The organism is uncultured Actinomyces sp. (genome assembly GCF_963526355.1).
Classification (GTDB): domain Bacteria; phylum Actinomycetota; class Actinomycetes; order Actinomycetales; family Actinomycetaceae; genus Actinomyces.
The window spans coordinates 1-56,351 of sequence record NZ_CAUROW010000006.1 but is presented as its reverse complement, the minus strand read 5'-3'; the positions used below and the strand labels follow the sequence as shown (position 1 = coordinate 56,351).

Annotated in this window: 52 protein-coding genes; 30 read left to right on the top strand and 22 right to left on the bottom strand. The window is 67.7% G+C overall.

Annotation, left to right across the window (positions count from 1 at the left end; translation table 11 throughout):
* Positions 1-275: 275 nt before the first annotated feature.
* Complete coding sequence (locus tag RWR81_RS03195; protein WP_314454285.1) at positions 276-2,024, bottom strand: phospho-sugar mutase; 1,749 nt, start codon at positions 2,022-2,024, stop codon at positions 276-278.
* Between the two features lie 553 nt (positions 2,025-2,577).
* Here RWR81_RS03195 and RWR81_RS03185 point away from each other — a divergent pair.
* A complete protein-coding gene (locus RWR81_RS03185; RefSeq protein ID WP_314454283.1) occupies positions 2,578-3,333 on the top strand; it encodes a TIGR00730 family Rossman fold protein in 756 nt (251 codons plus the stop codon).
* Between the two features lie 117 nt (positions 3,334-3,450).
* Positions 3,451-3,618, top strand: coding sequence for a DUF3117 domain-containing protein (locus tag RWR81_RS03180; protein WP_003782053.1), 168 nt, complete (start codon positions 3,451-3,453; stop codon positions 3,616-3,618).
* A gap of 173 nt (positions 3,619-3,791) precedes the next feature.
* Here the strand turns inward: RWR81_RS03180 and RWR81_RS03175 are convergent, their stop codons facing one another.
* Complete coding sequence (locus tag RWR81_RS03175; protein WP_314454280.1) at positions 3,792-4,427, bottom strand: O-methyltransferase; 636 nt, start codon at positions 4,425-4,427, stop codon at positions 3,792-3,794.
* Between the two features lie 159 nt (positions 4,428-4,586).
* Here RWR81_RS03175 and RWR81_RS03170 point away from each other — a divergent pair, with 159 nt between their 5' ends.
* Positions 4,587-5,555, top strand: coding sequence for a twin-arginine translocase TatA/TatE family subunit (locus RWR81_RS03170; protein ID WP_314454277.1), 969 nt, complete (start codon positions 4,587-4,589; stop codon positions 5,553-5,555).
* Between the two features lie 106 nt (positions 5,556-5,661).
* Here the strand turns inward: RWR81_RS03170 and RWR81_RS03165 are convergent, their stop codons facing one another.
* The 3 genes from RWR81_RS03165 to RWR81_RS03155 all read right to left on the bottom strand — a co-directional run bounded on the left by RWR81_RS03165 (position 5,662) and on the right by RWR81_RS03155 (position 8,733).
* Positions 5,662-6,804 carry a P-loop NTPase gene (locus RWR81_RS03165; protein ID WP_314454274.1) on the bottom strand — a complete coding sequence of 381 codons (1,143 nt, stop codon included), beginning with the start codon at positions 6,802-6,804 and terminating at the stop codon, positions 5,662-5,664.
* Positions 6,805-6,875: 71 nt separating this feature from the next.
* The gene (locus RWR81_RS03160; RefSeq protein WP_314454271.1) at positions 6,876-7,448 is read right to left on the bottom strand and encodes a DUF1003 domain-containing protein; all 573 of its coding nucleotides are present in this window, start codon (positions 7,446-7,448) and stop codon (positions 6,876-6,878) included.
* The gene (locus RWR81_RS03155; protein WP_314454268.1) at positions 7,441-8,733 is read right to left on the bottom strand and encodes a magnesium transporter MgtE N-terminal domain-containing protein; all 1,293 of its coding nucleotides are present in this window, start codon (positions 8,731-8,733) and stop codon (positions 7,441-7,443) included. Before RWR81_RS03155 ends, RWR81_RS03160 begins: the two co-directional genes overlap by 8 nt.
* 80 nt (positions 8,734-8,813) lie before the next feature.
* Here RWR81_RS03155 and RWR81_RS03150 point away from each other — a divergent pair, with 80 nt between their 5' ends.
* Positions 8,814-9,632: a general stress protein gene (locus RWR81_RS03150; protein ID WP_314454264.1), complete on the top strand. Its 819-nt coding sequence runs from the start codon at positions 8,814-8,816 to the stop codon at positions 9,630-9,632.
* A 39-nt stretch (positions 9,633-9,671) separates the two neighbouring features.
* Entirely contained in the window at positions 9,672-10,520 is an 849-nt protein-coding gene (locus RWR81_RS03145; RefSeq protein WP_314454261.1) for a sugar phosphate isomerase/epimerase, read from the top strand.
* Between the two features lie 9 nt (positions 10,521-10,529).
* Here the strand turns inward: RWR81_RS03145 and RWR81_RS03140 are convergent, their stop codons facing one another.
* The 4 genes from RWR81_RS03140 to RWR81_RS03125 form a co-directional block, all read right to left on the bottom strand.
* Positions 10,530-11,507: a cation diffusion facilitator family transporter gene (locus RWR81_RS03140; RefSeq protein ID WP_314454259.1), complete on the bottom strand. Its 978-nt coding sequence runs from the start codon at positions 11,505-11,507 to the stop codon at positions 10,530-10,532.
* Positions 11,504-11,875, bottom strand: coding sequence for a metalloregulator ArsR/SmtB family transcription factor (locus RWR81_RS03135; RefSeq protein WP_314454255.1), 372 nt, complete (start codon positions 11,873-11,875; stop codon positions 11,504-11,506). The genes RWR81_RS03140 and RWR81_RS03135 overlap by 4 nt, the downstream gene beginning before the upstream one ends.
* Before the next feature lie 142 nt (positions 11,876-12,017).
* Entirely contained in the window at positions 12,018-13,637 is a 1,620-nt protein-coding gene (locus RWR81_RS03130; RefSeq protein WP_314454252.1) for a Xaa-Pro aminopeptidase, read from the bottom strand.
* Positions 13,638-13,705: 68 nt separating this feature from the next.
* Entirely contained in the window at positions 13,706-14,824 is a 1,119-nt protein-coding gene (locus RWR81_RS03125) for a Gfo/Idh/MocA family oxidoreductase (RefSeq protein WP_314454249.1), read from the bottom strand.
* A gap of 36 nt (positions 14,825-14,860) precedes the next feature.
* Here RWR81_RS03125 and RWR81_RS03120 point away from each other — a divergent pair, with 36 nt between their 5' ends.
* Both RWR81_RS03120 and RWR81_RS03115 read left to right on the top strand, forming a co-directional pair.
* Complete coding sequence (locus RWR81_RS03120; protein ID WP_314454248.1) at positions 14,861-15,706, top strand: PHP domain-containing protein; 846 nt, start codon at positions 14,861-14,863, stop codon at positions 15,704-15,706.
* Positions 15,707-15,750: 44 nt separating this feature from the next.
* Positions 15,751-16,377, top strand: a complete 627-nt coding sequence (locus RWR81_RS03115) for a MarC family protein (RefSeq protein ID WP_314454245.1) — start codon at positions 15,751-15,753, stop codon at positions 16,375-16,377.
* Positions 16,378-16,448: 71 nt separating this feature from the next.
* On the opposite strand, the gene RWR81_RS03110 is transcribed toward RWR81_RS03115, so the two are convergent.
* Positions 16,449-18,128 (bottom strand): DEAD/DEAH box helicase, encoded by a 1,680-nt coding sequence (locus RWR81_RS03110; RefSeq protein ID WP_314454243.1) that lies wholly within the window; start codon positions 18,126-18,128, stop codon positions 16,449-16,451.
* Positions 18,129-18,339: 211 nt separating this feature from the next.
* Here RWR81_RS03110 and RWR81_RS03105 point away from each other — a divergent pair, with 211 nt between their 5' ends.
* The 3 genes from RWR81_RS03105 to RWR81_RS03095 all read left to right on the top strand — a co-directional run bounded on the left by RWR81_RS03105 (position 18,340) and on the right by RWR81_RS03095 (position 21,117).
* Positions 18,340-19,071, top strand: coding sequence for a ferritin-like fold-containing protein (locus tag RWR81_RS03105; protein WP_314454240.1), 732 nt, complete (start codon positions 18,340-18,342; stop codon positions 19,069-19,071).
* A gap of 153 nt (positions 19,072-19,224) precedes the next feature.
* The gene (locus RWR81_RS03100) at positions 19,225-19,875 is read left to right on the top strand and encodes a peptidase (RefSeq protein WP_314454237.1); all 651 of its coding nucleotides are present in this window, start codon (positions 19,225-19,227) and stop codon (positions 19,873-19,875) included.
* A gap of 39 nt (positions 19,876-19,914) precedes the next feature.
* On the top strand, positions 19,915-21,117 hold the full coding sequence (locus tag RWR81_RS03095) for a hypothetical protein (RefSeq protein ID WP_314454234.1): 1,203 nt from the start codon (positions 19,915-19,917) through the stop codon (positions 21,115-21,117).
* 98 nt (positions 21,118-21,215) lie between these two features.
* Here the strand turns inward: RWR81_RS03095 and RWR81_RS03090 are convergent, their stop codons facing one another.
* Entirely contained in the window at positions 21,216-21,404 is a 189-nt protein-coding gene (locus RWR81_RS03090; protein WP_314454232.1) for a CsbD family protein, read from the bottom strand.
* Between the two features lie 299 nt (positions 21,405-21,703).
* Here RWR81_RS03090 and RWR81_RS03085 point away from each other — a divergent pair, with 299 nt between their 5' ends.
* The 6 genes from RWR81_RS03085 to RWR81_RS03060 all read left to right on the top strand — a co-directional run bounded on the left by RWR81_RS03085 (position 21,704) and on the right by RWR81_RS03060 (position 28,534).
* Complete coding sequence (locus tag RWR81_RS03085) at positions 21,704-23,155, top strand: cytosine permease (protein ID WP_314454229.1); 1,452 nt, start codon at positions 21,704-21,706, stop codon at positions 23,153-23,155.
* Between the two features lie 44 nt (positions 23,156-23,199).
* Positions 23,200-24,042, top strand: a complete 843-nt coding sequence (locus RWR81_RS03080) for a purine-nucleoside phosphorylase (RefSeq protein ID WP_314454361.1) — start codon at positions 23,200-23,202, stop codon at positions 24,040-24,042.
* 87 nt (positions 24,043-24,129) lie between these two features.
* A complete protein-coding gene (locus RWR81_RS03075) occupies positions 24,130-24,480 on the top strand; it encodes a TetR-like C-terminal domain-containing protein (RefSeq protein ID WP_314454226.1) in 351 nt (116 codons plus the stop codon).
* A gap of 100 nt (positions 24,481-24,580) precedes the next feature.
* Positions 24,581-26,017 carry a class II fumarate hydratase gene (fumC, locus tag RWR81_RS03070; RefSeq protein ID WP_314454222.1) on the top strand — a complete coding sequence of 479 codons (1,437 nt, stop codon included), beginning with the start codon at positions 24,581-24,583 and terminating at the stop codon, positions 26,015-26,017.
* 238 nt (positions 26,018-26,255) lie between these two features.
* Positions 26,256-28,055 (top strand): subtype A tannase, encoded by a 1,800-nt coding sequence (locus tag RWR81_RS03065; RefSeq protein ID WP_314454219.1) that lies wholly within the window; start codon positions 26,256-26,258, stop codon positions 28,053-28,055.
* A 77-nt stretch (positions 28,056-28,132) separates the two neighbouring features.
* On the top strand, positions 28,133-28,534 hold the full coding sequence (locus tag RWR81_RS03060) for a DUF1304 domain-containing protein (RefSeq protein ID WP_314454216.1): 402 nt from the start codon (positions 28,133-28,135) through the stop codon (positions 28,532-28,534).
* 39 nt (positions 28,535-28,573) lie between these two features.
* On the opposite strand, the gene RWR81_RS03055 is transcribed toward RWR81_RS03060, so the two are convergent.
* Positions 28,574-29,341, bottom strand: coding sequence for a DeoR/GlpR family DNA-binding transcription regulator (locus RWR81_RS03055; protein ID WP_314454213.1), 768 nt, complete (start codon positions 29,339-29,341; stop codon positions 28,574-28,576).
* Between the two features lie 209 nt (positions 29,342-29,550).
* Between RWR81_RS03055 and RWR81_RS03050 the strand changes: the two genes are divergently transcribed.
* The gene (locus RWR81_RS03050) at positions 29,551-29,991 is read left to right on the top strand and encodes a VOC family protein (protein ID WP_314454210.1); all 441 of its coding nucleotides are present in this window, start codon (positions 29,551-29,553) and stop codon (positions 29,989-29,991) included.
* A gap of 111 nt (positions 29,992-30,102) precedes the next feature.
* Here the strand turns inward: RWR81_RS03050 and RWR81_RS03045 are convergent, their stop codons facing one another.
* Positions 30,103-30,876 carry a DeoR/GlpR family DNA-binding transcription regulator gene (locus tag RWR81_RS03045; RefSeq protein WP_314454206.1) on the bottom strand — a complete coding sequence of 258 codons (774 nt, stop codon included), beginning with the start codon at positions 30,874-30,876 and terminating at the stop codon, positions 30,103-30,105.
* A 122-nt stretch (positions 30,877-30,998) separates the two neighbouring features.
* Here RWR81_RS03045 and RWR81_RS03040 point away from each other — a divergent pair, with 122 nt between their 5' ends.
* Positions 30,999-31,175, top strand: a complete 177-nt coding sequence (locus RWR81_RS03040) for a hypothetical protein (RefSeq protein ID WP_314454203.1) — start codon at positions 30,999-31,001, stop codon at positions 31,173-31,175.
* A gap of 10 nt (positions 31,176-31,185) precedes the next feature.
* On the opposite strand, the gene RWR81_RS03035 is transcribed toward RWR81_RS03040, so the two are convergent.
* Complete coding sequence (locus tag RWR81_RS03035) at positions 31,186-32,193, bottom strand: zinc-binding dehydrogenase (RefSeq protein ID WP_314454201.1); 1,008 nt, start codon at positions 32,191-32,193, stop codon at positions 31,186-31,188.
* Positions 32,194-32,366: 173 nt separating this feature from the next.
* Here RWR81_RS03035 and RWR81_RS03030 point away from each other — a divergent pair, with 173 nt between their 5' ends.
* The 6 genes from RWR81_RS03030 (at position 32,367) to RWR81_RS03005 (ending at position 36,897) form a co-directional block, all read left to right on the top strand.
* Entirely contained in the window at positions 32,367-33,236 is an 870-nt protein-coding gene (locus RWR81_RS03030; protein ID WP_314454198.1) for an ATP-binding cassette domain-containing protein, read from the top strand.
* Positions 33,233-33,937, top strand: coding sequence for an ABC transporter permease subunit (locus RWR81_RS03025; protein ID WP_314454196.1), 705 nt, complete (start codon positions 33,233-33,235; stop codon positions 33,935-33,937). The genes RWR81_RS03030 and RWR81_RS03025 overlap by 4 nt, the downstream gene beginning before the upstream one ends.
* Positions 33,934-34,614 carry an ABC transporter permease subunit gene (locus tag RWR81_RS03020; protein WP_314454194.1) on the top strand — a complete coding sequence of 227 codons (681 nt, stop codon included), beginning with the start codon at positions 33,934-33,936 and terminating at the stop codon, positions 34,612-34,614. The genes RWR81_RS03025 and RWR81_RS03020 overlap by 4 nt, the downstream gene beginning before the upstream one ends.
* Positions 34,611-35,609 (top strand): ABC transporter substrate-binding protein, encoded by a 999-nt coding sequence (locus RWR81_RS03015; RefSeq protein WP_314454192.1) that lies wholly within the window; start codon positions 34,611-34,613, stop codon positions 35,607-35,609. The genes RWR81_RS03020 and RWR81_RS03015 overlap by 4 nt, the downstream gene beginning before the upstream one ends.
* A 153-nt stretch (positions 35,610-35,762) precedes the next feature.
* Positions 35,763-36,386 (top strand): NAD(P)-binding domain-containing protein, encoded by a 624-nt coding sequence (locus tag RWR81_RS03010; protein WP_314454189.1) that lies wholly within the window; start codon positions 35,763-35,765, stop codon positions 36,384-36,386.
* A gap of 103 nt (positions 36,387-36,489) precedes the next feature.
* Complete coding sequence (locus RWR81_RS03005; protein WP_314454187.1) at positions 36,490-36,897, top strand: helix-turn-helix domain-containing protein; 408 nt, start codon at positions 36,490-36,492, stop codon at positions 36,895-36,897.
* Between the two features lie 39 nt (positions 36,898-36,936).
* Here the strand turns inward: RWR81_RS03005 and RWR81_RS03000 are convergent, their stop codons facing one another.
* From RWR81_RS03000 to RWR81_RS02980, 5 genes are all read right to left on the bottom strand, one after another.
* Entirely contained in the window at positions 36,937-37,527 is a 591-nt protein-coding gene (locus tag RWR81_RS03000; protein ID WP_314454184.1) for a dihydrofolate reductase, read from the bottom strand.
* Positions 37,524-38,417, bottom strand: a complete 894-nt coding sequence (locus RWR81_RS02995) for a thymidylate synthase (RefSeq protein ID WP_314454182.1) — start codon at positions 38,415-38,417, stop codon at positions 37,524-37,526. The genes RWR81_RS03000 and RWR81_RS02995 overlap by 4 nt, the downstream gene beginning before the upstream one ends.
* Positions 38,414-39,112, bottom strand: coding sequence for a hypothetical protein (locus RWR81_RS02990; protein ID WP_314454179.1), 699 nt, complete (start codon positions 39,110-39,112; stop codon positions 38,414-38,416). The genes RWR81_RS02995 and RWR81_RS02990 overlap by 4 nt, the downstream gene beginning before the upstream one ends.
* Before the next feature lie 75 nt (positions 39,113-39,187).
* On the bottom strand, positions 39,188-39,628 hold the full coding sequence (locus RWR81_RS02985; protein ID WP_314454176.1) for an OsmC family protein: 441 nt from the start codon (positions 39,626-39,628) through the stop codon (positions 39,188-39,190).
* A gap of 154 nt (positions 39,629-39,782) precedes the next feature.
* Positions 39,783-40,289: a DUF2505 domain-containing protein gene (locus tag RWR81_RS02980; RefSeq protein WP_314454173.1), complete on the bottom strand. Its 507-nt coding sequence runs from the start codon at positions 40,287-40,289 to the stop codon at positions 39,783-39,785.
* 167 nt (positions 40,290-40,456) lie between these two features.
* Between RWR81_RS02980 and RWR81_RS02975 the strand changes: the two genes are divergently transcribed.
* On the top strand, positions 40,457-41,932 hold the full coding sequence (locus tag RWR81_RS02975; RefSeq protein ID WP_314454170.1) for a histidine kinase N-terminal domain-containing protein: 1,476 nt from the start codon (positions 40,457-40,459) through the stop codon (positions 41,930-41,932).
* Positions 41,933-42,049: 117 nt separating this feature from the next.
* On the opposite strand, the gene RWR81_RS02970 is transcribed toward RWR81_RS02975, so the two are convergent.
* Together RWR81_RS02970 and RWR81_RS02965 are read right to left on the bottom strand one after the other, a co-directional pair.
* Positions 42,050-42,298, bottom strand: coding sequence for a WhiB family transcriptional regulator (locus RWR81_RS02970; protein WP_003779481.1), 249 nt, complete (start codon positions 42,296-42,298; stop codon positions 42,050-42,052).
* Between the two features lie 206 nt (positions 42,299-42,504).
* Entirely contained in the window at positions 42,505-45,993 is a 3,489-nt protein-coding gene (locus RWR81_RS02965) for an FtsK/SpoIIIE domain-containing protein (RefSeq protein WP_314454167.1), read from the bottom strand.
* A 202-nt stretch (positions 45,994-46,195) separates the two neighbouring features.
* Here RWR81_RS02965 and ligA point away from each other — a divergent pair, with 202 nt between their 5' ends.
* On the top strand, positions 46,196-48,652 hold the full coding sequence (gene ligA / locus RWR81_RS02960; protein ID WP_314454165.1) for an NAD-dependent DNA ligase LigA: 2,457 nt from the start codon (positions 46,196-46,198) through the stop codon (positions 48,650-48,652).
* Between the two features lie 71 nt (positions 48,653-48,723).
* On the opposite strand, the gene RWR81_RS02955 is transcribed toward ligA, so the two are convergent.
* A complete protein-coding gene (locus RWR81_RS02955) occupies positions 48,724-50,523 on the bottom strand; it encodes a L,D-transpeptidase family protein (RefSeq protein WP_314454162.1) in 1,800 nt (599 codons plus the stop codon).
* Between the two features lie 438 nt (positions 50,524-50,961).
* Between RWR81_RS02955 and gatC the strand changes: the two genes are divergently transcribed.
* The 4 genes from gatC (at position 50,962) to RWR81_RS02935 (ending at position 56,008) form a co-directional block, all read left to right on the top strand.
* The gene (gene gatC, locus RWR81_RS02950; RefSeq protein ID WP_314454160.1) at positions 50,962-51,267 is read left to right on the top strand and encodes an Asp-tRNA(Asn)/Glu-tRNA(Gln) amidotransferase subunit GatC; all 306 of its coding nucleotides are present in this window, start codon (positions 50,962-50,964) and stop codon (positions 51,265-51,267) included.
* Entirely contained in the window at positions 51,264-52,805 is a 1,542-nt protein-coding gene (gatA, locus tag RWR81_RS02945) for an Asp-tRNA(Asn)/Glu-tRNA(Gln) amidotransferase subunit GatA (RefSeq protein WP_314454156.1), read from the top strand. The genes gatC and gatA overlap by 4 nt, the downstream gene beginning before the upstream one ends.
* Complete coding sequence (gatB, locus tag RWR81_RS02940) at positions 52,802-54,298, top strand: Asp-tRNA(Asn)/Glu-tRNA(Gln) amidotransferase subunit GatB (protein WP_314454153.1); 1,497 nt, start codon at positions 52,802-52,804, stop codon at positions 54,296-54,298. The genes gatA and gatB overlap by 4 nt, the downstream gene beginning before the upstream one ends.
* Before the next feature lie 321 nt (positions 54,299-54,619).
* Entirely contained in the window at positions 54,620-56,008 is a 1,389-nt protein-coding gene (locus RWR81_RS02935; protein WP_314454150.1) for an NADP-dependent malic enzyme, read from the top strand.
* Positions 56,009-56,351 lie beyond the last annotated feature (343 nt).

The following is a 56,351-nucleotide window of genomic DNA, read 5'->3' as shown; positions in this document are numbered from 1 at the left end:
GTGACGAGCATGCGGCGGATCTCCCGGCGTCCCTGGGTGCTGTAGTGAGCCGGTCGACGTGGTGAAGGGGGATGTCGGCCCGGGTGCTGATGGCGGTCCAGGACGACAGGGACTCCACCCGGCCGGAGAACCGGAGACTTTGAGGCGCCCTCACTCCCACGCCGCCCACCCCCTGGGACTCGCCCCTCTCTTCGACCAGGCCCCACCACCCCTCTCGCAAGACCCCTCCAACAAGGAGGAACCGGAGAACGGCGTAAGAGCCCGGAGGACCCGGCTCAGGCCATGATCCCCAAGATGCCGCGCAGATCCTCCTTGATGGCCTTCAGGCGCTCAGCGGCCGCCGCGCGCACCTCGGCCACCGGTGTGTCGCCGACCGGCAGGATCACCTCGCAATAGCACTTGAGCTTCGGCTCGGTCCCGGAAGGGCGCACGACCACACGGTCGTCCGAGGCTGTCACCCACACCAGACCGTTCGTGGGAGGCAGCGCACCGCCATTTCCGTCCGAGACGCCGTCGAGCAGGTCCACCGTCGTGGTCACCGGGGAGCCGGCGAGCTTGGCCGGAGCCCCGCCTGAGCGCAGGCGCTCCATGGTCGCGGTGATGATGCCGAGGTCCTCGACCCTCATGCTCAACGGGCTTGTGGCGTGCAGGCCGTGCTCGCGGGCCAGCCGGTCGAGCAGGTCCTGCAGCGTCCGTCCCTGCTGCTTGAGTACGGAGGTCAGTACCGCCAGCCTCGCCGAGGCCGAGATGCCGTCCTTGTCCCGCACCGCGGCGGGATCCACGCAGTACCCCAGTGCCTCCTCGTAGCCGAAGACCAGGCTCGGCTCCCGGCTGATCCACTTGAAGCCCGTCAAGGTACGTCGGAACCCGAGTCCGTGGGACTGGGCGATCCGGCGCAGCAGCCGGGAGGAGACCACCGAGCAGGCCAGGACCCCGTTGCCGGCGAAAGCCGCCAGCTCGGCGGCCTGCTCGCCCAGGAGCGCACCGACCTCATCTCCGGTCAGCTGACGCCAACCACCGGGGGCATCCGCGTCCGGGATCGCGGCGGAGCAGCGATCGGCATCGGGGTCGTTGGCGATCACCAGGTCCGCCTCGACCTCGCGCGCCTTGTCCAGTGCCAGGTCCAGAGCCCCGGGCTCCTCCGGGTTGGGGAAGGCGACCGTCGGGAAGTCCGGGTCTGGCTCGAACTGCTCAGTCACCTCGACGACGTCGGTGAAGCCGACCTGGGCAAGCACCTCCCGGCAGATGGTCCCGCCTACGCCGTGCATCGCCGTCAGCACGATCCTCACCGGGGCCGGGGCCTTCATCCGCACCGCCTGAGCGGCCCGCTCGATGTACTCCTCGCGGATGGCCGGGTCGACGGTCTCCCAGCCCGATTGCGGGCGCGGTACCGAGGCGATCGGTCCGACGGCATCGATAGCCGCAGAGATCTGTGCGTCATAGGGGGGAACGATCTGGGCTCCCTGGCCCGAGTCGGTCACGGCCCGTCCCCCCAGGTAGACCTTGTAGCCGTTGTCCTGGGGAGGGTTGTGCGATGCGGTCACCATGACGCCGGCGTCGGCCTCCAGACGCCGTAGCGCGAAGGCGAGCACCGGGGTGGGGCAGTGCGACTCGAAGAGGATGGCCCGCCCGCCCGCACCCGTGACCACTGCCGCTGTGTCTCGTGCGAACTGCTCGGAGTTGTGACGGGCGTCGTAACCAATGACGACGCTGAACCCCTCCCCAAGACGGTCCTTGAGATAGGTCGAAAGGCCTGCAGCCGCCCGAATGACGACGACCCGATTCATCCGGTTGGGGCCACCGCCCAGGCGACCGCGCAAACCTGCAGTACCGAAGGCGAGCGTGGCGCTGAAGGCGTCGCTGATGGCTGCACGCGCCTCCTCGGCCTGTTTGCCATGAGCGCCGGCAGCGGTCAGGAGCTCGGTGAGCTCGGCGCGGGTAACGGGATCCGGATCGTCCTGGATCCAGGCGTTCACGGCAGCGTCGTCGTACACGTCTACAGGGTCTCGAGGGTCTCGGGTCATATCTGCGACGGTACCGCGATAAAAGTACTGAAAGTGCTCACAATGACTCTCCTCACGGGTGTTTCCAAACACAAGGACAATCCAGTCACGATAACCGTGGAGCGCACATGGAATAAGCTAACTTGAATTAAATGTGAAATATGATTCGAGACTGTTTTCGAAATGTAAGACATCCGATGAATGTGGGCGACATGAGGTCGACGTGAAAAGTGCCTGGTTGGGGCGTCCCGCCTCCAGTGTCCTCGGATAATGACTTCCTCATCCACCTCATGCGCGCCCGAGGGGGCAGGGATCGGCCCCAAGTGCGGATGGACCGACGTCGCCGGCTTCTCTGCGGCGGGGGTCCCCGCAGTCAACCTCGGCCCCGGCGACCCGATGCTCTGCCACACCGACGACGAGCCCCGTCCCGTTGACCAGAACGACGCCGTTACCTCTCTGCCCTGCGGGGCTGGCCGGCCTGAGCCGGTCATCGCGTCCACCCGCATTCACCGCGTGTCGCTCCCGATTCGGTCGGTGCTTCTCCGCGTTGGCTGATTTAGGGAATCATGGCCGCATGAGTACACGTGAGTTCTACCGCAAAGGGCCAGTGGTGCTGCGCGGCACCCAGATCCCCACCCAGACCACCGACGCCCGGTTGCTGAGCAGCGCCGCCGACGCCGACTGGCTCCATGCTGACCCGTGGCGGGTCATGCGCATTCAGGCCGAGTTCGTTGAGGGCTTCGGCGCCCTGGCCGAGTTGGGGCCGGCCGTCAGCGTCTTCGGCTCGGCTCGTACCAAGCCCCAGGACCCTACCTACCAGGTGGCGGTGGACGTCGGTGCCGGGCTGGCCCGCGCCGGCTACGCCGTCATCACCGGCGGTGGTCCGGGCATGATGGAGGCCGCCAATCGCGGCTGCCACGAGGCCGGCGGAATCTCGGTGGGCCTCGGCATCGAGCTGCCCCACGAGCAGGGCATGAACGACTATGTCGACCTCGGGATCAACTTCCGTTACTTCTTCGCCCGCAAGACCATGTTCGTCAAGTACTCCGACGGCTTCGTCGTCATGCCCGGCGGCATGGGGACCCTGGACGAGCTCTTCGAGGCCCTCACCCTGGTTCAGACCCAGAAGATCTCCTCCTTCCCCATCGCGCTGGTGGACAGCGGCTACTGGGACGGGCTGCTTGAATGGGTGCGCACCACCATGATCGAGCGCGGGATGATCTCCGCCTCCGACCCCGACCTGCTTCACGTCATCGACGGCGCCGAGGAGGCGGTGGACTACGTGGTGGATGCCGCCCGCCGGCTGCGCAATGGGCGCGGAGACGGGTGAAGAGGCGGGTGAGTCGTGTCGTGGCGGACGTATCCTCGAATGTTGCACCTTGAATGTCGTAGAATATGACAGGTCGCGCGGCGATGTGTCCGCGCAGCACTGACGAAAGGTGAGCACATGGCTGCCATGAAGCCCCGGACCGGAGACGGCCCTCTCGAAGTCGTCAAGGAAGGCCGCGCCATCATCATGCGGGTTCCGCTTGAAGGCGGCGGTCGACTCGTCCTCGAGATCACGGCCGACGAGGTCAAGGAGCTTGGAGAAGCCCTGGCCAACGCCAAGATCTGATCGATCCAAGACGGCCCGGGTCATGGGCCGGTCCCGTGTGGGGCTCGGTGTCGAGGAACCGAGGACCGGGTCATCCAGCCCACCGAAGAGAGGGTCGGACCCGCATTGGGTTCGACCCTTCTTCCTTCCCTCATTCGTTCTGTCTCGGTCCTGTCGCGTCTGACGGCTCGCTATCAGGTCTGGCGAACGGAGATGAGCAGCCCGTCCCCGACGGGAAGCAGCGTCGTCAGCAGCGCTTTGGAGGCGCGCAGCGCCTTGCCGAGCTCGCGGGCGGCCACTGTGGTGACGTCGCGGCGAGCCGGATCGGCTACGTGGTCGTTCCACAGGGCTCGAGTGACGGCCAGGACCCCGCCGGGGCGCAGCATCCGCAAGGCGTTGGAGGCCAGGAGAATCGCCTCCTCCGGAGCGACGTCCAGCACCACCATGTCATAGGAGCGGGCCGCCATCCGAGGCATGACGTCGGAGGCCCGCCCCTGGATGATGCGGGTGCGCGACGAGGGATAGCCGGCTCCGTCGAAGGCGCGCCGGGCCTCGCGCTGGAGCTCGGGCTCGACGTCGATCGTGGTGAGGACCCCGTCGGAGCCCATTCCGCCCAACAGCCACAGGCCTGAGACTCCGGTGCCGGTACCCACCTCGGCCACCGACTTGGCCCCTACCGAGGCGGCAAGCATCCGCAGTGCCGCGCCGGTCCCCGAGGACACTGGCGTGATGCCGAGCTCAAGCCCACGTATGCGGGCCTGGGCTGTGGCCTCGTCCTCCGCGGTGAAGTCCTCCGTGTAGGACCAGCTCAGCGTCTTGTCCGCACTCACAGTGAGCCTTTCTTCTGCTGCTGGGCGCCAGGTGCGTCCCTTGCGCAACATTGTTCCAGGTGTTCGGCCGGATAGGGGGAACGGTACGTCTCCGGGTGAGTCCGCCGGTAGGCGAACCGATGCGGAGCCGACAGCGCAAGACTCCCTATACTGAGCGACGTGTTCGGCATCTCTGGATCTGAGTTCCTCGTCATCATCCTGGTGGCGGTGATCGTGGTGGGGCCGCAGCGCTTGCCCGAGTACACCCGCAAGCTCACGCAGATGGTGCGTCAGCTCAGAGTGTTCCTGGACAACGCGCGCAGCCAGATCGCCGAGGAGGTCGGCCCCGAGATGGCGGACCTCGACCTGTCCAGCCTCGATCCACGTCAGTACGACCCCCGCAAGATCGTGCGCGACGCCCTGGGGGAGGACATCGACGCCATCCGCGAGGACCTGACTCACCCCTTCAAATCCGTCGGCTCGGCTGCCAAGGAGGTCTCTGACGACGCCGCCCAGGCCGTCAACGACGTCATCAAGCACGACAGGGCCAACTCGTTGAGCAAACAGGTCGAGGCCAAGCGGGCCGAGCAGCTGGCTGAGAACGGCGCTGAGACCGCGAAGAGTACCGAGAACCCGGAGAGTTCCGAGAGCACTGAGAGCGTCGAGGGTGCCGAGAGCCCGGAGAGCGTCGAGGGTGCCGAGAGCCCGGAGAGCGCCGAGGGTGCCGAGAGCCCGGAGAGCGCCGAGCAGTCCGCAGGCTCCACCCCGCGGGGAGTGCTCCAGCAGGAGGATGACACCGAGCCCGAGGCTCAGTCCGAGTCGCCCGAGGCGGCTGACGGGTCTGATGAGGCCGAACCGGAGAAGGCCGAGGCAGAGCAGTCCGTGGAGACTGACGAAGCCGAGGGGAGCGACGATGCCGGTCAGCCGGAGTCCACTGAGCGTCCGGTCGAGCCGGGGCCGGTGGAGGTCCCGGCAAGCCTGGTCGAGCCTGTGGCCAGTGCCTCCGGCGAGGATGCGGGGGACGCCGCCACGACGGGTGATGACTCCCGCACCCGCGTGCGTCCTCTGTCACCGCGCGACATCGTGCGCGCCGCCAACGCCGCCGCGCGCACCCGCGCCGAGGCTGCGCGCGTCGCCGTCGACTTCTGAACCTCATCGAGTCGGGCGGATTTCGCGTAGTCCGACGGTATTTCTGGCCGGCTACGCGAAGGCCGGTCTTGGCGAGAGCGCGGCGAGAGAGCCGGGCGGGGCCGGCTCAGGCCGGAGTGACCCCCAGACTCTTACCCGCCAGGCCGCGGGCACGATGGGTGAGGCGCTGGGCCACCGCGGACAGCTCCAGGGCCGCGGGGGCGTCGGCGGCCGGCTCTCCGTTATCGGCCACGACGGCGGGGCGGCCGGTGTCGGAGCCCTCGCGCAGACGGATGTCCAGCGGCAGCTGGGCCAGCAACGGCACCTCGTAGCCGAGGGTCTCGCTCAGGGATGCACTGACGATCGCGCCCCCGCCGGAGCCGAAGATCTCCAGGCGCGAGCCGTCGGGCTGAGGCATGTAGGACATGTTCTCGATGACGCCCACCACCTTCTGGTGCGTCTGGGCGGCGATGAGTCCGGTGCGCTCAGCGACCTCGGCGGCGGCCGTCTGCGGGGTGGTGACCACGAGGATCTCGGCGTTCGGCAGTAACTGGGCCACGGAGATCGTCACGTCGCCGGTCCCGGGAGGCAGGTCCAGCAGCAGGACGTCCAGGTCGCCCCAGAACACGTCGGAGAGGAACTGCTGGACGGCGCGGTGCAGCATGGGGCCACGCCAGACGACAGGCTGCTTGTCCTCCACGAACATGCCGATGGAGATGACCTTCACCCCATGGGCCACGGGCGGCACGATCATGCCGTCGAGCTGAGTGGGTACCTGGTCCACCCCGAGCATGCGGGGGATGGAGAAGCCGTAGATGTCGGCGTCGACGACGCCCACGCTTAGGCCCTGGGCGGCCATGGCGGCGGCCAGGTTCGCGGTCACCGAGGACTTGCCGACCCCGCCCTTGCCGGAGGTGACGGCGTAGACCCGGGTGAGATTGCCCGGCTGGGTGAAGGGAACCACCGGTTCGGCGGCCCCTCCGCGCAGGCGGCGTCGCAGCTCGGCCTTCTGCTCGTCGTTCATGACGCCGAGGCTCACCTGCACGTCGGTGACGCCCTCGACGGAGCCGACCTCGCGCCGGGTGTCGGCGGTGATCGTGTCCTTCAGAGGGCACCCGGCCACGGTCAGGAGCACCTCGACACTGACCACGCCGTCCTCAGCGATATCAACCGAGGAGACCATACCTAGGTCGGTGACGGGGCGGCGCAGCTCGGGATCGATGACCCGGTCCAGCGCCTCCATGACGGCGTCATGAGTCGGTAGCGGCATGGCCTCATCCTAGAGGTGGTAGTCGGCGCCTCGACAGGTGGTGCGTCCCACGTGGGGGCGGGAGACGGTCCTCAGTGAGTGGCGTGCTGCTCCTGAGCGGTGCCGGGCTCGTCGTCGCCGCTGTCCTGGAACTCGGCGATCTCCTCTCGGGTGAGGCGCTCCTCGGCGAGGATCTCGCTGAGCATGTCACGTAGTTCGCTGCGCACGAAGTCGCGGGTGGCGACGTCGTTCATGGCCAGGCGCAGGGCGGCGATCTCCCGGGTGAGGAACTCGGTGTCCTCCAGGTTGCGCTGGGCGCGCTGGCGGTCCTGCTCGGCGGTGACGCGGTCTCGGTCGTCCTGCCGGTTCTGAGCCAGCATGATGAGGGGAGCCGAGTAGGAGGCCTGGGTGGAGAAGGCCAGGTTGAGCAGGATGAAGGGGTAGGGGTCCCATGCCCGCTGCACCTTGGCCAGAACGAGGTTCGCCACGATCCAGGCGATGACGAAGATCGACATGTAGAGCACAAACTGGGGCGAGCCCATGAAGCGGGCGGTCGCCTCGGCGAAGCGGCCGAACCCGTCGGAGCGGGAGGCTCGGGCGGGGTGGGTCCTGCGCAGCCACCGCAGGCGGTTGTCGGGCAGCGGCTGGTCGAGCTGGTCAGGCATTGGCTCCCCTCTCGATCGTCTCGTCGGTGACGGCCTCATCAGCCACGCGCCAGTCGTCGGGCATGAGGTGGTCCAGGACGTCGTCGACGCTGACGGCGCCCAGCAGGCGTCCGGCGTCGTCGAGGACCGGTAGGGCCGTCAGGTTGTAGGTGGCCAGCAGGCGGGTGACGGTACCGATGGAGTCCTCGGCTCGCACGGAGTCGACGTCGGTGTCCACGATCGACCCGACCAGTCGCTGGGGGCGCTCACGCAGTGTCCGCTGGAAGTGGACCATGCCCAGGAACTTGCCGGTGGGCGACTCCAGGGGAGGTCGGCACACGAAGCCGATGGCGGCTAGGGCCGGGGGGATCTCGGCCTTGCGGGACTGGGCCAGGAAGGTCGCCACCGTCGCCTCGGGGGGCAGGATGATCGGCTCGGTGGTCATGAGGCCACCGGCGGTGTAGTCGTCGTAGGCCATGAGGCGGCGCACGTCCTCGGCCTCCTCAGGCTCCATGAGGCCCAGGAGCTCGGTGGCCTTGAGCTGGGGGAGGTCGGCGACCAGATCGGCGGCGTCGTCGGGCTGCATGGCGTCCAGGACGTCGGCGGCGCGCCCGGCCTCCAGACGGGACAGGAGCGCGACGGCGTCCTCGTTGCCGAGCTCCTCCAGGACGTCGGCCAGGCGCTCGTCGGTCAGCTCGGCGGCCACGCGCATCTGGCTGTCCTGGGGCAGGTCCCGCATGACGTCCGCCAGGTCGGCGGGCTTGAGGTCCTCCAGGGTGGCCAGCAGTGCGGTGGCTCCCTGCTGGTCGGCGCTGGCGGCCAGGCCGCTGACCTCGTCGGGGCGTACCGTGAAGGTCTCCCCGCGGCGCAGGCCCAGCGGCCCGGTGGAGGCCCGCTGGACGAACAGACGAGTCACCTTCCAGTCCATGCCGCGGTCGCGCTCGATGGCCACGTCCCGTACGGTGACGGTCCCGGAGCCGTCGCGCATCGTGACCACCCGGTCCAGCAGCTCACCGACGACGAGGGTCTCCACGTGCCGCTGAGTGAAACGGCGGATGTTCATCAGTCCGGTGGTGATGACGGCACCGGGCTCGATCGCGGTGATCCGGGACAGGGGCAGGAAGACGCGGCGCCGGCTGGAGACCTCGATGACGAATCCGACCGCCCGCGGCTCCCCGCGCATCTGCAGCAGGACGACGACGTCATGGACCTTGCCCACCGCATCGCCCAGGGGGTCGAAGACGGAGGTACCGATGAGGCGGGCCACAAAAACCCTGCTGGTCGTGCGCGTCCTGGTGTTCTCCACAAGCCAAGCCTATGCGCCTGAGGCGTGAATGCCTGCCGATGGGTCTGTACCGCGTGCCCGCCCGTGCGACGATAACCCCTATGAGTGCCAATCCGAGCCCGCTGTCCTCCCTGACCTCGCCCGGCGGTGGTGTCATGCCTCAGGGGGAGGAGGTGGCCTCCTTCGCAACCTATCCCGAGGCGCAGAGGGCGGTCGACGCCCTGTCGGACCAGGGCTTCCCGGTCCAGCACCTGGCGATCATCGGCACCGACCTCCGCCAGGTCGAGCGCATCACCGGGCGCATGAGCTGGGGACGTGCGGCGATGTCGGGGGCCATGAGCGGTCTGTGGATCGGGGTCTTCTTCGGTCTCATCATATCGGTGGCAGGCAGCAACGGGCCCCGGCTCAGTTTCTGGGTCTGTGTCCTGCTGGGAGTGCTGTGGGGCATCGTTTTCCAGCTCTTCAGCTATGCCCTGACGCGCGGGCGGCGCGACTTCACCTCGATCAGCCAGGTCGTGGCCTCGCGCTACTCGATCATCGCCGCCCAGGAGGTCCATGAGGCCGCCCAGGCACTGACTGATGTTCCGGGCAACCTTTCGCGTGGGGGAGAGGCCCAGCGACGGTCCCAGGAGCGTCGTCGGGCACGGGAGGAGGTCTCCGGGCCGACGGCCTTCGGCTCCCGTCCTGACGAGCAGCCCCGCTTCGGGGTGCGTCTGCCGCAGGCCGGCAGCAGCGCCCACGGCACGATCTCCGACGCAGCGCCCGACATCGCCCCGGGGCCTCGGTCGGATGCTCCTGCCGTCCCCGAGGACTATGACCCGTTCCTGCGCCTTTCACGACGGGAGGATCAGACGGGGGCGGGCGGTACGACGGCGTCGCGGGATTCCGATGACGTCGCCGGCTCCGGTGGGAATGACTGACGTCGACTGACGAGCACTGAGGGACAAGGGAATTCAGTGATGAGTATTCCGGTGGGACTGTCGACCGCCAGTGTGGTTCCCGGCAGCGTTCCCGACACCTTCGCGATTGCCCAGGAACTGGGCTACGACGGCGTCGAGATCATGGTCTGGGGTGAGAAGGCCTCTCAGGACGCCATCCGCCTGGCGGCTCTGGTGGAGAAGCACGAGCAGCCGGTGCTGGCGGTCCATGCCCCCACGCTGCTGGTGACCCGTGGGGTCTTTGGAGCCGATCCGTGGGACAAGGTGGACCGTTCCATCGAGCTGGCCCACTACCTCGAGGCGCCCACCGTGGTGCTGCACCCGCCCTTCTTCTGGCAGACCCGCTACGCGCGTTCCTTCGTCGCCGGTGTCGCGCAGCGCGAGGCCACCACTGGCATCCACCTGGCGGTGGAGAACATGTTCACCTGGAGACCCCGTCACGCCCACTCCACCCGTGACTTCCAGGCCTACTCACCCACCTGGGACCCGGTGGGGCAGGGCTACAAGTCGGTGACGCTGGACATCTCCCACGCCGCTACCTCCGGCTCCGACGCGCTGGCCATGGCCCGCTCCCTGGGGCCCACCCTGCGCCACCTCCACCTGACCGACGGCGTACCCGGGCCTCTGGACGACCACCTGCTTCCAGGGCAGGGCAACCAGGACTGTGCCGGAGTCCTCAGGCACTTGGTGGCCACCGGCTTCGGGGCCGGCGGGGGACAAGTGGTCGTCGAGGTGACTACCAGGTCGATGACGTCCGCACAGCGCCTTGAGGGGCTCGCCAGTGCGCTCGCCTTCGCCCGCGAGCACCTGGAGGGCGGGGAACCGGCCCACATCCCCGAGCCGACCCGCAAGCGCTACCGCCGCAGTTGAGGCCTGCTGCTAGCAGTAGGCGGCCTCGTGCTCGAGGTGCGAGACGGGCTCGAGCTGGAGGGTCGTGTGCTGGATCCTGACCGGGAAGTGCTCGGCCACGCAGTTCTGGAGCCGGTCGAGGATCTCCTCGGTATGACCATCGCGCAGGCACTCGTCCCGGACGACGACGTGCGCGGTCAGCACCGGCAACCCCGAGGCCACCGTCCAGGCGTGCAGGTCGTGGACCTCCTCGACGTGGTCGATGCCCAGCATGTGGGTGCGCACCTGCGCCAGGTCCAGCTCCTTGGGCGTGAAGTCCATGAGGACGGCCAGGGCCGAACGCAGCAGCGTCACGGCCCGGGGCAGGATGAGGGCGGCGATGATGAGGGAGACCACGGCGTCGGCTCGGGCCCAGCCGGTGCGGGCCACCACCGCGGCTGCGACGATGACGCCCACGGACCCCAGCGCGTCGTTGAGGACCTCGAGGAGGGCGGCCCTCATGTTGAGGTTGTCGCTGTTGCTCGTGTGCCCGCCGGAGAGGACCAGCAGTGCGATGACGTTGGCGACCAGTCCGATGACTCCCATGACGAGCATGCCGGAGGCCTCGACCTGCGGGGCCACCAGCAGGTTGTGAATCGCCTTGAAGGCCACGAAGACGCCGACGACGGCGAGCATGCCCGCCTGGAGTGCGGCCCCGATGACCTCGGCGCGACGCATGCCCCAGGTGGAACGGTCCGTGGCAGGTAGGCCCGACAGATGTGCGGCGATCAGGGCCATGACAAGGCCGACGACGTCGGTGAGCATGTGCCCGGCGTCGGCCAGGAGAGCCAGCGACCCGGTGAGAAGAGCCGTGACGATCTCGGCCGTCAGAACAGTGACTGACAGGCACAGGGCGACCAGGAGCCGGCCGTGCGAGGCGCCGGTCCCGTGGTTGTGGGAGTGCCCGTGAGGGTCCTCAAGGGCGGCGGGGGAGTGGCCGTGGTGCTCGTGGCCGTTCAAGGCGCTCATAGCGGTTCCCGATCCTGGCCGGTGGATGAGTCGGCGATGACGGCGGCCAAGGACTCGGTAGCGGCCAGCACCTTCTCGATGGCCTCGGGGTACTCGATCCGGCTGACGTTGGCCCGCCCGTGGGAGTGACTGGAGATGAGGCCCGCGCTGCGCAGGATTGCCAGGTGCTGGGAGACGGTCGACTGGGCCAGACCCAGGTGCTCGGTCAGCTCCACCACCCGGTGCTCGCCGCCGTGGAGGTGGCGCAGGATCGCCAGGCGTGTGGCGTCCCCCAGGACGTCGAGCAGGGAGGCCACGGTGGATGCCTCGTGCACGGCGCCGTGGTCTTGAGGGCGGTCCTCGGGGAGTAAACCATGTTTCATCGTCATGTGACGATGCTATTTGTGAATGCCGATGATATGCAAGGGGGTGGGGGACCCGCTTCTCGCGGGCTCGTCCCAGATGACGGGCCGGGTCGGCTTCTCAGTGGTCACCGGTCCGGCCCGCATGAACGCGTGTCAGGCGAAGTGCTCAGCCGATGAGCCCACTCACCCAGGCCTCGACCTCCTCAACGGTGCGGGGCACGTCCTGGGTCAGACGCTCCACGCCGCCGTCCTCGCGCACGACGACGTCGTCCTCGATGCGCACGCCGGTGCCTCGCATCTCGGCGGGCACCAGCAGGTCGTCCTCGCGGAAGTACAGGCCCGGTTCGATGGTGAAGCACATGCCTGGCCTGAGCTCGGCATCCATGTACATCTCGCGGCGCGCCTGGGCGCAGTCATGGACGTCCAGGCCCAGGTGGTGACTGGTCCCGTGGACCATCCAACGCCTGTGGTACTGGCCCTCGGGCGCCAGTGAGTCGGCGGCGCCCACCCCTGCGGGCAGCATCCCCCACTCCTCCAGGCGGGCGGCGATCACCTCCATGGCGGCGGCGTGGACGTCCTTGAAGCGGCAGCCCGGCGTGCCCGCACGGGCGAAGGCGGCATCGGCGGCGTCGAGGACCGCCTGGTAGATCTTGCGCTGAGCCTCGGTGAATCGACCGTCGACCGGGATCGTGCGGGTGACGTCGGCGGTGTAGAGGGAGTCGACCTCGACGCCGGCGTCCACCAGGACCAGTTGACCGGGCTCGACGGCGCCGTCGTTGTTGATCCAGTGCAGGGTGTTGGCGTGGTTACCGGCCGCGGCGATCGTGTCGTAGCCCAGGCCATTGCCCTCCTCACGTGCCTTGGCCCCGAAGGCCCCCTCCAGGACCCGCTCGCCGCGCCAGTGACCGCGGGCCCGCGGGATGGAGCGGATGAGGTCGTCGAAGCCGGCCTTGGTGGCGGCGACGGCGGCACGCAGCTGATCGATCTCCCAGGGGTCCTTGACCAGGCGCAGCTCGCTGGTGGCCTCGGCCAGGCCGGCGTCCACCTCGGCGGCGGCCTCGCCGGTCTCCAGCCCGACCTGCTGGCGGGTGGTGGTCACCAGAGCGGTGACGGTCTCGTCAGCCTCGGCGACGACGCGCAGCTGGACCGCGCCGGGACCGGCGTCCTTGGCCAGGGCGTCAGGAAGGGAGTCGATGTGGGCGCAGCGTATGCCGGTGGACGACTCGACCTCCTCCAGAGAGGGGCGCACGCCCACCCACAGCTCGCCGTAACGGGGATCGCCGTAGAACTCCTGGCTGGAGCGCGAGGCCCGAGGTCGGAAGTAGAGGACCGCCTCATGCGTCGGGGCGGCACCACCCACGTCAACGGTGTTGTCCGGGGAGTCCGCGTCCTGGGCCGGCGAGGTGAGTGGGTCCAGGACGAGCACGGCGTCGGGCTCGAAGTCCGTGCCGGTGCCGGCCATGTGGGCGAAGGCGCTGTGGGGTCGGAAGCGGTAGTCGCAGTCGTTGTTGCGGACCTTGAGCGCACCCGCGGGCAGGACGAGGCGCTCGCCGGGGAAGAGCCTTCCGAGGGCCTCACGTCGGGCCGCCGCCCAGGGGGCCGCCTCGCTGCGGGAGGGCAGACCCTCGGGGCGAGGGCCCCAGCCTGAGCCGATGAAGTCTCTGAAGGCCTGGTTGTCGGGCTGGCGGGACCGGTTGGAGCCGCGCGCCGCCAAGGACTGGGGGGCCTCCGGAGAGGAGGAGGCTTCGTCGGATGGGTTGCCGTCTGCTGAGGAGGTCGATGTCATAGCAGCATCATCCCACCGTCGAGCCCCTTCGGGTGGGGAGGAGACGGCGTCGAGACCATCGACGTGGATCAATCCTGTTCATCGACGGGGAAGCGCACTCCCACCTGACGGCGAGCCTCCTCCAGCGTGGCTATCGCCGCCACTGAGTTGCTCAGCGGGTGCAGCGCGGACTCCCTCGCTCCGGTGCGCACCAGGCGGCAGACCTCAGCCAGCTCGTGGGCTAGCTGGTGGCCGGGCTGCTGGGCGCCGCGCTCGACCGACAGATCCTCGCGCACTTGTGCGCCCTCACCCGTGCTCCTGCCCGCGGCCGGCCCGCGCAGCTCGATTCGCTCAGGCCACTGGCAGTCATCGATGGCCACGACGTCATGGTCAGAGGCGAAGGTCGACTCCGTTCCTGGGGACGTCTTGGAGTGCAGGCAGACGACCTCCAGCCCAGCGTGCTCGCCGGAGTCATAGGACAGGATGACCGTGCCCCGCACGTCGACACCGGAGTCCAGCAGCTCCCCCGTGGCCGTCACCCGATCCGGCTCCCCGAACAGGTGGATGGCCAGGTTGACCGGGTAGATGCCCAGGTCCATGAGGGAGCCGCCACCCAGGGCCGGATCGAAGGCCGGCGGCAGCCGGCCGGCCCGGTAGGCCTCCATCCGCGAGGAGTACTGCTCCTTGGACAGCACCACCCGGTGCAGCGCTCCCAGCCGCGCCAGCACCTCGTGCAACCGTGCCACGCCGGGCTCGAAGGCGGATAGCCACCCCTCCATGAGGAAGCGGTCGGCTCGCCTGGCGGCCTTCACCATCACGTGGGCCTGGGCGGCCGTCAGCGCGAAGGGCTTCTCCACCAGGACGTGGAAACCGGCCTCCAGCGCCGCGATCGTATGCTCCGTGTGCAGGGAGTTGGGCGAGCCCACGTAGACGACGTCGAGCGGGGCTCTCGAGCCCGGGCCGTGGGCGGCGAGCATCTCCTCGAGCGAGGCGTGGGCGTGGGGAATCCCGTGCTCCTGGGCGAAGGCGGAGGCGCGCTCGCGGCGGGCGGAGGTGACGGCCACGATCTGGGCGGCCGGCTGCCGGGCCGTGGCCTCGGCGAACCATCGAGCGATGAAACCGGCCCCGATCACCCCGAAGCGGATCGGGGCGTCGTCGGCGTGCTGCGTGGTGGGTGCGGTACTTGTCGTGCGGCTCAGATCGCTCATACCGTCCAGTCTCCCACGCGTCCTTACACTGTCACGGTGCGCATCGATCCCCACACCCACTCGGCCTGCTCCGACGGCACCGACTCTCCCGCCGAGCTCATGGCCCAGGCGGCCGGGGCCGGTCTCGACGTCGTCGGGCTGACCGACCACGACACCATGGCCGGCTGGGACGAGGCGGCCTCGGCCGTCCCCGCCACCGGTGTCGCCCTCCTGCGCGGAACCGAGATCTCCTGCGCCGCCGACGGCATCACGCTCCACCTGCTGTCCTATCTGCACCGGGGCGACGACCCGAACCTGGTCGAGTCCTTCGCCCACGCCCGCACCTCACGGGACACCCGCGCCCAGCGGATGGTCGAGCGCCTTGGCGAGGACTTCCCGATCACCTGGGAGGACGTCGTGGCCCAGTCGTCCGGAGCCCATACGATCGGCCGGCCCCACATCGCTGATGCCCTCGTGGCGGCCGGGTCCTTCCCCGACCGCAACGCGGCTTTCGCCGGTCCACTGGCGACTGGATCGCCCTACTACGTCATCCACTGGGCACTGGACCCGGTCGAGGCCTGTCGCCTGGTGCGCGCTGCCGGAGGGGTCCCGGTGGCCGCCCACCCGCGTGCCTCTGCGCGCCAGCGCCGCCTCGTGCCCGACAAGACCTTCGCCGAGATGGCTGAGGCCGGACTGGCCGCCCTCGAAATGAACCACCGCGACCACGGCCCCGAGGAGCGGGAGCAGGTGCGCGCCCTGGCCCAGTGCCTGAACCTGGGGTTGTCGGGGGCCTCGGACTACCACGGCGCGGGCAAGCCCAACCGCTTGGGGGAGAACCTCATGCCCCCCGAGCTCTTGGAGCAGATCGTCGACGAGGGCGCCCTCGACCTCGTCAAACCCTGAGTCGTGCCCCGACTCTTGCCCACAACCGGTGATAGAAAGCCGCTATGCAGTCCGTCTTCGAGCCCACGGTCTTCGCCACGACCTTCACGACGCTCCTGGTCATCCAGGACCCGTTGGGCGCCATTCCGATCTTTCTGTCCCTGACCTCACGGCAGACCCCCGCCGAGCGCACCGCCTCCGCACGCCAGGCCACCGTGGTCTCTTTCGGTGTCATCCTCCTGTTCGCGGTCTTCGGCCGCTACATCCTCAAGTTCCTGGGCATCTCGGTGCCCGCTCTGCAGGTGGCCGGTGGGCTGCTCCTGCTGCTGGTGGCCCTCGAGCTGCTGACCGACAAGGTCGATGAGAGTCCTGACCCCGACGCCGTCTCCTCCAACGCCGCCCTGGTCCCCCTGGGCACGCCTCTGCTGGCCGGTCCGGGCGCGATTGTCGCGGCCATGGTCGCGGTGGACGCCACCGGTGGCGGCGTGGCCGGATGGGTCTCGGTGACGGCCGCGATCATCGGCACGCACATCGCCATCTGGGGCGCTTTGCGCTTCTCCCTGGGGCTCAACCGGGTGCTGGGCACCTCCGGCATCCGGATCCTCACCCGGGTCATGGGACTTCTCCTGGCGGCGATCGCCGTCCAGATCATGGCCGACGGCGTCTTCGCCTTCCTGGCGATCCGCCTCTAGTCCGGATGATCCGGGCCGACTGAGCGGACTGACGCCGACTCGGACTCGTCGGCGCCCGCGCTCACCCGCCCCTACTCGCTGGTGGACCCGTCGACGGGACGGCCGCCGCGGGTGCGCTTGCGGGTACGTTTGCGTCGCGGTTTCACCTCATCGTCGATCGAGCGTCGAGAGAGCTTGCTGCGCTGCTCCCGGCCGCCTCCGCCGTTCCTGTCGCCACGGCCTCGACGGCCGCGGCCGCCACGCCCGCCCTGCCCGTTGGACTGCTTGCGACCGCGTTTGCCGGTCTCGCCCAGGTCCTCGATCTCCTCGGCGTCCAGGCCCTCCAGGGTGCGCTTGTGGCGGGGGAGACGACCGGTGACCTTCTCGGGGATCGACAGATCGGAGAAGAGGTGCTCGCTGGTGTGGTAGGTCTCCACCGGCTCCTTGATGGGCAGGCCCAGGGCCTTGGCGATGATCCGCCAGCGCGGCACGTCGTCCCAGTCCACGAAGGTGACCGCCGTGCCGGAGTTGCCGGCGCGGCCGGTGCGCCCGATGCGGTGGACGTAGATCTTCTCGTCCTCGGGGCACTGGTAGTTGATGACGTGGGTGACGTCGTCGACGTCGATACCGCGGGCGGCCACGTCGGTGGCCACGAGTACGTCCACCTTGCCGTTGCGCAGGGCGCGCAGGGCCTGTTCCCGGGCCCCCTGACCGAGGTCGCCGTGGAGAGCGGCGGTGGCGAAGCCTCGTGAGCGCAGGTCGTCGGCCACCCGGGCCGCCGTGCGCTTGGTACGCGTGAAGATGATGGTGCGTCCGCGTCCCTCGGCCTGGAGGATTCGTGAGACGACCTCCACCTTGTTCATTGAGTGGGTGCGGTAGACGACCTGCTGGACCGTCTGGACCGTCATCCCCTCATCGCCCGGGTCCTGGGCGCGGATGTGGGTGGGGCGGGTCATGTAGCGGCGCGCCAGGGCGACCACCGCGCCGGGCATGGTGGCGCTGAAGAGCATCGTGTGGCGGTCGGTACGGGTGCGGGCCAGGATCTTCTCCACGTCGGGCAGGAAGCCCAGGTCCAGCATCTCGTCGGCCTCGTCCAGGACGACGGTGGTCACGTGGGCCAGGTCCAGCACACCGCGGTCCATGAGGTCGATGAGACGGCCGGGCGTTCCCACGACGACCTCGGCTCCCCGCTCGAGGTCCTCGATCTGGGGCTCGTAGGCGCGTCCGCCGTAGACCTGGACGATACGCACGGTGCGCTTCGCGGCAGCCGTGGTCAGCTCCTCGGCGACCTGCTTGGCGAGCTCGCGGGTGGGCAGGATGACCAGACCCTGGGGGCTGCCGGAGGCGGGATCCTCGTCCCAGCCCTCCTCCCCGGGGCCCAGGGTGTCCATGAGCAGGGGGATGCCGAAGCCCAGGGTCTTGCCGGTACCGGTCTTGGCCTGACCGATGATGTCCTGCCCCTCCAGGGCCACCGGCAGGGTGAGGGCCTGGATGGGGAAGGGGTGGGTGATGCCCTTGGCATCCAGGGCCTCGCAGATCTCCGGCTCGACGCCGAAGTCGGCGAAGGTCTTGCGGGTCAGGTCGGTCGAGTCGCCCTCGTCAGTGATGTCGGGAGTGGCCTCGTCCAGGACCGGGGCGTGGGCGCCTGCCGTCTCGATGATTCCGGATACTGTGGCGCCAGGAATGGAGCCTGCGCTGTCGGTGGTGATCTGCTCGTCTGTGGAATTGTTGCTGGGCTCGACGGCGTCGGCCCCGTGCTGCTCGTTGCTCACGAGGTTCCTTGTCTTCTGGTCAGGTTGTTCCGATCCGGCGCAGCTGTCGCTCGCGCGCACATCGGGTGCGCTGCGTGGGCGTTGGCGCCGTCGGGTGCGGCAGCCGATCGTGAGTCAATAAGCTGAGTCCATCTGACGACCGGGCAACCGTGGACGCCGCCAGCGTAGCGGGAAAACGTCCCGATGGCGCCTCTGGGCGAGGAAACGCGCCATGTGCGTGGTTGATGTCACGGCGCTGCGTCGCCGTGAGGAGGACCTGGCTACGATTGGGGGCATGACTCAGATGCCGACGCCGTCACCGCAGCCCAGCGTCCCCACCCCGATGCGGGTTGGCCCCCACGAGCTGTCCGTCGTCGGAATCGTCGCCGTCTCCCGGACGGCGGCCTGCACGCGCTACGCCAAGGACGCCGACCGGGCCCCGCGGATGAACGCCCGGGTCGACCTGCTGCGCATGAGCGCCTGGGAGGTCGAGTCCTTCGACCGCGTGGTGGCGCTGGCGTCAGTGCGCGGCATCGACGCGACCGGGGCGGCTGAGCGCTTCACGGATGTGCTCGGTGACTTCGACGAGCGACTGCGCCCCCTGGACTGGGCTGAGCGCCTGGTCAAGACCTACATTGCTTTCGGGCTGCTCATCGACTTCGGCATGGCGCTGAGCGACTCTCTGACAGAGCCTCTGCGCAGTGGGCTTATCGATGAGCTGGGCCAGGATCCGATCCGTTCTTACGCCATCGCTGAGCTTGACACGGTTATCGCCGCCGACCCGCAGCTGGCCGCGCGTCTGGGCCTGTGGAGCAGACGCGTCGTTGGTGAGGAGATCGGGACCTTCCAGAGGCTGCTCGCCCAGTTCCCCGAGCTGCTTGGAACCACTGCCCCTGAGCGGCTGCATGCGGTTCTGTCCCAGGGCGCGGTCTCCCGGATGAAGGGTTTGGGTCTGAGGGTTTAGCCACCTAGCACTTTTATGTGACGTATCTGACATAAGGGGTGCTGTCTGTAGTAGCGACGTGACATAACTGGGGTGCTGCCGGGTAAAGTGTCGGCAACCAAGTCTTAATACCCGCCGCGAGAACCCGGGGTTCTTGGCGCTGAAGGAGTTCCCATGAAGCGAAGTGTGTGGATGAGCGCGTCCGCCGCCGTTGCTCTATCCGTTGTCCCTGTTGGTACAGCTGCGGCGGATGAGGGTTCTGGCCCCATTTCGGCGGCCGAGCAGGCGACATCCCCCTCCAGTGACGCCAAGGCCGATTTGCCTGCCGACCCTGAGCCCAAGACGCCTGCTCCCGCCGTTCCCGATCCCCGAGGCGAGACGCCCGCTCCCATCCCGGACCCTGTCCCCTCCCTTGATCCGGTCCCCATCTCGGTTGCCGGTGACGATGCCAGCGGGACCGACCAGCAGAACTCCGACACCGACACCGACAGCGCTGCCGCGCAGCAGAACAATTCGGCGGATCCCGATGAGCAGGGCCAGGGTGGCCAGGACGCCGTCTCCGGCTCTGATGACGATCCTGTGCAGCAGGAACCTCAGATCGGGGGGCCTCAGGGGGCCGAGGAGGCTCCCGCCGCGCCCGAGGAGGCGCCTGCCCAGGGGGTCACTGCTGTTTCACGCGAGCAGGCCTCCGTGTCGCACCGGGGTGGTGCCAACCGCTCGGCCCTGGCGCAGACTGGTGCTGGAACAACCGCTGCCTGGATGGCTCTGGGGACCGGCGCCGCGGGTGCTGCCATGCTCATGGTGCGCCGTCGGCTGGCGTACTGATCCTGTATCGGTCCTTCATGTTGAGAAGGGGGCTGGTCCATGGATGACCGGATGCTCGACGGGGGCAGGGTGCTGTGGTTCATCGGCGATAGCCCCGAGCGCGCCCGAGAGGCTCTCGCCGCTGGTCACGCCTGGACGCCTGAGCAGCGTGCGCAGCTCGAACGGATCGCTTCGTCGGCAGGGGGTGCCCCTCAGCCCGCCGAGGGCCCGCCTGTGCATGAGCAGGCGTCCCTACCGCAGCCTGTTCAACCCTACGGGACTCCTGGGGGTGTCTTCGCCCCGGACGGCGCCGATGCGGGCGGCCACGGCACTGACCGCGAAACTGAAGCCGGCTTCGGCGCGACACAGGCCCAACTGCGGCTGGTTGGCGCCACCGATCCTCCTCAGCCGCAGACGGTCACGCCGACGCAGCCGCAGCCGCAGGGCTTCCGGCTTCAACCGCTGCCTACCGTGACGCAGATACAGGCGGACCAAGGGGGTGTCGAGTTCTCGGGCGGTGGTTCGCGTCGCGGGTGGGTGCTGCCGGTGGTTGCTGTTGGTGCTCTCGTGCTCGGGCTGGCGGGAGGTGTTCTGGGAGGGCACTGGCTCTGGCCCGGCAAGACATCGGCAGCCCCCGCCGCGTCCGCAGCGGCCCCTGTGGTCGCGAACTCCACGTCATTGCGCGCCGGTAGCGGATCCTTCGTCTGCTCCTCGAATGGTACTGGAGTCTCCTGCTGGGGGGCCGATGCTCAGGCCAACACTCAGGGCGCACGCGTCTCGCCGACGGCGGTGCCCGGGCTTGAGAAGGTCAAGGTCTCCGCGCTGAGCGTGGGTAAGGGTTTTGCCGTTGCTGTGGACGATTCGGGCGTCGTCTACGCCTGGGGGGCCAATGAGGTCGGTCAGCTCGGCAAGAAGACCGACGATGCCCTCGTCAACCAGGCGCTTCAGGTCGGCAAGCTTCCAGCGACTCCCACTGAACTGGTATCGGGTTACGAGCACACCTGCGCGCTGTCGAAGGGTGCCGTCTGGTGCTTCGGCTCCAACCGTTACGGCCAGGTCAACGGGACTGTTTCGGACTCCCCGTCCGGACTGGTGCAGGTCGACAAGGTCGAGGGGGCGACCCGGATCGGCACATCGGGCTACGACACGTGGGCCACGGTCGATGAGGGGACCTGGACCTGGGGGAATAACTCCTGGGGGCAGGCCGACCCCTCGCAGAGTGTCGTCAATCTGGCGCCGACTCTCATTCCCGCGGAAGGATGATGCCGGTCTCGGAAGTCGATGGCATCGCGGCGCCACGCGTAGGAAGGGGTCCGGCCTCATTCAATGAGGCCGGACCCCTCGCGGCTTTGGTGCTCGTTCTACTTGTCGCCCTTGAGGTGCTCGACCGCGCCCTTAATGGCGTCCTTGGCGTCCTCGGCGACCTCCTTGATCTTGCCCTCGGCGTGCTGAAGCTTGCCCTCGGTCTCCGTCTCCTTGCTGCCGGTGACCTTGCCCGCAGCCTCCTTGGCCTTGCCAGCGATCCTGTCGAAGGTTCCGTTGTCACTCATGAGAGCTCCTTTCCATGATGTGTCTCCGGGAGGAGACAAAAGCGGACATTCCAACCCTACAGACTGCCGTCTGACACACAACTCAATATCCAATGTGAGTTTCTATATATTATGAGAATGATATGGAGGTTGCTTTATTCTCTCACGTGGGGATCACATCGAGAGTCTCATGACTGCGGCTGCTTCGCGGTGATGGCCTTACACTGCATCTCGAGCCTCTCACAAGGTCCAGTAACCGCTCCCCATCGGGCGTCTCCTCTCACGGCGCCCCTGTTTTCCGACACCGAGGTCGATCGCCCATGAGCAGCAGTACACCGGCGAAGTCCCCCTCCGCCTCCCGCGTCGAGAACGCCGGTCTTGACGTCATCGTCGAGTCCGATCGCAAAGGTCGGCCCAGCGACCTTTTCATGCCCTGGTTCGCCGCCAACATCTCCGTCCTGGGACTGTCGTGGGGCGCCTGGGTTCTCGGTTTCGGTCTGTCCTTCTGGCAGGCGGTCGTGGCCGGCGGTGTCGGCGTCGTCCTCTCGTTCCTCCTGTGCGGTGTCATCGCCGTCCTGGGTAAGCGGGGCAGTGCCCCTACCCTGGCTCTGTCCCGAGCCGCCTTCGGCTACAACGGCAACCGGCTGTCGGCCGCCCTGTCCTGGGTCCTCACCGTGGGCTGGGAGACGGTCCTGTGCGTCTCGGCCACCCTGGCCTCGGCGACGGTGCTCCAGGCCCTGGGATGGCACAACCGGCTCGGTGCCCAGATCCTGGGCTTCCTGCTCACCGTCGGCCTGGCGGCCAGCGCCGGAATCCTCGGTTTCGAGGCCATCATGAAGGTGCAGACCTGGATCACCTGGGCCACCGGTGTCCTCACGGTCATCTACCTCGTGCTCGTCGCGCCCCAGATCAGTCTTCGTGCGCTCCTGGCACTGCCCTCCGGTGGACCGGCGGCCTTCATCGGTGCCCTGGTCATGGTGGCCACCGGCTTCGGCCTGGGCTGGGTCAACGCCGCCGCCGACTACTCCCGCTATCTGCCCCGCAAGGCCTCGACGGCGGGCGTCATCGGCTGGACGACGCTGGGCTCGGCCCTGCCGTGCGTCGTCCTCGTCTTCTTCGGCATCCTCCTGGTGGGCTCTGACGCCTCCCTCGGAGAAGCCATCAACGCCGACCCCATAGGGGCCCTCACCACGATCCTACCCACCTGGTTCCTCGTCCCCTTCGCGATCGTCGCCATCCTGGGGCTGGCCGGCGGCATCATCATGGACTTGTACTCGTCGGGCCTGTCCCTGCTGGCCACCGGCCTGCCCGTACGCCGTCATGTGGCCACCTCGATCGATGCCACCATCATGACCGTGGGCACCATCGCCGTCATCTTCGGCGCCGACGACTTCCTTGGTCCCTTCCAGGGGTTTCTCACCACCCTCGGGGTCGTCATCGCTGCATGGGCCGGTGTCATGGTCGCTGAGGTCATCTTGCGCCGCCACGACTACGATGAGGAGGCCCTCTTCACGCCCGACGGCGTCTACGGCTCGGTCAACTGGGAGGCGATCGGCCTGGTGGCCGTCGGCTCCGTCGTCGGCTGGGGGCTGGTGGTCAACTCGGCCGCCTCCTGGCTGTCATGGCAGGGGTACCTGCTTGGGCCGCTGGGCGGTCGCGAGGGCACCTGGGCAGGTGCCAACCTCGGCGTGCTGATCGCCCTGCTCATCGGGCTGCTCGGGCATCTCGCCCTGGGACGGGGACGGGTGGTTCGGCAGGAGGCACGCTCGTGATCGACGCCGCCGGTATCCGCGACCCGGCCGCCCGGTCCGAGCGCATGGCGGCCCTGTGTACTTCCGCGGGTCCCGATGGCCCGGGAACGGACCTGGAAGGGGCCCATCAGATCGCCCGACGCACCGGTGCACCTCGTCATGACCTCCTCGTGGTCCTGGGCTCCGGTACGGCCGGCGCCCTGGCCGGCTGGGGCGAGCCGGCGACGAGCCTGCCCCTGTCGGACCTGCCCGGGGTGCTCTCCCCGGTTGCACCCGGCCAGAAGGACCGCCTCGACTCTTATGTCGTCGGCCGTGGCCGACAGGAGACCGAGCAGGAGGGTGAGGGAGAACAACGCGTGCTCGTGGCCCATGGGCGCACCCACCTCTACGAGGGGCATGGTCCCGGTCCGGTGGTCGCCCTGGCCCGTATCGCCGCCGCTGCTGGTGTGCGCTGCGCCGTCCTGGTCAATGCCGGGGGCTGCCTGCGCGACTGGGGGATCGGTGAGGTCATGACGATCACCGACCATCTCAACCTCACCGGCTTCTCGCCACTGACCGGCCCGGTCTTCACGGATGTGCGCGGAGCGTGGGACGCCGAGCTCGCCCGGGTGCTGGGGGCTGTGACCGACCGGTCCGGCGTCTATGCCGCCCTGCGCGGCCCGGAGTACCAGACCATGGCGGAGAGCCGGATGCTGGGGGCCCTCGGCGCCGACTGTGTGGGCATGTCCACCGTCATGGAGGCTATCGCCCTGCACCAGCTGGGCGTGCGTGTGGCCGGCATGAGCGTCGTCTCCGACCTGTCCTTCGCGCAGGTGCCCACCGACCCCGATGAGGTCGTCCGCCTCGCGACCGCCGCGCACGCGACGATCGCCACCGGCATCCGGGCGGTGCTGTCGGCGACGTCGTAGGCGGTCGGACTTGTACTGCGGCGTCGGAGCCCAGGTCGGGTAGATTGCCGAGCGGATTCGTCACGGTGCGGAACGGCATCGGGATACGTGGCAGCGGTTGCGTGCCGGCTGTCGGGCCTATATCGACTGCGCCGTCGAGGGCCCCATCATTACCAGCTGGTCTTCGGGGACACTCCGATCACCGAACCGGATCCCGGGTTGGAGGAGGCTGTTGACGACGCCATGGCCGCCGTCGGTGAGCTCGTCGCTCAGGCCCAGGATGCCGGTCTGCTGCGCCCCGGTCCGACTCGTGAGATTGCCACCATCGTCTGGGTCCTGCTTCATGGGTTGGCCGCTCTGCGGATCACCGGTCATCTCCATGGGCCCAGGACCATCGACGGAGGTGAGCATCTCGTGGACCTGCTCGATTGGGTTCTGGAACAGCTCCGGCCATCATGAGTCGCCGCCGTAACGACGCCGTCGGCCGGTAGCGATCTGAGACACGTCTGGGACGCCCGTCCTCGCATGTCAGGGACCATGAGCGCCTACCCTTGCACCTATGACAACTGATGCAAAGACGCCCAACCAGGCTGTCACGACCCGCACCGAATCCGACTCCATGGGCACCATCGAGGTGGACGCCAACCGGTACTGGGGGGCCCAGACCGAGCGGAGCCTGCACAACTTCGACATCGGCCGCGAGACCTTCGTGTGGGGCCGCCCCATGATCAAGGCCCTGGGAATCCTCAAGAAGTCCGCCGCCCTGGCCAACGCCGAGCTCGGCGAGCTGCCCACCGACATCGCCGACCTCATTGCCAAGGCCGGCGACGAGGTCATCGCCGGTGACCTCGACGCCGAGTTCCCGCTCGTGGTCTTCCAGACCGGCTCGGGCACCCAGTCCAACATGAACTCCAACGAGGTCATCTCCAACCGCGCCATCGAGCTGGCCGGCGGTGAGCGCGGCTCCAAGACCCCGGTCCACCCCAACGACCACGTCAACCGCGGCCAGTCCTCCAACGACACCTTCCCCACGGCCATGCACATCGCCGTTGTCAACGAGCTGGCCGCCATGTACCCGCGCGTCCAACAGCTGCGCGACACCCTGGACGCCAAGGCCAGGGCCTACACCGACGTCGTCATGGTGGGTCGCACCCACCTGCAGGACGCCACCCCCATCACCCTGGGCCAGGTCATCAGCGGCTGGGTTGCCCAGATCGACTTCGCCCTCGACGGCATCCGCTACGCCGACTCCCGCGCCCGCGAACTCGCCATCGGCGGCACCGCCGTCGGCACCGGTCTCAACGCCCACCCGAGGTTCGGGGTCCTGTGCGCGGCCAAGATCAGTGAGGAGACCGGCATTGAGTTCACCCAGGCGGACAACCTCTTCGCCGCCCTGGGCGCCCACGACGCCCTGGTCCAGGTCTCCGGTGCCCTGCGGGTCCTGGCTGACGCCCTCATGAAGATCGCCAACGACGTGCGCTGGTACGCCTCCGGCCCCCGCAACGGCATCGGCGAGCTCATCATCCCCGAGAACGAGCCCGGCAGCTCGATCATGCCCGGAAAGGTCAACCCCACCCAGTGCGAGGCCATGACCATGGTGGCGACGAAGGTCTTCGGCAACGACGCCACCGTCGGCTTCGCCGGATCCCAGGGCAACTTCCAGCTCAACGTCTTCAAGCCGGTCATGGCCTGGTGCGTCCTGGAGTCCATCCAACTCCTGGGTGACGCCTGCGTCTCCTTCGACACCAACTGCGCCTACGGCATCGAGCCCAACACCGAGCGGATCGAGGCCAACCTGGAGACCAACCTCATGCAGGTCACCGCCCTCAACCGCCACATCGGCTACGACAAGGCCTCCAAGATCGCCAAGAATGCCCACCACAAAGGACTGTCCCTGCGCGAGTCCGCCCTGGAGCTCGGTTTCGTCACCGCCGAGGAGTTCGACAGGTGGGTCGTTCCCATGGACATGACCCACCCCAGCGCCGCTGAGGACTGAGTCCAGGCTTGTCCGCCCGCTGACGACGGCGCTGCCGGCCTCCGTATAAGGTTGGCAGCGCCGTCCGTTGTACGGGCAATGGGGTCGGTGCTCTGTCGCGCTCATCATCAGCCGGGTACCGATTCACAGGAATGCCACAGGTGCGCCTTGGGGCCTGCCTGGCCTTACAGTGATGTGCTAGTCGCGTATGACGACGCGTGAACGAGGCACGCGACTGACTGTGCCGGAGGGGAGCGCCATGAACCTGCCACGACGTACCATTTTGACTGCCCTGCCCACTGCGGCGGGACTTCTGGGCCTGGGCGCCTGCTCGGGCGGAGGAGCCGCCTCGCAGGATTCCGCCGCATCGACGTCGCAGGCCGCCACTGACCCGAAGCTGGCGCTGGATAATGCCGCCTGGCGCTACGACGCCACCGGTGATGTCTACTACCAGCTGGGCCTGAGCTACGTGGCCACGCCACAGGCCTCCGACTACGAGACCCTGGGCATCTACGTGCCCGGTGCCTACCTCACCGGAACTGACAACGGCAACGGCACCTACACCGCCACGGTCAACGACTCCGGCGCCGTCGGCGGCTTCACCGCTGCCACCGCACCGACCGTCTTCCCGGTCAACACCCCGGGCTACTCCGCTCAGAGGCCGCCCACCGAGTACTCCTACGACATCATCAAGGCCTACATGGAGGCCGGCCTCATCTACGTCCACGCCGGCCTTCGCGGCAAGGACTCCAACTCCCAGACCTATTCCGGCAACGCGCCCTGGGGAGTCACCGACCTCAAGGCCGCCGTGCGCTACCGGCGCTACAACGCGTCCTCCGTCCCAGGCGATGCCACCAAGGTCTACGTCTTCGGGCACAGCGGGGGAGGGGCTCAGAGCGCCATCGTCGGGGCCTCGGGCGACAGCGGACTGTTCGCCCCCTACCTGGCGGCCCTGGGGGCAGCCACCACTGGTACCAGTGGCAAGGCCCTGTCCGACGCCGTTGCCGGAGCCATGTGCTGGTGCCCCATCACCACCTTGGACAGCGCCAACGCCGCCTACGAGTGGAACATGGGCCAGTTCACCTCCTCCGGCACTCGTGCCGAGGGCACCTGGACGAGGGCCTACTCCCAGGACCTCGCGGCCGCCTTCCCCACCTACCTCAATGAGTTGAAGCTGACCGATTCGGACGGCAAGCCCTTGAGCCTGGAGAGCTCTTCGAAGGGCACCTACCTGGCCGGCTCCTACTACGACCACCTCATGGCGGTCATCCAGACGTCTCTCAACGACTTCCTGGCGGCCACGACCTTCCCCTACACGCCCTCGTCCACTGAGATGGCCGGAATGGGACCTGCTGGCGGTGGTGCCCCCGACGGCGGGACGCCCCCTGAGGGCGGCGGGCCGGACAGTCAGTCCGGCGGTGGGACCACCACCTACAACACGGTGGAGGAGTACATCGCCTCTCTCAACTCCTCCTCGCAGTGGGTCACCTACGACGCCTCCACCAATACCGCGACGATCACCGGCCTCGAGGGATTTGTCACCTCTCAGAAGAACGCCTCCAAGGACGTGGGGGCCTTCGACGGCGTCGACCGTGCCCAGACCGAGAACCTCGTCATGGGCTCGGGCGAGAGCAAGCTGCACTTCTCCTCCTTGAGCCGAGAGGTCATCTCCGAGGGGCAGTCGAAGTACTCCGCCCTCAGCGGCTGGAGTGATGACTACGGCGTCGCCGCGTACGAGAAGGACCTTGCTACGAAGGACTCGGTCGGCACCGACATGGCCACGCGCGTGTCGATGTACGACCCCCTCTACTACCTCACCCAGGACTCCAGGGGGCGTGGCACTTCGACCATCGCCCCGGCCTGGCGCATCCGCACCGGTATCACCCAGGGCGACACGGCCTCCACCGTGGAGGTCAACCTCGCCCTGGCGCTCCAACAGGCCGGAGCCGGCAACGTCGACTTCGCCACCATCTGGGGCCAGGGGCACACGATGGCCGAGCTGACCGGCTCCGGTGAGGAGAACTTCATCGCCTGGGTGATCAAGCAGGCCTCCTCCTGAGCATGGGAGGTTCCGGGGATCATCCCGGAATAGCGACGGCGGTGGGGCGGTTGAGGTTCCGGTTTCTGCCCGTCCTCATGAATCGAGCGCTCATGCTGACTGCTGCCATGGTCTTCGCTGTCCTGGCCTCCGCCCTCCACGTCCTCATCTTCTACATGGAGTCCATTGCCTGGGAGGGGACTCTGGCCCGAAGGACCTTCGGTGGCACGGTCGAGGAGGCCAGACCGCACGCCTTCTACGCCTTCAACCAGGGCTTCTACAACCTCTTCCTGGCCCTCCAGGCGATCATCGGGGTCGTCCTCACAGCCCTGGGGCACACGGCGATCGGGGTCGCCCTGATGCTGGCCGGGACCGGAGCCATGCTGGCGGCCGCCGTGGTCCTGGCCCTGGCCTCGACGCCCCATCGCAGCGCAGCGGCCAAACAGGGGGCGCTCCCGCTGATGGTCGTTTCCTGCACCATCGTGGCGCTCCTGGGCTGAGCCAACTGGCTGCGAGCAGCCAGCCGCAGCTGCTCACGATTAGTCGCACAGCACGACGTCGACCCCGGCCTCCTGCAGCTCCTCGAGGGTGTCGGGGGCGATCTGGCTCGTTGTCAGCAGCACGTCGAGGTCCTCGATGCGCCCGAACCGGTAGGTGCTGGTTTGGGTGATCTTGCTCGGCGCGGTCGGCAGAACGCGTCGGGTGGAGGAGGCCATGATGGCGCGCTTGACCATAGCGTCGTCGGACTCCATGACGGTCAGGCCCTCACGAGTGGACACGGCGCAGGTGGATAGGACCGCGATGTCGGCCCGGAACGCGCGCACCGCCTCGACTGCCTCGGCGGAGAACAGGGAAAGGGACTCCGGATCAACCGGGCCGCCCGCGATGGTCACTGCGGCTCCGCGCACGGAGGCCACTGCCGCACCGGCGCCCAGCGACAGGCACAGGACCCGGATGTCGCGGCCGGCGAGCTGCTCGGCCACCATCTCGCAGGTGGTTCCGGAGTCGATGATGACCGCCTCCCCGTCCTCTATGAGCTCGGCGGTGGCCTGAGCCAGGCGGCGCTTGATCTCTACATCCTGCCTGCGACGCATGGAGGCCGGCCGGGCGGCCCCACGGCGCGGTGCGCGCAAAGCCCCACCGTGGACTCGGGTCACCAGGCCCTCATGGGCCAGCTCGGCCAGGTCCCGGCGGATGGTGATGACCGAGACCCCGGTCAGCCGGGACAGCGCCTGCACACTGTGGACCGTGGTGGGGCTCAGGGCGCGCAGTATCGTGCGGCGCCTCTCGTGAGGACTGTCAGGCATGCTTCCTCCGCATCGGCAGCGATGAGGTGATCGTTTTGCTGGAAAACGGGCAATGACAATGATCGTATGGTCTCCTATGGTTGATGTCAACGGAGCAACGTTCAGTTAAACCGTTGAGTTAGCAGGAGAAAATCGCTGTTGAAGGGAATGATCGTACGGTCATCTCTGGTCATTAGCAGTGATTCCGCACCGTCAGGAAGGAAACGATCATGCCGTATCTCGACCACGTTGCCATCTGGGTCGCCGACCTCGACGACGCCCGAGACTTCTACTCCCACTGGTTCGACGGGCACGCCAACGGTCTCTACGAGAACCCGAAGACCGGCCTGCGCACCCATGTCCTACACTTCGCCGAGACTCCCGCGGACGAGCGGGGGACCCGCCTGGAGATCATGACCCGTCCGGAGCTCGCCGAGCGGCGAGAGGCCGACGCGCTGGGCTGGGCTCACGTCTCCTTCGGCCTGCCCGGGCGCAATGACGTCGACCGCCTGGCCTCCAACATGTCCGAGGCCGGCGTGCCGGTCATCGACGGACCTCGTGAGACCGGTGACGGTTACTATGAGGCCACCGTGCTCGACCCCGAGGGAAACCGTGTCGAGCTCGTCGCCTCCGACTACTCCGACGACGTCGCCCTGCGCCCTACCTTCTGAGCCGGAGAGGCCGCAATAGTACTCAGTATTCCCAGATACTCTCCAGTGGAGCTGCGTCTGACGGCGTGGCCCCACCATGTGGCTGGGCGGGACTGCGTGTCTATATGGCCTCTACACGTCGTGCACCTCGACGGACACACCTGCCTCCTGCAGGCCCGTCAGTGTTTCCGGGTCGATGTCGGTCGTTGTCAGCAGGGTGTCCAGGTCGCTCAGCTCGCCGAAGCCGTATGTGGAGGAACGTGTCAGCTTGCGTGGTGGAGCGGGCATGAGACACCGGGATGACGAACCGATGATGGCCGCCTTGAGGACGGCGTCGTGATCCTCGGTGCAGGTCAGGCCGCTTTGCGCGGAGGCGGCGCAGGCGCCCAGGACGGCGACGTCGGCGCGGAAACGGCGCACGGCGTCGACTGCGGTCGTCGTCAGCATCGCCAGCGTGTCGGTCTCGACGATCCCTCCGGGAACGGTGACGATCGGGCCGGGCGTGGATGCCAGTGCCACTGCGGCCGACAGTGACAGGCACAGGACCCGGATGTCGCGGCCGGCGAGCTGCTCGGCCACCATCTCGCAGGTGGTTCCGTTGTCGATGATGACGCTCTCCCCATCGTCAACAAGTGCTGCCGTGGCCCGGGCCAGCACCCTCTTGGCCTCCAGGTCCTCGCCGCGGCGCAAGGAGATCGGCTGGCTGGCCCCGCGCCGGGGTGCGCGCAGCGCACCTCCATGGACGCGGGTGACGAGACCCTCGTGGGTGAGCTCCGCCAGGTCGCGACGAATCGTCACCCCGGAGACGCCGGCGAGTCGCGACAGGGCGTTCACGCTCATGACCGCTGTCGTGCTCAGGCTCTTGAGGATCTGCCGCTGACGACTGGTGGGGGAGAAGGTGCTCACGGATGATCACTTTACGTTAAAATGAAGATTCCAGATGATCATATGGTCTCCTACAGTAGTGGGCGTCGACAGAGATCGGCGCAGAATTCGTTGACGTGGCAGCGATTTACTGAGGAGTCAACATGATCGGAAATGCTCTCAACCGTGTTGCCAGTGCCGTCGACGCAGCCTACTCCCGGTGGCTGGAGGGCGTGCTGGGGCGCACTGCAGGACCTGCGGCAAGCCCCTATGCGCAAGGCATTCAGGCCCTGATCAAGGGCGACTTCCGAGTCGACGACGCCGTGTCCCTGGCGGCCTGAGCGCGTCGACTCAGTCCCAGGGCAGACCGACTAGCTTGCCCACGTGGCGTCCCAAGGCCATGTCCTCGTGCGCCTGGGCGATGTCGGCCAGAGGGTAGGAATGGACGGGCAGGAGATCGAGATCGCCCGACTCAATCCGGTCCAGAATCCGCTGAAGCACCTCTGCCGGCAGGTCCTGGGCCTGGCCGGAGTAGGTGGTCAGACGTACCCCGTTGGGGATCCAGTCCATCGGGTAGAAGTCAGAGATCGTCCACGAGTCAGACAGCATCCCGGAGAAGCAGACCGTTCCGTGAACCGCCGTCGCCGCCAGCGAGTCCTGCAGCGTCGGCACGCCGACCAGTTCAAGGACGGCGTGAACCCCACTCGGCTCTGCCTCGCGCAGCCGCGGAGCGACCTTTCCGTCGTCCAGGAGTGGGATGGCGCCTCGTGAGCGCAGTAGCTCCAGCCCGGCCTCGCGGCGGGAGGTCGCATAGACCCGGCAGCCCATGTCGGTTGCGAGCGCGGCCGTGGTCAGTCCGAGCGCCGAGGTACCTCCGCGTACGAGCAGGCTCTGCCCCGGCTGGAGATCCAGGCCTGTGGTCAGGGCTCCGTAGGCCGTCTGTAGTGTCTCGGGCACCGAGCCGATGACCTCCCAGGGCAGGCTGGAGCGGAAGGTGATGATCTGCGTGCGCGGTACGATGACGTACTGGGCGTATCCACCGTCGAAGACCCGTCCCATCCCGCCCATCATCGTGACCGCCTGGGTGCCGGGTGCCAGGATGCCCCCGGGGTCCAGGTCGATAACCCCGGAGGCCTCGATCCCCAGGATGCGAGGGAAGGTCATCCCCTCAGCCATGCCGTGCACGGAGTGGTACTCGCTGCGGTTGAGGCCAAAGGCCATGACCTTCAAACGCACCCAACCCTCGGGTGGGGCGGGAACCGGGAGCTCGACGACGTGGAGGTTGCTGATGCTCCCCGGTTCGCTGAGCCGGGCCGCCAGCATAGTTGGGGGAGTAGTGGCGTCAATCGTGTCCGGCATGTCTGCGCCTCCAGGGGACGGGTGGTGTGTACCTGGGTATTTGCTTTCAATCCTGCACCAATCGCCTTGGTAAAGCCTGCCTTCCTCCGGTTCAGCAGGTAATGGCTGGTATCGTTGCGGCACACCATACGGTCGTGCTGTCAGCGGCCAGGAGAGGACATCCGGCACCTTCTATGAGCAGCACCATTACCTTCGATGACGTCACCAAGTCGTACCCGGCTGGGAGGGGCACTGGATCCGGTTCTCCCGCCGTCGACTCCTTCTCGGCCCGCATCGAGGCCGGCACCACCACCGTCCTGCTGGGTTCATCGGGCTGCGGCAAGACCACCCTGCTGCGCATGGTCAACCGCATGGTGGAGCCATCCAGCGGTCGGGTTCTCATCGACGACGAGGACGTCGCCACCCGCGACGCCGTCGCCCTGCGCCGCTCCATCGGCTACGTCATGCAGAATGCGGGGCTGCTGCCTCACCGACGCGTCATCGACAACATCAGCCTGGTACCCAGCCTTCAACGCGTGGGACGCCATGACTCCCGGCAGCGGGCCCTCGAGCTCATGGACCTGCTCGACCTCGACCGCGACCTGGCCGGGCGCTACCCCCACCAGCTCTCCGGTGGCCAGGCCCAGCGCGTCGGCGTGGCCCGGGCCCTGGCCGCTGATCCGGGTGTGCTCCTCATGGACGAACCCTTCGGCGCCGTCGATCCCCTCGTGCGCCGCGACCTCCAGCGCGAGATGGTCCGCATCCAGGCCGAGCTGGACAAGACGATCATCTTCGTCACCCACGACGTCGACGAGGCCCTCGCCCTGGGCGACGAGATCATCCTTCTGCGTGAAGGCGCCCAGGTAGCCCAGCGCGGCAGCGGCCCCCAGCTGCTGGCCGACCCGGCCGACGACTTCGTCGCCCGCTTCCTCGGCCTCGACGACGCCGCACGCCAGCTGAGGCTCAAGGACGTCGCCGAGTCCCGCATCGTCCTGGACCGGGCCGGCCGCGCCGTCGGGCGTCTGGCCGACGAGTCCTCCGCGGAGGCGGAGGAACGGGCATGAGCTGGGTCCTGGCCAACCTGTCCACCATCGCCGGGCACCTGCTGGCCCACCTGCTCCAGGCGGTTCCCGCGATCATCGCCTCCTTCGTCCTGGCGATCCCCATCGCCCGGCTGGCCCGCACCGCCCGCCCGCTGCGCGCCGTGTTGGTGACCGGCTCCTCGCTGCTCTACGCCGTCCCGTCCCTGGCCCTGTTCGTCATCCTCCCCATCATCCTGGCCACCGGCATCCGCGACCCGCTCAACGTCATCGTGGCACTGACCCTTTACGGGCTGGCGCTCCTGGTGCCGACCACCGCCGACGCGCTCGACGCCGTTGACGCACGCGTCCTGGATGCCGCAGCGGCCATGGGTATGGGGCGCATCCGCTGCTTCCTCACCGTCGAGCTGCCGCTGGCGGGCCCCGCCATCCTCACGGGCCTGCGCGTGGTGACGGTCTCGACGATCTCACTGACCACTGTCGGGGCGGTCCTCGGTGTGCGCAGCCTCGGCTGGCTCTTCACCGACGGCTTCCAGCGCGGCATCACCGCTGAGATCGTCACCGGCCTGGTGTCCACCGCGGCCCTGGCCCTCGTCCTGGACGGGCTCGTCCTCGCTCTGGGGCGACTGTGTCTGCCCTGGACCTGGAAGCGCGCCGGCGCCGCCGGAGCGGCCGTTGCCGAAGCCGGTGCAGCCGCCTCACAGAACCAGGAGGTCAAGGCGTGAGGTTCGTCCTGGCCGCGCTGGCCTACATCGCCGATCCCGCTCACTGGAACGGGGCCATGGGGATCGGTTCACTGCTGGGACAGCATGTTCTCTACTCCCTGGCCGGTGTCCTCATCGCCGCCCTCATCGGGGTCCCCGCCGGCTGGTGGGTAGGGCACACCGGGCGCGGGCGCGCCTGGGTGCAGCCGCTCAGTGGAGCGGCCCGCTCCCTGCCCACCCTCGGCCTCATCACGTTGTTCGGCCTTGTGCTCGGGGTCGGCCTGAGCGCTCCCATGATCGCCTTCGTCGTCCTGGCCCTGCCCAGTGTCTTGGCCGGAGCCATGAGCGGCGTGCGGGCGGCCTCTGCCATGGCCGTCGACGGCGCCCGGGCCAGCGGCATGAGCGAGCTCCAGATCCTGGGACGGGTGGAGATCCCCTTAGGGGCGCCGCTGCTCGTCGGCGGGCTGCGCTCGGCCAGCCTCCAGGTCATCTCCACCGCCACGCTGGCCGCCTACACCGGCGCCGGCGGGCTCGGCAGACTCATGTTCCTGGGCCTCAAGACCCAGGACTACGTCATGATGCTCGCCTCAGCGCTCCTGGTCATCGCCCTCGCCCTGGCCTCCGAGGCCCTCTTCGCCCTCATCCAATGGGGTGTCACGCCCCCGGGCGCCCGGCAGCACCGGAAGGAATCAGCATGACCGCACAGTCCAACCAGCGCTCCGGCAGGCAGCTGACGCGACGCGGCCTGCTGGCCGGTGTCGGCACGGCCACCGGCCTGCTCGCCCTGAGCGCCTGCTCCGACACCGACCCCTTCGCCGTCGACCGGGCCTCAGGAGGTTACTCCGGCGGTCCGATCATCATCGGCAGTCAGCAGTACTACTCCAACGAGATCATCGCCGAGCTCTACGCCCAGATGATGGAGAAGGCCGGTCTCACCGTCACCCGCGAGTACCAGATCGGTCAGCGCGAGGTCTACCTGCCCGAGCTCGAGGCCGGCAAGATCCACGTCATCCCCGAGTACGGCGGCAACCTGCTGGAGTACTACAGCAAGACCTCCGCCTCAGTCAACCCCACCGCCGCGACCGCCACCGCGCCCGCCTCCCGCACCGCCAGCGATACCGCCTCCATCCAGGACACCCTGCTGAGGACCCTGCCGCACTCGCTGACCGTCCTGAACCCGGCCGAGGCGACGGACCAGGACTCCCTGACCGTCACCAAGGCCACCGCCCAGGCCCACTCCCTGACCTCCATCGGCGACCTGGCCTCACTGGGGCGGTCCGTCACGATCGCCGCGAACTCGGAGTTCACCACCCGCCCCTACGGTCCCAAGGGCCTCAAGGCCGTCTACGGCGTCGACGCCTCCGTCACGCCGGTGGAGGACTCCGGCGGACCGCTGACCGTCAAGGCGCTCACCGACGGCACCGTCGATGTCGCCGACATCTACTCCTCTGATCCCGCCATCGGGGTCAAGGACCTCGTCATCCTCTCCGACCCCCAGATGCTCATCCTCCCGCAGAACGTCACCCCGCTGGTGTCGGCCTCCCTGCCGGCCATCGCGGCCACAGCCATCAATCGGGTTTCGGCCTTGTTGACCCCCGACGAGCTGCGCTCCCTCAACCAGCGCTCCACCGGCGAGAAGCTCAGCTCCAAGGTCATCGCCACCGACTGGCTCACCTCCAAGAAGCTGCTCTGAGCGGCGAGCGGCCCGCGGTGCTCGGAGTCTCAGTGATGGCAGAGAGCGTGCGCGAAGACAGTTAGTGATCTCTTTCATGCAGTCACTCTCTATTGGAAAGCGAGTCTCTGTGAGAGAGTTCAGGTGTTCGTTTACCAACACCAAGGAGCTCTCATGTCCGTCCCCTCCATCTCCATCATCGGCGTCGGCAACATCGGATCAGCTGTCGCAGGTCTGGCGGTCAAGGCCGGCGCCAGCACTCAGGTCCTGGTGCGCGACACCTCCAAGGTCACTGGCCTGTCGGGCGTCGACGTCGCCGAGATCGGCTCGCCCCTGACCGGTGACATCGTCGTCCTCGCCCTGCCCTACGCCGCCATCGACGACGTCATCGCCGCCTACGGCGCGCAGGCCTTCGCCGGCAAGGTCGTCGTCGACCCGACCAACCCCCTGGACTTCACCACCCTCGACTCTCTCGTACCGGCCGGTAGCTCTGCGAGCGCCGAGCTCGCAGTGAAGCTCCCGGACGCCCAGGTGGTCAAGGCCTTCAACACCGTCTTCGCCGCCGTCCTGGCGAGCGGCACCATCGGCGCTCGCCCGGCCACTGTTCTGGCTGCTGCCGACTCCGCGGAGGCCAAGGCGAGCCTGCGCTCGTTCGTCGAGGCCGCCGGACTGACGTGGGCCGACGCCGGCGAGCTCAAGCGGGCGGAGCGTCTGGAGGCACTCGGGGCGCTGGGCATCGCCCTGGGTGTCACCGAGCAGATCGGTTGGACAGGGGGGCTCGCCGTCGTCGCTGAGTGAGATGCACGGTCCGCGGGTAGCCTGTCACCCATGTCCGTCGTCGGCCGCTCACACGTGTGGGCGCCCGACGACGAATCAGCGACCAAGCACATGAGGAGACACCGTGGCCGACACTGAGCAGCCGACCGGCACGCAGCAGGCGGGGGAGATGGCGCCCAACCCCTATAGCCGCAGCTGCCCCTCACGCCGTCTGCTCAAGTCTCTCGGCGACCTGTGGACCGTGCTCGTCGTCGGGGCGCTTCACGAAGCGGACCAGCCACAACGATTCAAGGAGATATCGGTCCGAGTCGACGGCATCTCCACCAAGATGCTCACCCAGACCCTCAGGGGACTTGAGCGCGATGGACTCATCGAGCGCCATCAGTACCCTGAGATCCCACCGCGAGTGACCTACGAGCTCACTGACTCAGGCAAGGGGCTGGCGGAGGCGCTCGCCCAGGTCGAGGCCTGGGCCACCGACCACCTCAGCGCTGTCAGCCAGGCCCGGGCGCGCTACGACGCCGACCACTGAGCCTCCACGAAACGCTCGCCGAGAGCGTTTCGCGCGCGTCTAGAGGTGCCGCCAGGTCTCCACACGCCAGCGCGCGTCCCCGGATGCGGGGCGCCACTGGCCCTGTGGGTCGGACAGGGACTGATCAATGGCCCACTCCTGAGTGCTGATCCCGGGCGCTCGCACCAGCGCCGAGTCGGGCAGGCCGCGCTCGCGGGCCCGCTCGGTGGCGTCCAGGTCCAGGACGCTGACGACGAGCATATCGGGCAGGCCATCGGCCAGTGCCTGCTCGTAGACACTGCCGCCACCGATGACCCACAGGCGGGGCAGCCCGGCAGCATCCCCCTCACGAGGATCGTGCCCCAGCTCCGCGGCCAGGCCCCGCGCCGCCACCGAGAGCCCCTCGCGCAGCGAGCCGGCACGGATCGCCCCCTCGGCCTGCCAAGACCGGTCACGGGTGAGGACCACGTTGCGCCGACCGGGCAGGGCGCCGGCCAATGACTCCCAGGTGGTGCGTCCCATGACCAGCCCGCAGCCCATGGTCGTGGCCTTGAAGTGGGCGAAGTCCGCCGGCACGCGCCACAGCATGCCGCCATCGGCCCCCAGGACGCCGGTGACGTCCTGGGCCCAGATCATTCCCAGGCCGCTCATACCGCGACCGGGGCCTTGATCGTGGGATGGTGCTCGTATCCCTGGGAGGCGTCAATGTCGTCCATCTCGTAGGCGTCGATGGAGGCGGCACGCTCCAGGCGCAGCGTCGGGAAAGTGTACGCGCTCGGTACCCGGGAGAGCTGGGTGCGAACCTGCTCGACGTGGTTGTCGTAGATGTGGCAGTCCCCGCCGGTCCAGATGAGTTCACCTGGTTCCAGGCCCGCCTGCTGGGCGAGCATGTGGGTGAGCAGCGCGTAGGAGGCGATGTTGAAGGGCACCCCCAGGAACAGGTCAGCGCTGCGCTGGTAGATCTGCAGGCTCAGGCGGCCATCGGACACGTAGCACTGGAAGAAGGCGTGACAGGGTGACAGGGCCATAGAGCCCAGATCGGAGACGTTCCAAGCCGAGACCAGCATGCGCCGCGAGTCCGGGTCGGTGCGCAGCGTGTTGATGAGCCCAGTGATCTGGTCGATGGCGCCCCCGTCCCGGGCGGGCCAGGAGCGCCACTGGGAACCGTAGACCGGCCCCAGCTCGCCGGAGTCATCGGCCCACTCGTCCCAGATCGTGATGCCCCGCTCCTGGAGCCAGCGCACGTTCGTGTCCCCGCGCAGGAACCACAGCAGCTCGCCCTTGACGGCCTTCATGGCCACGAACTTGGTGGTGATGCGCGGAAAGCCCTGTCCCAGGTCGTAGCGCAGCTGGCGAGCGAAGAGAGAACGCGTCCCGGTACCCGTGCGGTCCGACTTCGGGGCGCCGTTGATCAGGACGTCCGCCAGGAGGTTCTCGTAGGCGGCGTCGACGTCCGGTGGGGGGGCGAGCCTCATCTGCGCCAGCGCCGGGTACTGGGCGGCCGACGGCGACGGCTCACTCGCGTTGCCGACACCGCTCATGCGTCGATCACCTCGACACGGGAGTTGTCGACGTAGCCGCCTACAAGGAGCTGGGGTCCCAGTGCCGCCTGCGCCCCCTCAATGACCTGGTTGGCCAGTGCCCGGCCTCCGGACCAGCCGATGGCGGCCCCGATCCCGAAAGGGATGAGGCGCCCCAGTGCCAGCGCCCCGCCCTTGGCGGCCGAGCGCTTGGCCACCCGCTTGATGAGATGGGCATTGATCGACTTCACCGAGGGCAGGGGCATCTGCATGAGCACCTGCGCCGCCCAGAACATCGTGGACAGGCCCAGTTGGCCCTGAACCGCATCGGAGCCCTCCTTGCCCAGGAGGGCGGAGAGAACCAGGGCCCGACGGCGCTCGGTGTCGACGACATGGACTCCCTGGATCTCCGCGACGGTGAGAACGTACGTGACGGCCGAGGCGATGAAGGCGGCGCTCTGGCCGACTGTCAGAGCGGCGGCCGCTCCCGTGCTGATGGCCGGTATGGCCGCGGAGGCCCCGACGGCACCCGATGAGAGCCCCGCGTCCCGCCGGAAGCGGGAGGCAGCCATCTCGACGAGTTCGGCGGCGTCGGCCCCGGGGCGGTCCCGGCGCATCCGTGCGACGCGCTCCTCGATGCGGGCGGCTGGGATGGAGATGGCCTTGTCGATGGCACGTTCCAGCGCGGTGGAGCGCCCAGAGCGGGAGGTGTTCACGATTGTCTCCTCACGTGAGTATCGCAGGGGACGGAGGTGTAGGTCCTGGTGAACCTGGTGGCCGAGGCCTGGTGCTCAGTCCTCGTCAGGGTCGACGATCGCCGTCGTGTAGGTGGCGCCGTGCTCGATGGTGTGACCGACGGTGCAGTGACGGTCGACGGCGCTCGCGACCCGTTGGCTGAGCAGTTCGCGCTGGTCGGCATCGAGCGAGGACAGGTCGGTGACGATCTCGACCTGAAAGGACTCGTAGCGCTCCTCGGCGTCGTTCTTGACCGATGAGCAGCCCACCGTGGCCTCGAAATCGTCCCCCAGGGCCTTGGCCAGACGATGGTCGGCGGACAGGGTGTTGCACGTCGCCAGGGCGATCTTCATCAACTCGCCGGGGGAGAACTCGCCCGGGCCCATGCCGATGCGCACCTCGGCACCTGCGGAGTTACGACCAACGTACTGGCGGGTTCCCGTGCGCTCGGCCCACACGGCGCTGGGGGCGGAGACAGATGTGCTTGATGTACTCATGGCCTGATCGTGCCACGAATCGAGGCCGGAGCCGGCGCTTGCCCCGGTGGGCAGGCCCGTGCTGCGCCACTGGCGGACAGGGACGCAGCACGGGAATAACAGCGCCTGGCGACGTAGCGCACGGTGAGTGACTGAGGCGCGATGAAGAAGCGGATCAGCGCTCGGCGAGCCAGGCGGCGGCGCGGCGCTCCTCGTCTGCCACGACCCGGCCCACCATGCTCATCGCCTTCTCCTCAATGGTCTTGCCCACCAGGGGCACAGTGACCTTGAGGTCGACGTCGACGGTGACGGTGGTGGTCTCATCGGTGCCGTCGGCGGCCGGAGCCATGGTGGAGGTCGCGCTGACCTTGACCGGGGCACCCTTAACCGTGACGTCGTAGCCGCCGGAACGCGAGCCGTCGTCCTTCGGTTCGCCCCAGGACTCGGCCACGGTGAAGGACACCGCCGAGCGCACGAACCGCGAAGCAACCGAGGGCAGTTGAGAGGGCTGGACGCTCCCGGAGATGGTGGACACGAATCCCTGACCGCGTTGGGCGACGTCGACCGAGACGTCATCGAGTCCGGCCCGGGCGACCCGCTCCTCCTGGTACGCGGGGGTGGCGAGCATCTGGGCGGTGCGGGCGGGGGCGGCGGGATAGGAGATGGTGATGGTCTTCCTCATGGCGTGATCCTGCCACGTCTTACCGGGGCGGGTCACATTCGGGTCTCGTTTGCTCAGAGGACCCGCTGGGAAGTCGGATTGAGGGTGGTGCTACGCGCTGACATGTCCTGGCCGGCAATCAGCCGGCTCAACGAGCCGGGTCCGCTCACTGCGGATAACCTTGAGAGGTGCCTAATCTTCTGCCTAACGCCCTGAGAGACGCAGTCGACCTTGCTGAGGCCGACCTCGACTGGATCCACCAACTGGTGGCCGACTGGCAGCTGATCGCGGATCTGTCCACCTCCGACCTGGTCCTGTGGGTGCGTACCCGGGCAGGGCGCTTCATTGCCGCCGTGCACACCCGCCCATCGGGCGGCACCACGGTCCACCTGGAGGACGTCATCGGGCGGCGCATGCCGGCCTCGCGTGAGGCCATGGCCACGGAGTCACTGTCCACCGCTCAGATCCAGGACGCCGCCGAGCCCTACTGGACCGGGACCGCTGCGGTTCAGGAGGAGTACATCCCCGTGGTTCATGCGGGTACGCCGATCGCTGTCGTCACCAGAGAGACCTCGGTGGGTGTCATCCGTGGAGGGCGCATCGTTGATCGGGAGATGGAGGAGATCGCCGACGTCCTGTGTCGAATGACTGCTGCCGGCGACTTCCCCATCCAGGGCGCCGGTACCACGATCCGACATGGCACCCCACGTGTGGCCGACGGCGTTCTGCGCCTGGACGAGGAGGGTCGGATCATCTACGTCAGCCCCAACGGGCGCTCCTGCTTCCACCGCCTGGGCATCAAGGGCGAGTTGGAGGGGATTCAGCTGGCGGAGGCCGTCACCTCGATCATTCCCGCTCGCACGCCCGTAGATGAGACCCTGGCGGTGGTTCTCATGGGACGCCAGGCATGGCTCACGGAAGTTGAAGTCGGAGGAGTGTTCCTGTCGGTGCGCTCCATCCCTCTGACGTTGGGGGGGCACCGCTCCGGGGCAGCGCTCCTGGTCCGGGACGTCACCGAGGTTCGTCGTCGTGAGCAGGTCCTGCTCAACAAGGACGCCACCATCCGGGAGGTTCACCACCGGGTTAAGAACAACTTGCAGACCGTCTCAGCGCTGCTGCGTATGCAGGCGCGCCGAGCCTCGAACGAGGAGACCCGCCAGGCCCTGTCCGAGGCCGAGCGGAGGGTGACCACGATCGCCACTGTTCATGATGCCCTGAGCCACAACGTTAATGAGCAGGTGGATTTCGACGACGTCTTTTCCTCCATCCTGCGCATGGCTGCGGTCGTGGCCTCGCCGACCGGTCAGGTCAGCACCGCGCTGGAGGGCTCCTTCGGTGTCGTTGACGCCGATACCGCCCAGGCTCTCGCCACTGTTCTGGCCGAGCTGGTCACCAACGCCGTCGAGCACGGACTCGATGGGCGCGATGGCCGGGTGATGGTCAACGCCCTCCGTGACGAGGACCGGCTCGAGGTCCACGTCACGGACAATGGTGCTGGGCTGGCTCCGGACACCCTCATGACCGGGCTGGGCACGCGTATCGTGACCACGCTCGTGCGCGGGGAACTGCGGGGGAGTATCGACTGGCAGCCTCTGAGCGGGGGAGGGACCGATGTCGTTATTCATGCTCGTCTCAACCAAGGGACTGTCAGAGGCGAGTCTTGATGCCCGCGAAGCCGACCTTTCGAGGACAGTCGATCTGTCAAGCACGCTGGAACTGGAAAAGCGGCGTTCGCACGATTAGCCGTGCGAACGCCGCGGTGTTAAAATGTTGCTCACTTTTCAGGACGACCTGCGGGCGCGAGCTGCGCGACGCTTGAGGGAACGACGTTCGTCCTCGCTCATGCCTCCCCAGACACCGGCGTCCTGGCCGTTCTCCAGTGCCCACTTCAGGCAGGTGTCCACCACCTCGCAACGGCCGCACACTTCCTTCGCCTTAGCGATCTGAGCGATGGCGGGACCGGTGTTTCCCACGGGGAAGAAGAGCTCCGGGTCAACGGTGAGACATGCGGCTTGGCTGCGCCAATCCATAAGGGCCCCCTTCAAGGTCATCGGTCACGCGGCTATCACCTGCCCGGCCTGTCAGGGCTCGGCGACCACGTCTGAGAACAACTTTCACATGGCGGGGGGCGGTGGGCAAGACCTCGATCGTGAGACCTGTGACGATAGTCTGTCGTGATCCTCACAGGATGTTGGAATGTTGAGGTAACGCTGCATTCCTTTATCGAGAACGCTTGTTAAACAGTGTGTTCACTAGGGTTTTCGTCATCGTCGATCGTGGGGTGCGGCAGTATGATCTGAATCGGTAGACACGTTCCGCGATAGACGAGGACCCCGCGTCCCGGGACCGTCATCGCCCGCGGATCGGTGGCCGCTCTCAGAGACATTCCTGCGGCCTGGTCGGCATGTCGCAGTCCGGGCCACAGCACGACGAGCGCCTCGCGCTCGCGCAGCGTTGATATCGCGCCTCGGAAGGTGGCAGCGACCTTCTCCGTCGAGGCTGAGGCCAGGACCACCTCTGATCGCGCCAACGCTGCCTCCACCTGGCTGATGGTGGCGGGATCCGCCAGGTCCAGGTCGTCGACGACGAGACTGACCGTAGGGAGTGCCTGAACCAGTGCCCGCAGTGCCGTGGAACGTCCCGAGCCGGCTGGACCCACGACCAGGACACTGGCGCGTGCTGGCAGTGTGATGGGGAGGGCTGCGTCCCCGCCCACCGCCCAGGTGCCGTCCGGGACGTCGGCCCAGGTGATCCGTGCCGGCAGCGGTTCAAGCCGGAGCGTCGGGCGGTGGCCACAGTCGGATCCCGGCGGGAGCCCCTCGCGGAGCACTATCTGGCAGGCGGTTGTGGCCGCCCCGTCCAGGATGACGCCTCGCCCCGGCAGACCACCGGTGAGGACTCCGCGTGGCAGACCTGCCAACGCGGCCTGGGCGCTGGTGGCTGCGCCCAGGATCAGCCTCAGGCCCACGGAGCCGGCCCAGCGGGAAGTGGATGCGGCCAGTGGTGCGGTCAGCAGCAGGGGCATACCCGTGGCCGTTGCGGTACGGATGACGGTCTCGAGCATCGCGTTGCCCTGACCGGGGCCCAGCACCTCATCAACGGCAGGGATGAGTGCATCAACGTTATCAAGGCACATCAGGTCCCCACCCAGGCGCCCGCCGGCCGCGAGCCCCCACAACCGGGCCAGCCGTCGCGGGTCCTCCGCGCTGACGACGGTGCCCACTCCAGGATGCGTGAGGAGTCTGCGCACACTCGAGACGGCGCCCGTGGCCTCGCTGGAGCCGCTAGTAGTCGGGGGAGTGATTCCGCACAGGTGCACCCCACGCCCTGACCGCAGTGCCGCCGTCGCAGCTGACACCACGAGTGTGGACCGGCCCGTCCCCGGAGCCCCGAGCACGAGCAGCGGACGCGTGACCTGCCAATGCCACAGACCCAGGGTCTGCCGGCGGGGAAGATCGGTCAACGCGAGGAGAATCCGTTCTCCCGCTTCACCCTGATTGGAGCATGCTCGATCAGCCTGGTCGTCCGCGCCCCGACTTCGTACCATCTCGATCGCTCTGTCCTCATCGACGACAGAAGGCAGAGCAGGCGCCCATGGACGCCACGGGGAGGCATGGCCCTTGGCGGCACGTGAGACGAGGTCGACGACACCCTGAACATCGTTCGCGGAGCCGCACCAAGGGGCTTGTAACACCTGGGTATCGAGTATCCGCGAGTCGGGATCGGCTCCGCCGGCTCCGCTGACCATGACCCGTCCGGGGTGGCGGTCGAGTCGGACGGCTCCGTCGTGTCCCAGGACGTCTCTGGAGTCTGCTGCGTCAAGTACTCGCAGGCACACCCGCAAAGAGGTGTTGGCACGGATTGAGGGGGAGATGGCGCCCTGAGGGCGCTGTGTGGCCAGAATGAGGTGGATCCCCAGACTGCGTCCCTGAGCCGCAATACGAACCAGCGCCTCCAGGACCTCGGCGTGGTCTCCTACCAACGTTGCGAACTCGTCAACTGCCACTACCAGATGAGGGACGACGACCTGAGGCGGGAGAGAGGCGACGTCCTTGGCGCCGTGTGTGGCCAGGATCTTCTCGCGTCGGTGCACCTCGGTCTCCAAGGAGGACAGCGCCCGCTGGGTGCCGGCCGGATCCAGGTCGGTGAGCACTCCGGCCGTGTGCGGCAGTCCGGCAAGGGGACCGAAGGCAGCCCCTCCCTTGTAGTCGACCAGAACCATGGTCAGGCGGTCCGGTGGGTGCCTCAGAGCCAGTTGCATCAGCCAGGAGATGAGTAGCTCGGACTTCCCTGCCCCCGTCGTCCCGGCCAGCAGGGCATGTGGACCATCTGCGACCAGATCGGCACTGACCTGTCCCTGTGACCCCACGCCAAGGACCGCGGACAGTGACGGTGCTCCGCAGGCCAGTGAGCGCGTCTCCTTCTCCCACCGTGCCCGCAGCTCCTGGGCGTCGAGGTCGTCGGTGACCTCATCGAACCGGACCAGATCGGGTACCTCTTCGAGGTGTGACGATGTTCCGGTCCGAGCTGTGATCCTGGATCGGCACAGATGGCGAACCGCATCCCACCAGACGGGCGAGCACGACGGGGCCCCGGCCGGAGCTGGGCGCACGCTCAGCGCCTGAGGCGGAATCTGATCATTGGAGCAGGTCAGTACTTGAGCGGTACGAGGGCGCGCCCGTGGACCCCAGAAGAGCTGAACCCCGCATGTTCCCCTGCTCCTGCCGGACCGACCTTCGACCCGGCCATCCAGCAGGTTGTCCAGCTCAGTGAGTTGGACCTCGTCGCGGGCCAGGAGCTGCGCGCACCACCACGTCAGGGCATTCTCAGCGTTCTTGCCCACCAGGGCCAGGCTCTCCCCGTCGGTAAGCGAGAGGATGTGTCGTCTCCGGCGTTCGGAGGTCCAGGCGGCCAGGGTCTCACGCGCTCCCGATGTCATCGCCGAGCCTTCGGATCCGATCACTTCCGGGGGTTTCAGCACGGCGGAGCGCGCTGCCAGAGCCAGCAGCATGGTTGAGGGGTCCGGCTGTCCGCGTCTCCAGCCCGGTTGGCCCCCTCTGCGGTGCGGGCCGCCGCACCACTGAGATCCGCCAGTGGTGCGGCCGCCTCGATTCCGTTGCAGGAACGGAGCCAGCCGCATCATCGTCATGGCGAGCATCGGCGCCACCATGACGATCCCCATGGCACCACGGTTCCTGGTTGTGAGCGCTATCGCCGCCGAGCCGGCCATGACCAGGACACAGACCAGCGACCCCACTAATGACCAGGCTAAGGAAGATGCCGACGGAGGAGCCGGGACCACCAGATTGGCCGGGCGTCTGCGCAGCTCAAGCACGCTGTCTCCCAGACGCAGCAGCGTCCCCTCCCTCAGCCTGATCTCCCTGCGTAGGCGCAGCCATATTCCCAAGTGCCAGTAGCGGTAGGTGCCGTTGGTCGATCCGTAGTCCTGGGCCAGAATCCGGCGACCCTGCTGCCGCAGGCGCAGGTGGCGGCGTGAGACCGAAGGATCACTCAGTACCTGATTTCGGCCCAGAACGGTGCCGTTCCCGACAGCCAGGACCAGGCCGCGGTCGGGCCCGTACAGCACCGTGAGAAACCAGCGACCGGACAGAGCGGCAACTGCCGCCCCTGCTGCCGCCGCTCCGGCCGATCGAGGGGCGGAGGAGGACGGGTCATGCTCCGGGACGAGCTGGCGAAGGTCTAAGACGTCTGCGGCGGTAGTCACATGCCCAGAATCGCCGGTTGAGTCACCGAAGGCGCTTGATGGCCACATCGGGTGTGGACAACTTCGCTGTTTCAGTCCGATTCCCTTGACTGTGTTCGCCCGGAGAACGTTGAGATGTCTCGGTGCGCTCAGGCGTACGCCTCGCGTGTCCCGTCCGGGACATCTGAAACCGTTTTGAGTTCGCTTGAGGAAGGATGGCCTCATGACCAATACCGATGCTTCCTACGGCCCTACTCGTGACCCGGAAGGGCCGACGTCGTCGGAACCCGTCCATGGCCCAGCGGCCCTGAGCGCCATCCCTGTCAGTGCCAGGGAACGCTGGGGCGAGCTGGTACGTGATATCGAGGCCGCCCGCGACGCCTACTACAACGCGATCGATGTCGAGAGCCCTTTGTCTGACGCCGACTACGACGCCCTCTACCGTGAGCTCGAGGGGCTGGAGACCGTCCATCCTCTTTTGGCCCGGGCCGGGTCGCCAACCCGCAGCGTGGGTGGCCGCGCCGTCACCGACTTCGCCCCGGCCCTCCATCACGAGCGCATGTACTCGCTCCAGGACGTCTTCTCCCTCGATGAGGTCCAGGAGTGGGTCGATCGCATGGTGGCCGAAACCGGGATCGTTGATGACGAGCTCGCCATGACTGCCGAGGTCAAGATCGATGGGCTGGCCGTGGCACTGACCTATGAGGACGGGATCCTCACCCGGGCCGCGACTCGCGGCGACGGCACTACCGGCGAGGATGTCACCGGCAACGTGCGCACCATCGCCTCCGTCCCCTTGGTGCTGGCCGGAGATGCTCATCCCTCGCTGCTCGAGGTGCGTGGCGAGGTCTACTTCCCCACCCAGGAGTTCGAGGCCTTCAACGAGGACCGCCGCACTCGCAACGTGCAGCGGCAGGCCGACGGCGTCTCCCTTCTGCAGGTCTTCGCCAATCCCCGTAACGCGGCTGCGGGCTCTCTGCGCCAGAAGAATCCGGCCGTCACCGCCTCCCGACCGCTGGCGATGATCGCCCATGGGGTCGGCGCGATCACTCCGGCACCGGGGGAGGAGCTTCCCGCCCGGCAGCACGAGTGGTACGAGCTCCTGGCCGGCTGGGGCCTTCCGGTGTCCCCTTACAACGCCGTGGTGAAGGGACGGACCCAGCGCGAGGCCTATATCGAGCGCTACGCCACTCACCGTCACGACCTCATCCACGAGATCGATGGCATCGTCTTCAAGCTCGATGATCGCTCCCTTCAACGCCGCCTCGGCCACACCTCCCGGGTACCGCGCTGGGCCACGGCCTACAAGTACCCCCCCGAGGAGGTTCGCACCCGGCTGCTGGACATCGCCGTCCAGGTGGGGCGTACCGGACGCGTCACCCCCTTCGGCATGATGGAACCGGTCCTGGTCTCCGGCTCTACGGTGGCTCGAGCCACCCTCCACAATGCCACCGAGGTGGCGCGCAAGGGCGTGCGCATCGGTGACATGGTCATTGTGCGCAAGGCCGGCGATGTCATCCCCGAGATCCTGGGACCGGTTGCGGATCTGCGCGATGGCACCGAGCGGGGCTTTGTCATGCCGGCGCACTGCCCCTCCTGCGGTACCGAGCTGGCACCGGCCAAGGAGGGCGATGTCGATCTGCGCTGTCCCAACACCCGTTCCTGCCCCGCCCAGCTGACCGAGCGGATCGCCCACATCGGCTCTCGGGGCGCACTGGATATTGAGGGCCTGGGTGATGAGGCCGCCGGCGCCCTCACCCGGCCCGACGCCGGACGCCCAGAGGCGCTGGCCGCGCTCGCGGCGGGCAAGAGCCTGGAGACGGAACGCGGACGGCTCAGTCTGCCTGCGGGCGAACTCGCTTCGCTGCATGCCTCCCAGCGTGTGGAGGCGGCCGAGGAGGTGCTGAGGCGGGCTGGGATCGCTGAGCAGAACCCGGCGCTCACCGGTGAGGCCGCGCTGTTCGAGCTGACCGAGGAGGACCTGCGTGAGGTCTTCGTGTGGCGCCCGGTCTCCCGACGCGGGGTTCCTACCGGTGACTGGCGCCTGAGCCGGTTCTTCTGGACCAAGCAGACCTACGACGCAGACGGCGGGGTCAAGAGGGAAACGGTCCCTGGCAAGAACGCGACCGCTATGCTCTCCCAGCTCCGGGACGCCCGTACCCGGCCTCTGTGGCGTGTCCTGGTGGCTCTGTCTGTGCGGCACGTCGGTCCGACTGCTGCCCGGGCCCTGGCCACGCGCTTCAGGTCCTTGGAGGCTCTGCGCCGGGCTGACGTCGACGAGCTGGCCGAGGTTGACGGCGTTGGGCCCACGATTGCCGAGTCCTGGGCGCGGTGGCGCGACGTCGACTGGCATCGCGAGATCCTCAGCCGTTGGGAGGCGGCGGGGGTCTGCACCCGGGAGGAGGACTCGGACCAGAAGGGGGAGCCGGCGCGGACCCTCGAGGGGCTGACTGTCGTCGTCACCGGTTCTCTTGAGAGATTCACTAGGGACAGTGCCAGGGAGGCCATTGTCTCGCGAGGGGGGAAGGCCTCAGGGAGCGTGTCGAAGAAGACGAGTTTCGTCGTCGTCGGGGACAAGGCCGGCTCCAAGGAGGCCAAGGCCCGGGAACTGGGACTGCCGATCCTTGACGAGGACGGCTTCGAGGCGCTGCTGGACGGAGGACCGCAGGCGGTGCCCTGAGGATTCATTGACTGGGGCGGGGCCTCCTATTCAGGAGGCCCCGCCCCAGTCGTCATTCAACCGATTCCGGCTCAGTAGTGGCTCTGGACCACGGTGTTCGTATCGACCCACTGATAGATCCACTGCGCCTCGGAGATCGGCATGTTGACGCAGCCGTGGGACCCGGAGTAGCCGAAGCTCGAGCGCCATCCCGCGCCGTGGAAGGCGTACCCGCTGTAGAAGTAGCTTACCCACGGGACATCCTCGGTGACGTAGGGAGTGCCGTCGGCGTTCTCACCCCGCATGGTCTGGACCTCGTGCTGCAGGTACACCTTGTAGGTTCCGGTGACGGTCGGGGTCTCGGGGGCCCCGTCGACAATGGAGACTGGGCCGTGTACGACGGTCGCGCCCTCGTAGGCGGTCACCGTCTTGTTCGCCAGGTTGAGGTCGACCCATTTCTCACCCGGAGCGGCCTGATAGACCAGGTTCTCCGCGCCATCGGCGATGGTGCGCTCCTTCCATTCGGCCTTGACCGTTGTCGTCTCGAAGGCGCCGGTATAGGCCTTGTCACTGCCGAGAGACTGAGTGATTGATGCGGCGACCGCGTCAGTATTGCTGACGGTCTTGCCGTCCTTGGCCTCGGTGGGAGTGGAGACTACCTGGCCACTGGCATTGACGTTGCGTTGACCGGTGACGGGATCGACCTTGGCCACTTCGGCTTGCGCCTGGACCCACTGCGAGACCTTCGCGGAGTCCACTGCGATGGTTGGGACGGAGTCGGCCGAATTGGTCACCGTGATCCATGAGGCCTTGTCCGTGTCCTCCGCCGTGTAGGAGTGCTCGTCCATGGTGATGGTGACGTCCTGAGCGACCCAGTTGTTGGCCTTGTCGGCGACCTTCTGAGCATCGGAGTCCGAGACCTTCGGGTCGGCGTTTTTCATGGTCAGCGACACCGAGGAGGAGCTCAGGGAAGTGGCGGCCTTCTCAGCGGCCTGCCCCAGGGTGTCCGCATCCAGAGAGGCGCCTTCGGAGGCGCTGGTGGTGGTGAAGGTGGCACCGTCGTCGCCGAGGATCACGGTAGCGTTGCGGGCCTTGGCGCGGTCTTCGGGGATGAGGGAGGTCGCATAGGCCTCCACCGTGGTCTTGTCGGTAGAGGCGACTACTGGGATCTCTTCCTTGGAGACCAGGGCTCGGAGTTTCTCGCCGAGCGTTTCGCCCCGGGCCATGACGGCGTCGGCGGTGGCCTTCGCGTCCACTGCGGTCCCCAGGTCCGTCAGGGAGGCACTTGCCGTGACGTCTCCCGAGATGTCGACCTTGGCGTTGTTCGCAAGGTTCTCAATAGTGGATACCACCTCCTCGCGGCTCTGACCCGAGACGTCGGTGCCGGCGACTGTGGTTCCGGGCACGGCGCGACCGTCGTAGTGGGAGGCGTATGCATACCCGCCGGCACCAACAACGCCCAGCAGGAGGAGGGCTGCGGCTGCGACGCCCAACGGCCAGCGCCGACGGTGCTCGGGCTCGTCCATGTTGGTGAACTCGTCCGGGTGCGTGGAGGTCGTGAAGGCGGAGACGGCGCCAGTGGAGGAGACGGTGCTATCAGCGCCTGGGATGCCGGTTTGGTGCAACTCGTTGTCGATTCCCAGCGCGGCGGCCGCAGCCGGGGCGACCATCTCGAACTCCTCGGTGCCACTGCCACCCGGTCCGGTGTTCATGCCGCTTGCGGCGGCGCTGTTGGAGTGCTCGTGCGGCGTTATGCCGTTCGCAGCAGCCTGGATGACAGACTGACGACGCACACCCGAGGACTCTCCATCGGGTGTGCTGTGCACAGGGGCGTTGCTCGGTGAGGCTTCTCCCTGATGCTGAGCACCAGTGGGGGAAGTGTTGCTGCTCATGCGTCCTCGTCCCTCGACCTGTTGCTCCGTGCTATGCGGAACCCGGCCGAAATCCAGTTGTCCGTCCGACCTCCGGTGTCCCGATGTCCTGGAGGTCTGTTCCAAAGGGCTGTCCTGAGCCCGTTCCCGGAGACAGGCGGCAACCCGGTGTGCACCATGACATCCGCGAAATGGGGGGATGTCAATCATCCTCGGGGATGATGTGTTGTGAGATCGCACGAATCCGATCTTCGGCCTCATATTCCACAGGAATCCAGGTGCTTGGGAGCATATTCCGCCTTGTCGTGCTGGCTCGTCCATGGGGACCATTCCCCGTTCTCTGCCCTTGTCGACTCGTCGACGCGGTCGGTCGGCTCCGGCGTTCTGAGGCTCGAAGGACGCGGCAGTCGCTGGGACTGATCCGACAGTGGCCGGTCGGATCCGGTTAGACTCCACATCATGTCTGCTATTTCCACTGACGAGGTCGCACGGGTTGCGGCGCTGGCCCGGGTGGCTCTCAACGAGGAGGAGGTGACGCGTCTGGCCGGAGAGCTGGATGCGGTCGCCTCCTCCTTCGCCCGGGTTACCAGCGTGGTCTCGCCCGACCTTCCGGCCACTTCCCACCCCGTGCCCCTAAGCAACGTCCTGCGCGAGGACGTCCCGGCTCCCACTCTCGACGTCGATGAGCTTCTGGCCGGAGCACCGGCCTGCGAGGACTCCATGTTCCTCGTGCCACAGATCCTGGGGGAGGGCTCCGCCTCATGAGCAGTACTCACACCACCGGGCTGGCTGGCCTCATCAGGAGCAGTGCCGCTGATCAGGCGGCGGCCCTGGCGGCCCGGGAGGTCTCCTCCCGCGACCTCACCCAGGCCCACCTGGACCGTATCTCCGCCGTCGACGGCGCCGTGGGGGCCTTCCTCGATGTCGACGCCGAGCGCGCCCTGAGCCAGGCCGACGCCGCCGACACCGCCCGCAAGGAGGGCCGGACGACCAACGAGCTGACCGGTGTGCCGGTGGCCGTCAAGGACCTCATCGTCACTCGCGGTCAGGTCACCACCGCCGCCTCTCGGATCCTTGAGGGCTGGGTGCCGCCCTACGACGCCACCCTCGTGCGCAACCTGCGCGCCGCCCACACCCCGATCCTGGGCAAGACCAATCTCGACGAGTTCGCCATGGGTGGCTCCACCGAGCACTCCGCCTTCGGGCGCACCGCCAATCCCTGGGACCTCGGGCGCATCCCCGGAGGTTCCTCGGGCGGCTCCGCGGCCGCCGTCGGCGCCTATGAGGCCCCCGTGGCCGTCGGCACCGACACCGGAGGCTCGATCCGCCAGCCCGCGGCCGTGACCGGGACGGTCGGCGTCAAGCCGACCTACGGCACGGTCTCGCGCTTCGGCGTCATCGCCATGGCCTCCTCCCTCGACACGCCCGGCCCCATGGCCCGTACGGTGCTGGATGCAGCACTGCTCCACGACGTCATCGCCTCCCACGACCCGCTGGACTCGACCTCGCTGTCGGATGCACCGCGAGGCATGGCGGCAGTCGTGCGCGCCGCTCAGAAGGGGCGGGACCTGACCGGTCTGCGGGTCGGCGTCATCTCCGAGCTCGACGGGGGTGAGGGCTATCACGACGGCGTCGTGAGCTCCTTCCACGCCGCTCTGAAGCTGCTCGAGGCAGCGGGCGCGCAGGTGGAGACCGTGTCCCTGCCGCACCTGGAGTACGCGCTGGACGCCTACTACCTCATCATGCCGGCCGAGGCCTCCTCCAACCTGGCCCGGTACGACGGGATGCGCTACGGACTGCGGGTCGAGCCGACGTCGGGTCCCGTCACCGCCGAGACCGTCATGGCGGCCACCCGCGGGGCGGGTTTCGGTGACGAGGTCAAGCGCCGCATCATCCTGGGCACGCATGTGCTGTCGGCCGGCTACTACGACGCCTACTACGGCGCGGCCCAGAAGGTGCGCACCTTGGTGCAGCGCGACTTCGCCGCCGCCTGGGACAAGGCGGACGTCCTTGTCTCGCCCACCGCTCCGGTGACGGCCTACCGCTTCGGGGAGAAGGACGACCCGTTGGCGATGTACAAGCTGGACGTGACCACGATTCCGGCCAACCTCGCCGGGGTTCCCGGCATGAGCCTGCCCTCGGGCCTGAGTGACGACGGGCTGCCGGTGGGCTTCCAGATCCTGGCGCCGCAGCGAGCCGACGACCGGCTCTACCGCGCCGGAGCCGTGCTGGAGGCAGCGCTGGAGGAGACATGGGGAGCGCCGCTGCTGTCTCGCGCGCCCGAGCTGGAGGAGACACGATGAGTGACACGCTGATGGACTTCGACGAGGCCGTTCGCCGCTACGACCCGGTCCTGGGGCTCGAGGTGCACGTCGAGCTGGGGACCGCCACCAAGATGTTCGACGCCGCCCCCAACGTCTTCGGCGCTCAGCCCAACACGATGGTGACCCCCACGTCAGTGGGGCTCCCCGGCGCGCTGCCGGTGGTCAACGCCCGTGGAGTGGAGTACGCCATCCGCATCGGACTGGCCCTGGGGTGTGAGATCGCCGAGTCCTGCCGCTTCGCCCGGAAGAATTACTTCTACCCGGACCTGTCCAAAGACTTCCAGACCTCACAGTCCGATGAGCCCATCGCCTACGACGGCGCCCTGGAGATCGAGCTGGAGGACGGCTCCTTTTTCACCATCCCGATCGAACGGGCTCATATGGAGGAGGACGCCGGTAAGAACACCCACATCGGAGGCGCCGACGGCCGCATCGAGGGCGCCAGCCACTCCCTGGTGGACTACAACCGTGCCGGTGTTCCGCTGGTGGAGATCGTCACTCGCCCCATCGAGGGCGCCGGCGGCAGGGCGCCTCAGGTCGCGGCCGCCTACGTGCGTACTCTGCGCGACATCTTCCGGGCGCTGGGTGTCTCCGAGGCGCGTATGGAGCGTGGCAACGTGCGCGCCGATGTCAATGTCTCCCTGCGTGAGTCGCCCGACGCGCCGCTGGGCACCCGCACCGAGACCAAGAACGTCAACACCTTCCGCGGTATCGAGCAGGTCGTCCGTTACGAGATCCAGCGCCAGGCCGCTATCCTGGCCGCCGGGGGAGAGGTGCTTCAGGAGACCCGTCACGGTCAGGCCGATGGCACCACCCGCGCCGGTCGCGTCAAGTCCGACGCCGACGACTACCGCTACTTCCCCGAGCCGGACCTTGTGCCGGTGGCGCCCAGCCGGGAGTGGGTTGAGAAGATCCGTGAGAGGTTGCCTGAGATGCCCGCGGCCAAGCGCCGTCGCCTCAAGGCCGAGTGGGGTCTGAGCGATACCGAGATGCGCGACGTCGTCAACGCTGGGGCTCTGGAGCTCATCGAGGCCACGACCGCAGCGGGAACCACTGGCCAAGCCGCCCGTAAGTGGTGGATGGGTGAGCTCTCTCGCACGGCCAAGGAGCAGGGGACCGCCTTGGAGGACATGGCCGTCACACCCGAGCAGATCGCCGAGTTGCAGACCCTGGTCGACTCCGGGCGTCTCACTGACAAGCTGGCCCGCCAGGTCCTTGAGGGGGTTCTGGCCGGAGAGGGTGACCCCGAGGCCGTGGCCGCCGCTCGAGGCCTGGAGGTCGTCTCCGATGACTCCGCCCTGCTGGCGGCCGTGGATGAGGCCCTGGCGGCGAATCCGGACGTTGCCGACAAGATCCGCGGTGGCAAGGTGCAAGCGGCCGGTGCCATCGTCGGTGCCGTCATGAAGGCGACTCGCGGCCAGGCGGACGCCAAGCGCGTGCGTGAATTGGTCATGGAGCGTGTCCAAGGCTGAGACCGGCTCGACGCACTGAGTCGACCGTCCGCCATACCGGTTCCCTCGCACTGAGGGAGACTGATCTCGCCCGGCCCGTTCCTCATGGCTGCCGCCAGGGGGCGGGCCGGGTCTTTGTCGTCGGGAGCTTCAGAGGAGACGGGAGACTGGATGCCTCTTCGTGTGAGACTCCTCCCAACAACGGGTGTCATGCTCGTGAGCGAGCATGGACGTCTCACTATCCGGTCGACTTAGGACCGTCATTTGGCTAGTAGATGACCGATGGGGGATAGGCTCAGAGCACTTCATCTCAAGCCCCCGCCTGTCCCACAAGGAGTGCCCATGGTTCAGCCCAGTCCCAGTTACACCGTCGCTCTGTACCTCGAGGTGCCCGCCTCCCAGAAGGCGGTGGCCCGTCTGGTCGACACCGCCACTGCGACTGGCGCCATCGTCACCGGCGTCGATGTGGCCGACGCCGATGGTGACAAGCTCACCGTCAACCTCACCGCCGATACCCGCGACTCCAAGCACCGCAACGAGCTCGTCGCCAAGCTCGAGGAGATCGACGGCGTCGTCGTTCGCAATGTCGGCGACTCGACCTTCCTGACCCACGTTGGCGGCAAGATCGAGGTGGCCGGCAAGTACCCGATCCACAACCGTCGTGACCTGGCCCGCGTCTACACCCCCGGAGTAGCCCGCGTCTGCAAGGCCATCTACGACCACCCCGAGCGCGCTCGGATACTCACCATCAAGAAGAACACCGTAGCCGTTGTCACCGACGGAACCGCGGTCCTGGGCATGGGGGACATCGGCCCGTCCGCCGCCATGCCCGTCATGGAGGGCAAGGCCGTCCTGTTCAAGCAGTTCGGTAACGTCGACGCCTGGCCGGTGGCCTTGGACACCAAGGATCCAGAGGAGATCATTTCCATCGTCAAGGCCATTGCTCCTGCCTACGGAGGCATCAACCTGGAGGACATCGCCGCACCCAAGTGCTTCGACATTGAGGCTCGCCTGCGCGAGGAGCTCGACATCCCCGTCTTCCACGACGACCAGCACGGTACCGCCATCGTGACCCTGGCCGCCCTCATCAACGCCCTGAAGATCGTGGACAAGAAGATCGAGGACGTGCGCATCGTCCTGTCCGGCGTCGGTGCGGCAGGCAACGCCATCGCCAGGCTGCTCATGGCGCACGGCGCCACCGACATCGTTGGTTACGGGCGCACCGGAGCCCTGTCCTCAGCGGACACCGAGGGCATGAATGAGCACCGCAAGTGGCTCGCGGAGCACACCAACCCGCGCCAAGTGACCGGCTCTCTCAAGGACGGCCTCAAGGGAGCCGACGTCTTCATCGGCGTCTCATCAGGCAACCTGCTCGAGCCCAAGGACCTCGCGGTCATGAACGACGGTGCCATCGTCTTCGCCATGGCGAACCCGATTCCCGAGGTCGACCCGATCGGTGCCGCCGACTACGCCACTGTCGTGGCGACCGGACGCTCGGACTTCCCCAACCAGATCAACAACGTCTTGGCCTTCCCTGGGCTCTTCCGTGGTCTGCTGGACTCCGGCATCACTGACATCTCCACTGAGTTGCTGCGAGCCGCCTCAACCGGTATCGCTTCGGTGATTGCCGACGACAAGATCAGTCCCGTGCACATCATCCCCGGAGCCTTTGACACCCGAGTCGCCGATGCCGTGGCCAAGGCCGTGCGTCAGTTCGCCGAAGCGGAGTGAGCAGAGTGCTCCGCCTGACGTGAGAAGGGACGGGCGGCATCACACGGGCTGTGGCGGCTCCCGTTCATCTTGCTGGGTTTAATGCCTGATCCGATGCTGAGGGTCTGGGGCGTCGCATCGGTGAAATCAGCGCAGTTAGGAAGCGCCGACCAGGCGAGTCCGTAGGTTACAGGGGCAGGTAGATTGACAATGTGGGTCCTGCGGCGACGATGAACAAGACTGCCGACACGATTAAAACCAGCGATAATTAGAATAATTATCATGGTGTATCGAATGTGAGGGAGTAAGGAGGTTTATTCATAGGGGTGTTTAAGGGGGGTGTGTCGCTGAGTAAGGTGGCGGC

Coding starts and splice junctions, on each gene's coding strand:
- RWR81_RS03180 (WP_003782053.1), top strand. CDS start 3,451: ATGGCTGCCATGAAGCCCCGGACCGGAGACGGCCCTCTCGAAGTCGTC.
- RWR81_RS03060 (WP_314454216.1), top strand. CDS start 28,133: ATGAATCGAGCGCTCATGCTGACTGCTGCCATGGTCTTCGCTGTCCTG.
- RWR81_RS03035 (WP_314454201.1), bottom strand. CDS start 32,193: ATGCCGGACACGATTGACGCCACTACTCCCCCAACTATGCTGGCGGCC.
- RWR81_RS03025 (WP_314454196.1), top strand. CDS start 33,233: ATGAGCTGGGTCCTGGCCAACCTGTCCACCATCGCCGGGCACCTGCTG.
- RWR81_RS02935 (WP_314454150.1), top strand. CDS start 54,620: ATGGTTCAGCCCAGTCCCAGTTACACCGTCGCTCTGTACCTCGAGGTG.
- RWR81_RS03165 (WP_314454274.1), bottom strand. CDS start 6,804: ATGCCGCTACCGACTCATGACGCCGTCATGGAGGCGCTGGACCGGGTC.
- RWR81_RS02955 (WP_314454162.1), bottom strand. CDS start 50,523: ATGAGCAGCAACACTTCCCCCACTGGTGCTCAGCATCAGGGAGAAGCC.
- RWR81_RS03095 (WP_314454234.1), top strand. CDS start 19,915: ATGGATGACCGGATGCTCGACGGGGGCAGGGTGCTGTGGTTCATCGGC.
- RWR81_RS03145 (WP_314454261.1), top strand. CDS start 9,672: ATGAGTATTCCGGTGGGACTGTCGACCGCCAGTGTGGTTCCCGGCAGC.
- RWR81_RS02980 (WP_314454173.1), bottom strand. CDS start 40,289: ATGAGGAAGACCATCACCATCTCCTATCCCGCCGCCCCCGCCCGCACC.
- RWR81_RS03055 (WP_314454213.1), bottom strand. CDS start 29,341: ATGCCTGACAGTCCTCACGAGAGGCGCCGCACGATACTGCGCGCCCTG.
- RWR81_RS03085 (WP_314454229.1), top strand. CDS start 21,704: ATGAGCAGCAGTACACCGGCGAAGTCCCCCTCCGCCTCCCGCGTCGAG.
- RWR81_RS03160 (WP_314454271.1), bottom strand. CDS start 7,448: ATGCCTGACCAGCTCGACCAGCCGCTGCCCGACAACCGCCTGCGGTGG.
- RWR81_RS03100 (WP_314454237.1), top strand. CDS start 19,225: ATGAAGCGAAGTGTGTGGATGAGCGCGTCCGCCGCCGTTGCTCTATCC.
- RWR81_RS03015 (WP_314454192.1), top strand. CDS start 34,611: ATGACCGCACAGTCCAACCAGCGCTCCGGCAGGCAGCTGACGCGACGC.
- RWR81_RS03030 (WP_314454198.1), top strand. CDS start 32,367: ATGAGCAGCACCATTACCTTCGATGACGTCACCAAGTCGTACCCGGCT.
- RWR81_RS03090 (WP_314454232.1), bottom strand. CDS start 21,404: ATGAGTGACAACGGAACCTTCGACAGGATCGCTGGCAAGGCCAAGGAG.
- gatC (WP_314454160.1), top strand. CDS start 50,962: ATGTCTGCTATTTCCACTGACGAGGTCGCACGGGTTGCGGCGCTGGCC.
- ligA (WP_314454165.1), top strand. CDS start 46,196: ATGACCAATACCGATGCTTCCTACGGCCCTACTCGTGACCCGGAAGGG.
- RWR81_RS02970 (WP_003779481.1), bottom strand. CDS start 42,298: ATGGATTGGCGCAGCCAAGCCGCATGTCTCACCGTTGACCCGGAGCTC.
- RWR81_RS03010 (WP_314454189.1), top strand. CDS start 35,763: ATGTCCGTCCCCTCCATCTCCATCATCGGCGTCGGCAACATCGGATCA.
- RWR81_RS03000 (WP_314454184.1), bottom strand. CDS start 37,527: ATGAGCGGCCTGGGAATGATCTGGGCCCAGGACGTCACCGGCGTCCTG.
- RWR81_RS02985 (WP_314454176.1), bottom strand. CDS start 39,628: ATGAGTACATCAAGCACATCTGTCTCCGCCCCCAGCGCCGTGTGGGCC.
- RWR81_RS03130 (WP_314454252.1), bottom strand. CDS start 13,637: ATGACATCGACCTCCTCAGCAGACGGCAACCCATCCGACGAAGCCTCC.
- RWR81_RS03065 (WP_314454219.1), top strand. CDS start 26,256: ATGAACCTGCCACGACGTACCATTTTGACTGCCCTGCCCACTGCGGCG.
- RWR81_RS03105 (WP_314454240.1), top strand. CDS start 18,340: ATGTGCGTGGTTGATGTCACGGCGCTGCGTCGCCGTGAGGAGGACCTG.
- RWR81_RS03195 (WP_314454285.1), bottom strand. CDS start 2,024: ATGACCCGAGACCCTCGAGACCCTGTAGACGTGTACGACGACGCTGCC.
- RWR81_RS03150 (WP_314454264.1), top strand. CDS start 8,814: ATGAGTGCCAATCCGAGCCCGCTGTCCTCCCTGACCTCGCCCGGCGGT.
- gatA (WP_314454156.1), top strand. CDS start 51,264: ATGAGCAGTACTCACACCACCGGGCTGGCTGGCCTCATCAGGAGCAGT.
- RWR81_RS03185 (WP_314454283.1), top strand. CDS start 2,578: ATGAGTACACGTGAGTTCTACCGCAAAGGGCCAGTGGTGCTGCGCGGC.
- RWR81_RS03140 (WP_314454259.1), bottom strand. CDS start 11,507: ATGAGCGCCTTGAACGGCCACGAGCACCACGGCCACTCCCCCGCCGCC.
- RWR81_RS03125 (WP_314454249.1), bottom strand. CDS start 14,824: ATGAGCGATCTGAGCCGCACGACAAGTACCGCACCCACCACGCAGCAC.
- RWR81_RS03080 (WP_314454361.1), top strand. CDS start 23,200: ATGGCGGCCCTGTGTACTTCCGCGGGTCCCGATGGCCCGGGAACGGAC.
- RWR81_RS03050 (WP_314454210.1), top strand. CDS start 29,551: ATGCCGTATCTCGACCACGTTGCCATCTGGGTCGCCGACCTCGACGAC.
- RWR81_RS03115 (WP_314454245.1), top strand. CDS start 15,751: ATGCAGTCCGTCTTCGAGCCCACGGTCTTCGCCACGACCTTCACGACG.
- RWR81_RS03135 (WP_314454255.1), bottom strand. CDS start 11,875: ATGACGATGAAACATGGTTTACTCCCCGAGGACCGCCCTCAAGACCAC.
- RWR81_RS03040 (WP_314454203.1), top strand. CDS start 30,999: ATGATCGGAAATGCTCTCAACCGTGTTGCCAGTGCCGTCGACGCAGCC.
- gatB (WP_314454153.1), top strand. CDS start 52,802: ATGAGTGACACGCTGATGGACTTCGACGAGGCCGTTCGCCGCTACGAC.
- RWR81_RS02995 (WP_314454182.1), bottom strand. CDS start 38,417: ATGAGCGGTGTCGGCAACGCGAGTGAGCCGTCGCCGTCGGCCGCCCAG.
- fumC (WP_314454222.1), top strand. CDS start 24,581: ATGACAACTGATGCAAAGACGCCCAACCAGGCTGTCACGACCCGCACC.